We start from the raw sequence: 56,952 nt of genomic DNA on the forward strand, positions 1-56,952 counted from the left end.
GAACATCACCGATGTGCTTGTAAAGGATCGCTGGTGACACAGGTTTGGCAATAAACCCATGAATACCAATATTCAGTGCTTCCAGAATAACCGGCCGGCGGGCATGCGCAGTGATGACAAGGACGGGTGTTGTATTGACGATTGGATCCGGATCGCGGCGCAGGATCTTAAGGAAATCGGCTCCGCCAAATAGGTTCATGACCCAGTCGCATAAGACAATGTCGGGCTTGCGGTCGACCACAAGTTCAAGGGCCTCCGCACCTTCCGTTGCCTCAAAAACCGTGCGTACACCAAAACCGGTCACCACTGATCGGATAATAGTGCGCATGTGCGGATTATCCTCCACAATCAGGCACGAAATATTCGAAAGGTCCCACGGTCCCCGCACGCTCGTCATATCCCCCACACTGCGTGTTCCACCTACGCAGTTGATATGACGGTAGAGCGTTAACCCCCTCTTACCGCAACGTCAAAATTGACAATTTTATGCATAAAAAAAACAGGGGTGGCTAATACCACCCCTGATTTCTGTCAAACGCGCTAAACGGCTGGTTTATGCACTGGCAACCAGTGGTTCACTCTGCTTGCCGTCTTTTTCCTTTTTGAGGTTTTCGGCAATCAGGAATGCCAGCTCGAGCGCCTGATCCGCATTGAGGCGCGGATCACAATGGGTGTGGTACCGGTCACCGAGTTGCTCTTCAGTCAATGCACGGGCACCACCGGTGCATTCGGTCACATTCCGACCAGTCATTTCCACATGAACACCGCCGGCATGTGTGCCTTCGGCCCGGTGAACCGCGAAGAAGGCTTCCACTTCTTTCAGGATCCGATCGAATGGGCGGGTCTTGTAGCCGCCTGCGGAAATCGTGTTGCCATGCATCGGGTCACAGGACCAGACCACCGACTTGCCTTCCCGCTCCACAGCACGGACCAGCTGCGGCAGATGATCAAACACCTTGTCCGCACCGAAACGGGCGATCAGGGTCAAACGTCCCGGTTCGTTGTCCGGGTTCAGGATGTCGATCAATTCCAAAAGACCATCCGGGCTCAAAGACGGACCGCACTTCAGGCCGATCGGGTTCTGAATGCCGCGGAAGAACTCCACATGAGCGTGGTCCGGCTGACGGGTCCGGTCACCGATCCAAAGCATATGGCCAGAGGTGGCATACCACTCACCAGATGTGGAATCGACGCGGGTCAAGGCTTCTTCATAACCGAGCAGCAGCGCTTCGTGGCTGGTGAAGAAATCGGTCGAGCGGATCTGCGGAACACTGTCGCTGTTGATGCCACAGGCGCGCATGAAAGCAAGTGACTCGCTGATGCGGTCGGCCAATTCTTTGTAACGATGGCCTTGCGGGCTGTCGGAGATAAATCCGAGCATCCACTGGTGCACCTGGTCCAAATTGGCAAACCCGCCCTGTGCAAACGCGCGCAGGAGGTTCAAGGTTGCTGCAGATTGGCGGTAGGCCATCGACATACGCTTCGGATCCGGGATCCGGCTTTCCGGAGTGAAGTTGATGTCATTGATGATGTCGCCACGGTAGCTCGGCAGCTCGACATCATCCTTCTTCTCAATATTCGACGAGCGCGGCTTGGCAAACTGGCCTGCAATTCGGCCGACCTTCACCACCGGCTGGCTGGCAGCATAGGTCAGGACAACCGACATCTGCAGGAAGACACGGAAGAAATCACGGATGTGATCCGGATGGTGCTCTGCAAAGCTCTCGGCGCAATCGCCGCCCTGAAGCAGGAAACCTTTGCCATTGGCGACGTCGGCCAGCTGATTTTTCAGCGCGCGCGCCTCACCTGCAAATACCAGCGGCGGATATGTCGACAGGCGATGCTCTACATCCGCCAATGCCTCCTGATCCGGATATTCCGGCACCTGCAGGATCGGCATTGATCTCCAGCTATCCGGGCTCCACTTGTCCGCCATACTTCCAACTCCTCAGTGGACCACTTGTTCGAATTGAACTTTTTCAATGTGGTCCGAGACATTTTCATTCGTTTTAGCTTGCTCAAACACAGCAAACGTGCGGCCTTATACACTCCGATGCGGGTGAATGCCACAGGGGAAACACCCAAAATCCCGGCCGCATTGAGAAAGGTTTTCCGTGTCACACAAAACCCACGGCCAATTGAGACGGATCATGGTTGCTCTGACCCAGTCCGGCTAGGCTTTTCACAGCCAGCCAAGGACGCCAGCCATGCCAAACCTACCGCTTGAACACAGTCACCGGCCGGACGACATCGCCGCACGTCTCGAACGCGGACCGGATGCCAGCTACCTGCGGGACTGGGTCTATGGCGGCATCGATGGCGCGGTCACCACCTTTGCCATCGTAGCCGGATCCGTCGGCGCAGGGCTTTCGGCCAAAATCATCCTCATCCTGGGCGTAGCCAACCTGCTTGCCGACGGCTTTTCCATGGCCGCGGCCAATTATAGCGGCTCAAAATCCGAAAACGAAGAATTTCAACGGCTGCGCGCGATTGAAGAAAAACACATTTCCGTCGCGCCTGAAGGGGAACGCGAAGAAATCCGGCAGATTTTAAAAGCCAAGGGTTTCGACGGAGACGACCTTGAAGAGATGGTTCGTTTGGTGACCTCCAACCGGAGCACTTGGATCGAAACCATGTTGCTCGCTGAATATGGGATATCCGACGGTGGGCGCGCACCGCTGAAAGCGGCGCTTTATACCTTTGCAGCCTTTGTTCTATTTGGCGCCCTGCCCTTGCTGCCGTTCCTGGCGTCCCTTCCGGCGAGCGCGGCCACAGCCTCAATTCTGACAGCCTCAGCCTTTTTTGCCATCGGCTCCTTGCGGGCCCGCTGGTCCCAGCGGAACTGGATCTCCTGCGGCCTGGAAACCACAGCCATCGGCATGGTGGCAGCTGCCATCGCCTATCTCGCCGGCCACGGTTTACAGCAGTTGTTCGGGGGGTGAGCTATCAGACACGAATGTAGGTCAGATCCAAACTTTTTAGTTTTTCGTCAATCATCTCAAGGACATCTGAGGCAATCTCGACAGCCCTAGGATAAAGCGGCTTTTCGCGATCCTGCAGCACAGGCACATGCCAACCATCCGTGGTGTCCAGAAAATGTAAGATCCCCTCTTCGCCCCAAATCTGGTGATAGCCAGCCAGCACGCAGTCCAGATAACTTTGCAAGATCGGGTGCTGGGCGCAGCCCCAGCGTTCGTTTTCCGGAGTTGCTTTGAAGAGGAACAAATCCTCCGGCCCTGGTTTTTGCTCCGCCTCACAGCGGAACGAACCCGCGATCTCGCTGATTTTTTCGTAGCGGCTTTCCCGCTTCTCAAGCGCATCCAGCCGTGTCTTTTGCTCCCGGGTCATGACACCCCAGATTTCCGCATCCGGATCCTGGCGCACACTGAGCGCACAGCGTCCCTGCCCGTTTTCCCAAACACCGCAGACCCGCCATTCCCGGACCCAGCCTTTGAGGCGTCCCGGCACCAGCTCGGCAGCCTCGGGGACTGTTGACGCATTGACGAGAGACCCATAACCAAAATATGTGATCATCATCTCTTTCTTATTCCATCCATTTCACCGCGCTCTTTAACCGGAAAGGTATCTCATGATCGTCCCGTCCTTATCACAAAACGATATTGACCTGATGCGTGCGGATACGCCCGGAGTAAACAAACTTATCCACTTTAACAATGCCGGCACGGGGCTTGCCCTGGCGCCTGTATTGGATGCCGTCAAAAAACACCTCGATCTAGAAGCAACGCTTGGCGGCTATGAAGCCGCTCATGCGGCCTCAGCCGACTACAATTCATTTTACACATCCATAGCGGCCCTCATCGGATCGACTCCGGCGGAAATCGCCTATGTCGAGAATGCCACCCGGGCCTGGGACATGGCCTTTTACGGCATCGATTTCCGCGAAGGCGACCGGGTGATCACCGGCCGGGCCGAATATGTCTCCAATTATGTCGCACTCTTGCAAATGAAGCGGCGCAAGGGCATCGAAATCGACCTGATTGACGACGACGAGACCGGCCAGATCGACACAAAAGCCCTTGAAGCAGCAATCACGCCCAAAACCCGGCTGATCGCTCTCACCCACATCCCAACTTTTTCCGGCCTGATCAACCCCGCCGAAGAGGTTGGGGCAATTGCCGCGAAACACAAGTTGCTCTACCTGCTGGACGCCTGCCAGTCCGCCGGTCAAATTCCGTTTAATGTCAACGATATAGGCTGTCACATGTTGTCAGGAACAGGCAGAAAATATCTGCGTGGTCCGCGCGGCACCGGGTTTTTATATGTCAGTGATGCTGTTCTCGATCAAATCGAACCGCCGTTCGTTGATCTGCAAGCGTCTGAATGGCTCGATGAAAACACTTACCGGCTGGCTCCGCATGCTAAACGGTTCGAAACCTGGGAAAGGTTCGTTGCCGGTCAAATCGGCCTCGGTGTTGCCACCAGCTATGCTATCGGATTTGGCATGGAGCGGATCGGAGCGCGGATTTGCGCCCTCGGCGCACAAATGCGGACCGAACTCGCTACCCTGCCTGGGGTCTCCATACACGATAAGGGACAACGAAAAGGCGGTATCGTCACTTTCACTGTCGATGGAGAAACGCCTGACACGACCAAAGCCAGGCTTGCAAAACATCAAATCAATGTCTCAACCAGCCAGGCCAGCTCCGCCCGGATCGATCTCCCGTTGCGCGACTTGGATGCGGTCGTCCGCGCCTCGCTCCACGCTTTTAATACAGAGGACGAAATCGAGTTGTTTGTGAGAACCCTTGCCAGCAAAGCTATTTAGTTAGAGGCTTCTGAGCACTTGGGAAACACTCACGCCCTCTGGGCAAGCCTTAGATATGCGTCACGTTCCGAATAAATTGGACATGGCGGACTAGCAGATGGTTTACCGTCAAGGAAACTCTCCGCCCAATCGACTAACAGATGCAACTTTCCGTTACCGAGACAAATATTTTCTTAACCTCACTTAACTGCCATTAATACCTTCGGTGTTTTTGTCAATAAAGAAATGTTTTTTACACAGCTCGCAAACTCAGCAGTTATCACCACTTCAAATTAACACTTTCCAGACTACGATATGCCCCATATTAGATCTTGCGGCATACCCGCCAAGCCTTGCATCAAAGAGAGCAAAGGTTTCAACCTTGGGTATAACGGCAGATTGTTTAGACTAGGTGTTTTAGTTGCCCCTGCGTTCTTGGGCCTCCGGTGACTGCTGACCGATTTGGAAAGACGAAACTGTGACGGAATTTCGGCGGAGATACACCGACAAATCAGACAGTGCGTCACGCACCCAAATCTCCAGGCTCGCCTTCCTTTTGGCAGCTCTCTTGATCGCGGTGACGTCAATTTCCCTGGCATTTGTCGGTTACGTTGCTTCGCTCGCCTCTACCAAGCAAGCGATTGCCAACGAAGAAAGACTGTTTCGAAATGCACTGGATGAGCGGTTACGCGATATTGTCCGCGAACAAAGCTCCATCGGCATTTCCGATGAAACAGTGACGAAACTGGTCCGCGGTTTTGATCCAGTTTATGCCCGCCAGAGCTTTAACATGCTCTGGACCAATTACCGCCATAACAAGGTTTTGCTGATCTCCGGCACCAAACAAGTCCTTGCCGAATCTTTTCAGGACTACACCCACATCACCAAGCGGCCGGCAAGCGAAACACCTGCACTCACACCGGTCATTCAACGAGCGAACGAACTATATGCCGCCAATCGTGTTCGTGTCCCCGGCGGCTTTGGCCACCGGTCGGTTCAAGGACTGGAACTGGACCAATATGCGCTCATGGGGGTCATCAGGCTCGACGGCAAACCCGCCCTCTACTCCGTCATACCCGTCATGCCCGACAACTACGACATCACACTTCCGGGTGGCGACCCGACCTTGCTGATGTCCGTAAAATACATAGACAGCTTCCTCTTGGAGCGGTTGAATTCGCAGCTTAATTTTACCGAGTTGCGGTTCGAACCCAAGGTCATTCCGCCGGATGCTGGCCCATCCCATTTGGTAAAGAGCGCGGAAGGCGTAAACATCGGTTCGTTCCGGTGGGATAGCCAAACGGTAGTCGACTCCATTTGGCCGACTGTCATTCCGGTTATTGCCATGCTCAGCGTGACACTTGCCGCACTCGCATTTGGTATCGCCTGGAAGATTGGTCAGCTGACCCGCTCCTTGCAAAAGAGTGAAAAACAAAACCGATACCTTGCTCTTCATGACAATCTTTCCGGCCTTGCCAACCGCCTTCAGTTCACCCGTGTACTGGAAAGTTCGACGGCCGCCTTACCAAGCAAAACTTTCGCCATACTTCATTGTGATTTGGATAAGTTCAAAGAGGTTAACGACACTTTTGGTCATGCGGCCGGTGATACGGTGATCAAGATGATGGCGAAGCGGCTCAAGGAAGTCGTCGGCAAACCGGGGCTGGTCAGCCGTATCGGCGGCGACGAGTTCATGATTATCTACCGGGCGGGTACGAGCCGGAAAGAGCTGGACACTTTATGCCGGGCTCTGATCAGCAAAACGCTTGTCCCGATCCCGCTTGAAGGGGGCAACACAGCTAACATCGGGCTGAGTATCGGAGTTGCCATCGCTCCCGCAGACGGCACGCTCCCAGAAGAGCTCGTCGCGCGATCCGATGCCGCCCTATACCGGGCCAAAGATCTTGGTCGCGGCCAACACTTCTATTACAGCGATCTTATGAAAGACAGCTTCCTTCCGGAACACGACGCGACCACCGCTAAAAACTACTCGCCCCTGAGAGCCTAAAGCATTGAAACAAAAACCGCCGCGATTGCGTCGCGCCGGTTTTCAGCTTGTCTTCAAGTCCTACTTCAAAGCTGGTCCGATCAGCCGCGCAACCGTTCGGTCGGCTCGCGCATTGTAACCAGCTCTTCTGCTGCTGTCGGATGCACGGCAATCGTCCGGTCGAAGTCCGCTTTTGTGGCGCCCATCTCCAAAGTAATCCCGAGGATTTGTGCAAGTTCTCCGGCATCCGGACCGACAACATGGACACCCAGCACCTTTTGACTGTCCGCATCGACGATCATTTTCATGAGCATCTTTTCATCCCGGCCGGAGAGTGTGTGTTTCATCGGCCGGAAGCTTGACTTGTAGATATCGAGATTTGGGGTTCTCTCCAAGGCTTCTTCTTGGGTCAGCCCCACGGTTCCCATCTCTGGCTGCGAGAAAACCGCTGTCGCAATCAAGCTGTGATCGACGGTCCACGGTTTGTTGCCGAATACCGTGTCGGCAAACGCATGACCTTCACGGATGGCCACAGGTGTCAGGTTGGCCCGGTTGGTCACATCGCCAACAGCGTAGATGGACTGAATGTTTGTTTGAGACTCTGCGCTAACCTTGATGGCACCGATCCCGTCCATTTCCACACCGGCTTTTTCCAATCCCAGGTCTTTGGTGTGCGGCCTGCGGCCAATGGCAAACATGATCTGATCAGCGGCCAGCGCCGCACCGCCTTTTGTTCGGCCAATCAGAGAACCGTCCGCCTGTTTTTCAATGGCGCTGAATGTATCATTCAAGGCGACCTTGATGCCCTTTTTCTCCATTTCCGCGCGCACGGTTTTACGCAGGTCCATATCAAAACCACGCAGGATCTCTTCGCCGCGGTAAATCAGGGTTGTATCAACACCCAGACCATTGAAGATGCCGGCAAACTCCACCGCAATGTAACCACCACCAGCGACAACAATGCTGTTTGGCAATTCCTCGAGATGAAATGCTTCGTTGGACGTGATGACATGCTCACCGCCCGGCAAACTGGCATCGACATTCGGGGATGCCCCGACAGCGACCAGAATGTATTTCGCCCGGATTGTCTGGCCGGTCGCCAGCAGCCGCACGGTATGTTCATCTTCGATCACCGCACGGCTGTCGTGAATTTCCACGCCGGTATTGTCCAGATTGCGCCGGTAAATCCCCTCCAGACGGGTGATTTCCTGATCCTTTGCCGCAATCAGCTTGTCCCAAGAGAACGTCCGCTCGCCAACACTCCAGCCGAAACCTTCGGCATCTTCGAATTCTTCAGAGAACTTGGAGGCATAGACAAAGAGCTTCTTCGGCACGCAGCCGCGGATCACACAAGTTCCACCGTACCGGTATTCTTCCGCAATCCCGACCCGGGCACCATGTGTTGCTGCGATACGGGCCGCGCGTACACCGCCTGATCCGCCGCCGATCACAAACAGATCATAGTCAAAGTCACTCATCTAACGCCCCTTGGAATTTCTTCAGGTCTCTTGGCCAGCGGGTTAGTGGCCTCGCAGCCCACATAAGCGATCCCTGGCTGGAAACAAGTCCTGGCCAGACGACCGGCCAGGAACAAGGAACGCTTGAGTTCTTATGCATCGGGCCGCTTTCGCGGCCCGGTTTAGCGAACGGGCTCCCGTATCATCGGCCCGTTGAGGTGACGGGAGCCTCCTCGTAGCAGAGGCTCACTCATCGATCACTTATTCTTTAGGTGCTTCAGTTTCGCCCTTGGTCAGCTCTTCTTGAACCATAGCAACCATATCGACACTCAGACGGTCCTGCCATTCTCGGCTTGCATTGACGGATTTGCCGGTGATTTCAGCAATGCTGTCCCGCAGCTTAGAGCCGAGCGGTGTCCGGTAAAACTCTGCGAGCTGTACCAGTTCTTCTTCTGTAAATGCGCCTGCCCAAACTCTGTAGATTTCCTGGTTCAATTCGGCGCGCCGCGGAGCTAGCTGCAAAGCGACGTTTTGAACCACTTCAGCAATCTCTTCTGCCCGGGTCGGATCATTCTGAGTAAAGGCAGACAATGTCTGCTCTGACATCACAAACAAGATGGCGTCGAACGGTTCCAGCACCTTTGTTTCGATCGCAACAGCTTTTGCAGCTTCTATGTGACTGTCAGAAAAGCTGTCTTGAGCGACCGCATTACCCGAGATCGCGCCCAGCGTCATCATCGCCAGACCAATACGGGCAAACTTCATAGATTTCATTTCTTTGACTCCTTGGCGGTCCTCCGGAGTATTCTCCGGCAACCAAAATTCGCTAAAATCGACGCAGGCGTAATCGTCTTTACCCCATCTTCTCCGGCCACGTAAGCCTTCGATGCAAGTTTCAGGAAAAGACCGTGTTCGACGACGCCCGGTATCTCGACCAAAGCTTCAGCAAGCAGGGCTGGGTTTTCGATCCGCTCAAGATGCGCATCGAAGATTACATGCCCGCCATCTGTGACGAAAGCTTGTCCGCCAGCAACGCGAAGTTCCAGTTTTTGCGGCAGGCCCAAATCGGCCAGCGCAGACAAGATTGCGCGGCGTGTGGCTTCCTGTCCAAACGGCACAACTTCGATCGGTAATGGAAACTGACCAAGCGTTGGAACATTCTTGCTGCCATCGGCAATCACAATCATCTGCTTGGACGCGGCTGCGACGATTTTCTCTCGCAAAAGCGCACCACCTCCCCCCTTGATCAGGGCAAGGTTTGCGTCAAGTTCATCCGCTCCATCGACCGTAAGATCCAGCTCCGGCATTTCTTCCAGAGTGGTCAGCTTTACGCCCAAGCTGGAGGCCAGCTCCGCTGTGCGTTCAGATGTTGGTACACCGATAATGTCCAAGCCATCATCAATCCGTTTGGCCAGTGCCCGGACGAAAAACTCAGCAGTCGAACCAGTCCCAATCCCAAGGCGCATTCCAGAAGTAACGTCTTCCGCTGCCCGCTCAGCCGCCAGCTGCTTAAAGTGATCGCTCATAGTCCGTTTCTCCGGTTCTCACGCACGCCGATTGCAGCGTACCGGCCAGTTTGTTGGATTGACCGCGCGGTCCTTAGCATGGCTGACAAGCATGGGTCCAGATCGTTTGCAATTTTCAACCGGGATCGGCAAGCGGACCCGTTGACGCATAGTTAACCCTAGTTTCAGAAAATTCGAAAATAATACAGTTTGATTCGAGATCCTGGCTAAGAGGCTGATCAGAATGTTCAAAATAAAAAGGAAGTTGAACACTTCTCCCACCTCAGCAACAAACGCACTGGATAATTCTGGCACTGTTGAAGATACTAAGGATGATACGCTCGAGGACGGCAAAACCTCCTCCGACATCATGGTCCACGCTCTCGATAGTCTGGAAGGTGATCTAAAGGTCGCCGCAAAAAGTATCGATGTTGCGGCGAGCAAGGTTCAAGACAAACTCGGCACGCAAGCTGACATTCTTGAGGAAATCAAATCCGGCAGCCAGGTGCTCACTGACCAAGCGACCATGGCCGGGCAAAATGTTACCGAACTTACCGCCTCGATCCAGAATCTGTCCTCAGCAAGCGCTGAAATCGGCACCCAAGTCGGTGTTTCGAACGATCTTGCGGTAGAAGCCAGGGATGTTGCCGATCAGGCAAACCAAGGCGTTCTTCAACTCAAAAGCGCCATCGAAGATATTGCCAATGTAGTCGGGTTGATTTCTGATATCGCCAAACAAACCAACCTTTTGGCCCTCAATGCCACTATCGAGGCAGCGCGCGCAGGTGAAGCCGGTCGCGGATTTGCCGTTGTCGCCGGTGAAGTCAAAGCCCTATCCGTTGAAACTCAATCGGCAACAGAACAAATTGTCGCCAACATAGATAAGCTGAACCATTCAGCTGAGCTCAGCCTCGGTTCGGTAAGCCGCATCATAGATGTGATCGGCCAGATCCGGCCGAGCTTTGCTGCCGTCGAAGACGCTGTTCAAACACAGGTAGAGACCACCGCTCTCGTTGGCCAAAAGGCCGAAGAGACCGATACTTTTGTTCAGGAAGTTGTCCGCCGGGTCGATAAAATCAGAACGTCTGCGGATCAAGCGGAAGCAAATGGGGCCCGTGTCCGCGAAGCTGGTGACGAGATGAACGTCACCACTAAGGCACTGCAGTCACGCTTTGCCATGATGATCCGGCAAATGGAGGCTGGTGACCGACGAAAGAACGACCGCCTGCCAGCAAAAATTGCCGGAACGTTTACATCTGGAAAAGTGACTGGCCGCCTGGAAACCCGGGACCTTTCGAGAGGTGGGGTACTGTTTAAAACGGAGAACCACGACTTGCTTCGAAACGGTTCTCAAATCCGCCTTGAGTTGAAGGGTCTCGGATCCACTGACGCAAAGATCGTCGGTGTTTCCGAAGCTGGTTGCCACTGCTCGTTCACCGATCCCGATGCGCGTTTCCTGGCCGAGCTAGAGCAAAAGATTGCCCAAATCCATCAAAGCTATGCAAAAGACGTGGACACAGCACAGTCCGGGGCAGCGCGTATTACATCAGCAATGGAAGACTTGGTTGCCCGGCGGGTTCTGACGTTGAATGATCTTTTCGACACAGACTACCAGCCGATTAGCGGGACCGATCCTTTGCAGGTTTCGACCCGGGCTCTCAAAGCGCTGGAAAACACCCTCCCGAATATCCAGGAGGACATTCTTGGCCGCAATAAAGGCATGGCTTTTTGTGCGGCCGTCGATCGCAACGGCTATCTCCCGGTCCATAACCTCATCTTTTCCAAACCGCAAAAACCTGATGATCCAACCTGGAATGTCGCCAACTGCAGGAACAAGCGGATCTTTGATGATCGCGCAGGTCTAACCGCGGCGCGCAACACACGCCCGTTCCTAATTCAGTCCTACCCGCGCGACATGGGCGGTGGAAACATCGTCTGGATGAAGGAAGTCGATGCGCCGATTTTCGTGCAAGGGCGGCATTGGGGCGGTTTCAGAACAGCTTATAAACTGTGAGGCAAGGCCCGCCCCCGGCTGCAAATAACCGGATTGCCCTGTCACCTTGCAGCACGACACAAATACGGCTAGGCAATTGCATCATCTGTCCAGCCTGAGGTTCTTATGTCTGTTCTCGTTTTTGATCTCGACGGTACGCTTGTCTCGTCCATGGAGGATCTCGTGGCAACGCTCAACGCAGTCTTGAGCAAAGCCGGGCATGGCACGGTCCCCCAGGAAAAAGTGAGCAACATGGTAGGCATGGGCGCAAAGGTGCTTTTGCAACGAGGCTTGGATTATTTGGATGTTGCCTGGACCGACGAGACGATCGCTCCGCTTTTCGAAGATTTTCTAGAGCATTATGCCGCTAACATAGCCGTCCACACACGCCCTTTCGGGGGCGTACTCCCGGCTTTGGAGCGCTTCCGGGCGGAGGGTTGGAAACTTGCGATTTGCACCAATAAATCAGAACGCCTGACCCTGCCGCTTCTGGAGGAACTCGGCATGACACAGTATTTTGATGCCGTGGTCGGCGGCGACACGTTTTCTGTGTCCAAACCTGATGCTGCCCCAGTTCTTGGTGCAATTGAGCGCGCAGGCGGCCAGACAGCCGGTTCCATCATGATTGGGGACAGCATCACGGATATCAACGCCGCCCGCGCGGCGGGCATCCCGGTGATTGCTGTTGATTTTGGCTACACTCCCGTTCCGGTCACCGAGCTTGGGCCGGACCGGGTGATTTCTCATTTTGATGAGCTGGCGGATGTAGTCGCCGCTCTCTCGTTGGCTCAATCAGCGTAGGCTCATACTAACGTAATTCTCTCTTTTCTAGTCCAACATTTTGCTGGAACTTACACGACGGCGACCTCAAATCTTTCGCAATCCCCAAAGGAATTTAAACGTTTGAGTGGCTAATCTGTCACAAACGCCGTGTCCTGCTATTCTGTTGCAACTGATTCCCGATGAGGCAGAAAACAAATGGCAACGCAGGCCGCGAATAATCCCATCAGAGAAAAACTGCTCAAGGGTATTTCCCTGCAGAAATCCGGCGAATATGAAAAAGCGCAGCGGGTTTATAAGCAGGTTGTCAAAAAGGCCCCCAAAAACCCAGATGGCTTGCATCTGCTCGGGGTAACCTATCGGCAACTCGGTTTTCCGAAACGCGCGCTGGAGTACATCCGGAAAGCCATTGCACTCAGCCCAAACCAATCGGTTTTCTATGCCAATTTAGCCCGAACCATGATGGACCTTGGAACGGACCCAGACAGTCTTTTAGTGATTTGCAACAAAGCCTTAGATCTAAATCCTAGAGAACGGGAAGCCCGCAATATCAAGGGCATCGCGCTTACAAAAAAGAAGGAATATCATGAAGCTGAGCTGATCTTCCAAGGCCTGATAGGGGAAGACCCTGATTACAAGGATGCCTACCGGAATTTTGCGACACTCCTGATGGAGGCGGACAAGACAGAACACGCAGTCAACTTCTTCATCAAAGCGGTGATGATGGAGCCTGACAATCCAGAAAACTACATTTTGCGAGCACGGTGCCGTTTGAAATTGGAGCAATACGAGCCATCTCAATATGAATTGTCAGAAGCGCTGAGGCGGTTTCCGGACAACGCGGATGTCAATCATGAGGCAGCCCGTCTTCTTTTCCGCATGAACGAGACCAGTCAAGCCATTTCCTATGCTCGCATCGCCTACGAGAAAGATCCGGACGATTACCACAAATGCGTAACCCTCGGTGTCAATCTCCTCATGCACGGCGATAACCAAGAGTCGCTGGAGGTTATGAAAGCCGCCAGTAGGCTAGCGCCTGAAAGTAACAAAACCGTAGAATGGAACCTGGCCCTGGCGTATCTCGCCAACGGCGATCTCAAGAACGGTTGGAAACACCATCCAGCGCGTTTCCAAGATCCGACAGCGAAAGTCCACCGCAGAACTTTCGATGTGCCAGCCTGGAAAGGTGAGGATATCTCCGACAAGACGGTATTGGTTTGGACCGACCAAGGCCTCGGTGATGCGCTTAAAGCTGGCACCATGCTGCCAGAACTGATTTCTCGGGCAGGCCACATTATTGTCGAAATGTCCGAAAAAGGAGCGGCTCTCTTCCGGCATTCCTTCCCGAATACGACGTGCCGTAAGTCGCGCATGAACGAGAACTTTGAAGCCACTTCCTCAGACTACGATGTACACGCAAACATTGCGGATTTGGTGTCGTTCTTCAGACCGACCATCCAATCCTTCAAAGATGCTCCTTGTCCTGTCTTTTCATTCGAGAAAGACCGGGCCATTGAATATCTGCAACGCCTAAATGGGCATCAAGACAAACCAGTGATAGGGTTCTCCTGGCGTTCGCAAAACTTGGCGGTTGCACGCGCAAGATTCTATTTATCTGCACCTGGAATTGCACCGGTTCTGGAATCGCGGGACGCGATTTTCGTCAATTTGCAATACAAAACGATCGACAAGGAAATCGCATTTCTGAAACAGAAGTTCCCTGAGAAGTTCCATTACTTCGAAGACGTTGATCTCTTCGATGATCTCATGGGCGCAGCCGCGCTGACCGCTTGCTGTGATTTCGTCGTTTCTGCAAATACAAGTGTTGCCGATATGGCCGGTATTCTCAATATCCCGTCCATCCGTTTCGGCCAGGAAGAGGCAGCTCTTCTCCTAGGCCAGGACAATCCGCCCTGGTATCCGTCCATGACCTATATGCACCCATATAAAGACAAGCCGTGCTCAGAGTTCGTGCCTGAAATCATCAAGGAAATGGACCGTCAACTAGAGAATTGGACCCCAGAGCGGCGGAACAAACGTCTGGGACTCTAACAGATCTTTACTGGTGGATTTGGACGATCAGGCCGGTTTGCGGGCGATCGCGACCAATGTGTCCGTGACGTCAATCCGGTTGAGCGCGGCTTCGTAGGATCTCTGCAAATCAGGTGTATCAATCGCCGCCAGCGTCGATTTATGCCCACCTGGTTTTCCGGCGGAAAGCCAGGTCAGATGGTTCGACAAAGGATAACGCTGCACGCCTTCTATGACGATGTCGCCATATCCAGAAGAAGCAAGCAGACGGGAAAGACTGTCGCGGGTATGCAGCACGAGATGCTGGCTCCACAGCGTGAATGCTTTGAACGCTTCGCTTTTCAATTCATTCAGCAAGACATCTTTTGCATGTGGCACTTCAGCGACCAGCAGACCGCCCGGTTTTAAAACCCGGTAGAGTTCTTGAAGGATCGGTTTCGGCTCCGGCAGGTGTTCCAAGACATGGAAGCTGAGCGCACTGTCCATGGAGTTATCCGGCAGGGCCGACAAGGACGTATGGCAGGAAATGCCGTTGGCGTTGAGCGCGGTCACATAATCGTCTTGAAGTTCAACACCGCAGCAGCTCTGCGCTTCGTTTTGAACCGCATGCAGGAAGGACCCGTCGCCGCAGCCGAATTCGACGATGTGTTTGCCCGTAACATAGGGCCGGTATGCCGCCATGCGCCGTGCCGCGTCGGTCATAACTTCATAGTCGCGTTTGCCAATCAGGGCTTCATTTGCCTGACGATAGGCTCCATCTTCATAGACTTCGTCGCCACCATAGAAGCCGTCGATGTAGATCACGCCAGATGAGCTGTCGCGGTAGACCGTAACATTGTCGCGGTCCCGGGTTCGGGAGGCGAAAACTTCTTGGGTCGCTTTGCTGGCAACACCCAGTTCTTCCAAAGTCTCAAAAATACTCGCCATGGGCTTGTCCTCAGCTTCCAGCTGGTTGGATCGTCTCCGGCTGATAACCGGCTGCTTTTGCATAGGCTTCAAGCGCGAGCCAATCGCGCGGTGTGTCGAGATCGATCTCAACCGCATCCGGCAGAACAACAGGCACGCTGCGGCCGAAGAACCGCTCACCGGCTTTGACAAAGCCGCCCTTCCGCAATGCATAGATGGCCCCGGTTTCCCGGAATTCCTGCGGCCGCTCCTGGCGCCGCTGACGCGGCTTAGAGGCGTCATGGTTGATGCCGATACCCGAGCCGTCTTCTGCGATTTGCCAAAGAAAAGCATGTACTTCGACGACCGAAAAAGCGGTGTCTGCATCTTTTTCGCCCCGTGTGCGGACAACCTGGTCGATTTCGGCCGCGCTTGTCAGCGGTGCCGTACATTGCAGAAAGACGATGGTATCCGCGGCCTGACAGGCTTCCGTTTCCGATATGGCATGAAGCACTGCAGATTCGGAGGAAGCTTCGTCACCAGATATGTCATCCGGCCGTTTGAGGCCTTCGGCGCCATATTCCCGAGCAACGGCAAGTATCTCGTCATCGTCGCTGGAGACAATCACATCGGAAACCGTTTCGGCTGCTTGTGCCGCACGGATGGAATGGGCGACCAAAGGCAGCCCCAAAAAAGGCTTGATGTTCTTTCCCGGAATGCCTTTTGACCCGCCGCGCGCGGGGATGATCACTGCGACCCGTTCCATCTCACGTGCCTCCTAGCTTATGTTCAAAGTCCAGGATTGTTGACCGCAGCTTTTTTCAGATCATAAATCGCCATGCGCCGGGCAATTTCTGGCGCAAGGACTTCCGGCTTCCAGCCCAGCATCTCCTGGGCCTTGGTGTTGTCACCACGCAAGTAAACCACATCGGACGCCCGGAAATACCGCGGATCGACATAGGCGATCAGTTTGCCGGTCTTACGGTCATAACACTTCTCGTCCATGCCCTCGCCTTCCGAATGTAGATCGAACCCGACCTCCTGGGCCGCCATGAATAAGAATTCGCGCACGGTGTATTCGGTGTTAGTCGAGATAACAAAATCATCCGGCTGGTCGTGATCCAGCATCTTGATCATCATGTCGGTGTATTCAGGTGCGTAGCCCCAATCGCGCACGCTGCTCAGGTTTCCAAGCGGCATGGCGTCCCTGCCCTGCAGCTTGATCTCTGCAAGCCAGCTCGTGATTTTGCGGGTGACAAACTCCAGGCCGCGCAGCTCAGACTCGTGATTGAACAAAATGCCGGAGGTCGCGAACATGTCGTAGGCTTGCCGGTAGTTCACGACCAGAGAATGCGCCCCGAGCTTGGAGACCGCATAAGGGCTCAGCGGATTAAACGGCGTTTTTTCCGTTTGCGGCTTTTCCAGCACATCGCCGTACATCTCCGAAGTCGACGCCTGATAAAGCTTGGCATCCAGTTTCAGGATACGCATCGCTTCCAGAATGTTCAGAACTCCCATGTAGTTCACATCGGAGGTGTAATGCGGGAACTGGAAGCTGTCGGCGACAAAACTCTGAGCGGCCAGATTATAGATGTGGTCCGGCCGGATTTCGTTCAAAACGTTTTGCACATTGGCAAATTCCGTGACTTCCAGCGTGCAGTATTTGATCTTTTCCCGGATCCCAAGCTCGTTGAGGCGTTCGGTCTTGGATGTGCTGCCACGGCGCATGGCGCCATGAACTTCATGACCGCGCTCAAGCAGGCCGCGCGCCAGAAATGCACCGTCCTGGCCGGAAATTCCGGTAATCAGCATTTTAGCCATTTTGTTCTCCTAACTGCCGGATCGCCTTGTCGAAGCCGTCGCCCTCGGAAAGGTGGCCTTGCCACACTTCCAGAACCTTGCGCCCAGGCCCATCAACGTATTGCGAAGGATCACCCAGATCGCCTTCGCCGAATTCAATGCCTTCACCGTCAATCCCTACAGCATCGGCAATATGGATGTGCCGGGCAAGCGGCATCAGCCGATCACACCACTGACGCCAGTCCGCTTTCGAATAATTTGCCGACAAAATCAGATGCGACAGATCCAGGCACACTTCCATCGAGATTTCGGTGATGATGTCGATGTCGTCTTCACCGCAGAACAGGTCGAGCACGTCCGCACCGCCGAAATACCAGGCAATGCGCGGCAGCCACTGCGGATAGATCGGAGCGCCGCGGTCCCGGCCGGCTTCATAAAGGACCTGTTGCAAACGTTCGTATGTTGCCCGTTTCCCCTCCGGCAAGAGCCTTGAGAAACTGCCGACGATCGGGACGCCAGCGCCGGTGCGCTGCTCCAGCTCCAACGCCAGATCGACACAGGTTTCGATCACCTTCAGACTACGGATACGCGTGTCGTCTTCTGCAGACATCGGATCGATCAGCGTCTTACTGTCGATGTAGTCGGGAATGTGGATCGAATAATGCCGGGTTAGATCAAGTTTCTCTAATCCGTCCGCCATCGACGCACCGAATGTGGCCACTTCTTCATAGGACAGATGAAGCTCGTTGTTCTGGATCGGAAAACGGCTCTGCAGGACTTGTGCATCGTGTAGACGGAGCGGAATGGAAAGCTGTTTTTCGTCGCAAAAAGCCACCAGTTCCGGTTCAAGCGGCGGTTTGGGTTCGGTGAAATGCAGGTCGGAAATAGCTGTTCCTTCCCCCACCGGTCGCCGGACAGCCGTGAGGCCTCGTTTTTGAACATCGGCCCAGGTCAACCCCTTCCGCGGTGCCTTCACCACCACATTGGCTTCAGACAAAGCTTCACCCGCCGCAATATCCTGGCTTGCATAAAGGGAAGACCCAAGGTTCTGCATGTTGATGCGCTCACCCTGGTTGATGTCCCGGCGGCCGGAACCTTGCACCGTGTCAAAGGCGTTCAACATCCGGCACATCCGGACAAACTCATCCGGATCGGATGACGAACTGTCGTCAATGCCCTTGCCGTGCTTGTCGAGGGTCAAATGCCGTTCAAAAACGGTTGCTCCATTGGCCGCTGCGATCAAACAGACTTCCCAATCCTGGTCATGACTGGAATAGCCGATGTCCGCATCGGTCTTTTGCTTCAAGGTGTCGATGAATTTCATCTGCTGATTGCCGAGCAGAACCGGGTAGTTTGAGATGCAATGGAGATAAGCAATCTCCGGCACATCCTTGGTGGCTTCAAGCGCCTTGAAGATATCGTCCTCTGAATGACCTCCGGTGCTCAGTATCAGCGGTTTTCCGAGCCCCGCCATCGCGGTGACCAGCTCTTCATTCATCAGCTCGGCAGACGGCACTTTGAAGAAATCAAATTCGGAGATCTTGTCACCGAAGTCAGCGGCGTCTGAGAATTTAAAAAAGCTGACCCCGGCCTTCATGCCCTTTTTTTGAATGAGACGGGCAAGGCGTAAGATTTCGTCTGGTGAGATATAGCTTTCATCGATTTCTCGGCTGAGGATCTCATCACCGATCTCACTGATTGCCTGGTAAAACCCGGCCTTGGCTCTGTACTGAAACTTGGCACCCCAAGCCCCAGCTTCACTGGCAATATCAATGAGCTGCTCCGCGATCTCGGAAGAACCGCGGTGGTTGATGCCAAGTTCGGCAATGATCTTCATGCGTTCGCATCCCACCCAGGAAATGTCGAGTTTTCAAGCCGACTGAAAAACCATCTAACTTGCGCCAAGGTTATTCCATGCCATCAACCGTTGACATTCACCGGGCTCGCCCAGCGGCAGTGGTCCACAGATAAGCTCAATATTCACAGGGATTTGGCTGGATGGGAAGCCTCTAGCAGTCATACCAGTCGCTTCGGAAGGCAAGCAAAGAAAAAGGCCGGGTCGCCCCGGCCTCTTTGATTCTCTTCAATTTCCGTCAAAAACGTCAGCCGACGAACGCACGTTCCACGACAAACTCGGCTGGCTTGTTGTTGGCACCTTCGTTCAAGCCCGCTTCTTCCAACAAGACCTTCGTGTCGCGGATCATATCCATGGATCCGCAGATCATACCGCGGTCGACCGCCGGATCGAGCGGCGGCACACCCAAATCCTCAAACAGCTTGCCGGAGGAGATCAGATCTGTGATCCGGCCCTGCCGCGGAAAGTCTTCGCGGGTGACGGAGGTATAGTGCACCAGTTTGTCTTTGGCGAACTCGCCAATCAACGGATCATTCAGCGTTTCCTGAACCAGCTCTTCGCCGTATTTCAGTTCAGCCACTTCACGGCACGTATGGGTCAGGATCACCTGATCGAACTTCTCGTATGTATCCGGATCGCGGATCAGGCTGGCAAATGGCGCAATGCCGGTACCGGTGGAGAACATATAGACCCGCTTGCCCGGAACAAGCGCGTCATTGACCAATGTGCCCGTTGGTTTCTTTTTCATCAAAACCGCGTCACCGGGCTGAATCTTCTGAAGATGGGATGTCAGCGGCCCATCCGGAACTTTAATCGAAAAGAATTCCAGCTCTTCGTCCCAGGCCGGGCTGGCAATGGAATAGGCCCGGTAGAGCGGTTTGCCGTCGATCATCAAACCGATCATAACAAACTCACCTGAGCGGAACCGGAAACTTGCCGGACGGGTCATCCGGAACCGGAACAGGCGGTCAGTATAATGCTGGACTGTCTTCACCTCTTCCACAAATACATTGGCCGGCACGGCATCTGCGAGATCAGCGGGTTTGGCAAGTACGTTCATATTTTTCCCGTCCATGGGTCTTGGCACACTTACGATTTATGCCCCGTGTACCATCAATTGCACCTTGACTTGAAGCAACAGCGGCCCACCAAATGTGGGTTTGGCAAAAAAAACATCCAATATTTTCGATAAACGCGCTCAAATGACGCACTGCAAAATGAATATTGTAGTCACCTTGTTCCGATGCACTGCCAGATATAGCACAGCCCAGAGCCTAGGCCGTCTGGACGAATTGGAGATCTCTTTCGCTGGGATTTGCAGCGTTCAAGGTTAAGAAAATCTGCGCAGTGATACTGGTGCATCCTCAAGGCGGATTTGCGTGGAGGATGGGGCGCTGTAGACCTAGCTCCTCGGGTAGGGGCAAGAGCAGAAATCTGACGCAGATGGCCCCCTGACCGTTTCACCGATGCGCTCTGCAGATCTGTCCACGTCCTTTTTCGACCTTTGTCTCACGAAAGACATCTCCAATTCCTCCCGTCCATACGGTCTCGCTATTAACCTCGCAGAGATTTGAAACGCGATTGGACCACGTCAAAAATGCGGACTTAGAATGCGGCAGATGGTGATTAGAAATTGCACAGTTAGGCCAGAGCACAAGCAGAGGTGCTGACCAGTTTACGACAATCTCAAGAAGATCCGGATATCTGACGTTTTTTATTTGACAGCCAAGTTAAAAATGCAGAAATTACTGCAATCACAAGACAAGCTTCAATAATACCTTCCAATGAGGCAAAGTAAATGTCCGGACGCGCGCACGACGATACGCATCAAAAAATAGCATTCGTGCTCATGGATCGCTTTTCCATGAATGCATTTGCGAGTGTCATTGAACCACTTCGCATAGCAAACCGTATGCTCGGCAAGGATTTTTACGTATGGGAGACTTATTCCCTTGACGGAAATTCAGTGGTCGCGAGCAACGGCTGCGAAGTTTCGGTCAAAAAATCTATTCGGGAACTTGGCGACGCAGATATTACACTTTTGTGTACTGGAATGGACGTTGAGCGCCTGCCGCTGGATCCGGAACTGGGCAACAAACTTCGCCGCCTGAATGCGCTTGGCCGCACCTTTGGCGCCATCTGCACGGGCGCCTATCTGCTGGCCCGCTATAATCTGCTCGATGGCCGCCGCTGCACCATCCATTGGGAGAACCTCCGGTCCTTGCGCGAGGAATTTCCGGATGTTGAAGTGACCTCCGACATTTTCTCTATTGATCGCAACTGCATCACGTGCGCCGGCGGCATGGCGTCGCTTGACATGATGCTGCGTCTTATCGCGATCCAGCATGGCGCTTATCTTGCGCATGAAGTCGCTGAAGTGGCGCTTTATCAGAACATGCGCTCCGGCGAATCTGCCCAGCGCCACGACATCGAAGCACGTACCGGCATTTCCAATGCCAAGATCCTCGACGCCATCCGGATCATGGATCTGCATATCGAGGACCCGCTCAGCTGCCAGCAACTGGCGATGACAGTCAACTTGTCTCCCCGCCAGCTGGAGCGTTTGTTCCGCCGCCATTTCAACTGCACGCCAGGCCAATATTATCTGCGTCTGCGCCTGGAAACCGCGCGCGATCTTTTGCGCCGCACCAGCCGGCCGGTTCTGGATGTGGCTTTGGCTTGCGGGTTTGCGTCGACATCGCACTTCACCAAATGTTACCGGGAACGTTTCCTGTGCACACCGACCGAAGAGCGCCAGTCCTATCAATGGGCCAATACCAAACCGACCTCCAATGTCGGCACGGCCACACCGATGCGCCTGGTCGCCAAGTAAATTTGGCGTATATAGATTTGAAACGCCGCCCTTTGGGCGGCGTTTTTGGTTAGGTCTCTAGTTTCGGCCAGGGCATTTTTCCTAATTCAAAAAGCCAACTCACTATCCCAACAACCGGACAGCGCCCAACGGCACAAGATAGATTCCAAGGCACAAGATCGCGCCGAGAAACACCCGTCTGAAGCCCTCATCTGAGAGGCGTCCGCGCAGATGCTGCCCCACATAAACACCGCAAAGTGCCGGCACGCACAGCACTAAGGACTGCAAGGCATCGGCAGTATCCAAAATGCCAAATCCGCCCAAGGCCAACGCAAGTACGATGGTTGCCGACAAAAACAACAAGCCCATCGCCTGAATTAGCTGGTCGCGATTAAAGCCCAGTGCCTGCAGATACATGACCCCAGGAACAGTGTAGGAGCCGGTCAGACCAGAAAAAACTCCATTGACCGCGCCAAGGAATACCCCGGCCGGCATTTGCCATGCTGGTGAGATGTGCAGCCTCAAACCGAAAAGCATCGGAACGGCATAGGCGATCATCAACACCCCAAGAATAAGATCCGCCGCCCCGCCGGGTGCCCGGGTGAGAATAAAAGTGCCCAAGGCCAATGTGAGCGCGGCCGCCCCCAGAAACGGCCAGAGCCGATTGAGCAAGATTTTTAGGTGTCCGCCCGAAAATGCCTGCCAGAGATTGGTCAGAAATGTTGGCCACAAGATCAGAACAATCGCTTTGTCGACGCCAACAAACACGGTCATCAAACCTAAACTGATGGTCGGCATTCCCATACCAACAACACCTTTCACCACTCCGGCGAGGAAAAACACGGCAAAAGCGATCAGGATCAAGTCAAAACTGTCCAATGAGGTTTCTCTCTAATCCTGTGTTTTGGGAGGCTTGTCGGACAGCCGTAAAACGAAATGGGCGTTATTCTGGATGCAGCTTTATTGAGACACTTTTGGCTGCGGCCGCTTTTCAATGACAGGATCCCCGCCGTTTTCATACTCCTTCAGCAATCGAGCCAATGGTTCACTCCACTGCCCCTTCTCAATGGCAGTATCGAACTGGACAAGTAAGTCGAGGCATGGCGATTTTTTTGAAAACATGAAATGAACTGGCTTGCTGGCCGCCGACCATGGTAAATCCACAATCACGCCATCGAGTTGGGCAGCTTTCACAGCTTTTCTTCCGAAACTCCGCGACATAAAAATATAGTCAATCCGTTCATCCGCCAGCATTTTTAGATCTTCTGCGAGGTTGTCACGGGGTTCATTGTCAATGAACAGGTTTTCAGCGGCAAACTCATTTCCCGCAGGACCGAGGTCAGTCCCAAAAGGTGCGCGCCCCGACAAGCCGACAAGATCTTCAAGACGTTCGGGTTTGGCCACCAGGTTTGCGCGGACAAAAACACCAACGTGATCTTGGACCACAGGCAGACTGAGTTTGAATTTCTCGGTTCTTTCATCTGTCGCAAAGGCGCCTGCCAACACATCAATTGCGCCATTTTCCAAAAGCGCAAACAACCGGTTCCATGGCAAATCGGGGCCATATTCCGTCTCGACAGAAAGATCTTGAAGAACGGAACTGGTGATCTCGGGAAAGATCCCTTTCAATTCCGTCTGATCCTCGGAGCGCCAGGAAATCGGCTGCCACTCATTGGCACCATTGACGCGCAGTACTTGGCACGCTGGTGCCGCATAGCTGCTCATAGTGAACGCGAAAAAAAAGATAACCAAAAAAGGCAAAAACGCCCTGCAACCGCGTGACGGACTAAAAGAAAACATTTTGACTGCGCGCTCCTCACCCGCACTTATAGGGTGAATAGTGCCTTCGCAGCGCTTTGCCGGTCAACTCATAATAAAGGACAAGTCCGGCTGAAACTTACTTCTACCCGTGTGATTAAATCGGGTTTCAATCCTCCGCTACGGAGTGCTAGTTTTTCTAAATGCCAGCCTCTTCGCCTCCCCAAATCAGCAACGCCGCCGCCCGCCATCTCTTTCTTGACCGGCATGGACTTGCCACACCGCTACGCGGCACAACCTCGGTTGAGGACGTGAATTCTACGATAAAGTCCCTTGGCTTCGTTCAAGTCGACAGCATCAATACGGTGGCGCGTGCACACCATATGATCCTTGCGTCTCGTCTTCCCGGTTACAAGGAAAGCCATCTCAAACGGCTTTTGGAGAAAAACCGCCAACTTTTTGAACATTGGACCCACGATGCATCGGTGATCCCGGCTGATTTTTTCCCGCATTGGCGGCTGCGTTTCGATCGGGACAGGGAAAAACTGATCGGCCGCTGGCGCAACTGGCGTCAAAATGGGTTTGAAGCGAAATTCAACGAGGTTTTGCAGCAGGTTTCCGATCATGGCCCTGTGTCATCATCAACAGTTGGCGAAGGTGAGAAGCGCAGCAATGGCGGCTGGTGGAACTGGCATCCATCCAAAACCGCTCTTGAGTTTTTGTGGCGCACTGGAGCACTCTCCGTCTGCCATCGTCAGGGCTTTCAAAAAATATACGACCTGACCGAACGGGTTGTTCTGGACGAACACAGAAACACGCGTTTTGAGACCTCAGAAACGATCGAGTGGGCCAACCGGGCCGCGCTCGACCGGCTTGGCTTTGCCACCTCCGGCGAGCTTGCCGCCTTTTGGGACCTCATCACACCCGCCGAAGCCAAAACCTGGTGCGAGCGAAAACTGGCCACCGGCGAGATCCTGGAGGTCCTTATTGAGTGTGCCGACGGCGCGGTTCGCAAATGTTTTGCAGCACCGGAAACGCTCGACACTCTGGACAATCTGCCCGAACCGCCCTCGCGGGTGCGAATCCTGTCTCCGTTCGATCCGGCCCTGCGCGACCGCAAACGGGCGGAGCGGCTGTTCGGATTTCATTACCGGATCGAGGTGTTCGTCCCCGAACCTAAACGGCAATATGGATACTATGTCTTCCCGGTCCTGGAGAGCGACAAACTGATTGGCCGGATCGATATGAAAGCGCACCGGTCCGAAGACCGGCTGCATGTCAAAGCCTTCTGGCCGGAAAAAGGAACGCGCATGGGCAAGGGCCGGATCGCCAAGCTGGAAAGCGAAATTGGCCGCATGGCCCGGTTCTCAGGCTGTAGTTCTGTCACGTTTGAACGCGACTGGCTGAGGACTTCTTAAGCCACGTCTGCTTCCGCAGCCTCAAATTCCTCCATTAAGGCCTGCATAAGTTCCGCTGCGGGCAGGAACCTCGCCCGGGCGGCCTCTGATCCGGCCCACTGAGCCCCATATCCCGGTTCACCTTTGGCTTTCGCTGCTGCATTCAGCGCTTTGCCCAGATCATAGGTGTAGGGATAGGCAGGAACCTCGGCATCGGACACATCGGCAGTCCATCTGGTAAATTCATTATCGAGGCAGCGGGCGGGCCGGCCGGAAATCGCCCGGGTCATCACCGTCTTGCCACCTTCCGCGAGGCGCGCCCGGAACCCGTCATCAGCGGCGGTTTCCGGGCAACCGATGAAGGCCGTACCAAGCTGGGCGGCTTCTGCGCCCCAGCTGAGCGACGCGCGCACATCCGCACCGTCCATCAAGCCACCCGCCGCAATCACCGGAATGGAAAGGTTTTTGGCAAGCAGCCGGGTCAACGCTTCGGTGTCCAACCGTTCGTCCGGTCCGTTTTCGTCGATCAAACCCCGGTGCCCACCGGCGGACCAGCCTTGGGCAACCACTGCATCAATCCCGGCCGCTTCCACCCGACGGGCGTCTTCTAAAGATAGAGCGCTGGCAATCAGCATGATCCCTCGGTCTCGCAGCGCGGCCAATTTGTCTGCAGCCGGTAATCCGAAATGAAAACTCGCCACCGCCGGCGCACTTTCCAAAAGCAGTTCAAACATCGCCTGATTTACAACAAAACTCTGATAAATCTCGTGAAGCTCGTTTGGCGGTGCAGCCTCAAAACGCTCAAACCGCGATTGTGATCGCGCGATCCAATCGCGCGCGACTTCCTCGCGCAATTCCATAGGCTTGTGGCAAAAGAAATTCAGATTAATAGGCCCGCCAGTCATCGCGCTTGTTTCGGCAATCATCTTTGCTGCCGTCTCCACGCTGGCGGCGCCGAGCCCCAGCGCGCCCAAACCACCCGCGTTGGCAACAGCCGCCGCGAGCGCTGGTGTCGACGTTCCGGCCATCGGTGCCTGAAACACCGGGATGTCCAACGAAAGTTCTTCAATTGTTTTGCGCATCACGCCCCTCCCCTATGCACATGGCCTGTCCGCCTGCCCGATTTGCACACACGCTATCAGCCAGATGGCGCGTCCACTAAATCAGAAGTGTGGTGCTGACCGCAGCCTGTCACAAGGCCCTGTTCTCGGCGAAACGCTTTCCGGTCATCCGGCCGCGGCGGCACCAAATTACACAAGACGCTTTGCCGCAGGCAACCCACTAGCGGAAGTCAGTATTTAAATGCATAGTTTCGCATTAATGAATTTTATTTCCGGAGACTAAGATGACTGTTGAACGGGGTATTTTATTTGTCGTTGGTGCGCTCGTGCTCGCCAGCGTCTTGCTTGCCGTTTATTCGAACCTCGCCTGGCTGTGGCTGACCGGCATTCTCGGCGCGCATTTGATGCAGGCCGCTTTTACCGGTTTTTGCCCGGTGGTCATGACGCTGAAAAAACTCGGCCTGCCGCAGCGCGCCGGATTTTCTTAAACCGACGAAATCTGAGGGGTTGCCGGTCTCTTCCCAACGCCCACCGGGACGGCTGGCAATAATGCGGATTGCCAAGGCCCATACCTTCGGCAATCCGCAGCTTTTTGTTCTGATTTCGCCAAACGGATTGAACAGGTCTCGGAGACACTCAACCTCCAGCTGCGCATCTCCGGCCAGCTTGATGCAGAATGACAAACGGGTAGCTTCTGTCGGCGTTTAACAAAACTCGAAAATTCAGCTCAAGACCTGGCCGCGGAAATAGTTGGAGCGGCTGGGTTCACCAAGAGCCTTGAAAAACCGTTCGACCACCGGTTCAGACACCTTGATTGGCGACGGACCATAGGTCTCGTATTTGTCCGACAAGGCCTTATTGATCGTGTTTGAGAAATTGACGAAGTCCAGATGTTCGGACGGAAATTTTGCGACCGCCTTGCGCACGATTTCCTGGATCGCCGGGTCATGAGCAATGGTCATGACGGTGATCTCACTGCCGTTTTCTTTTGCCAAACGCCGGTATGCAGCCGAAAGGCTGTCTTCAAAATCTTCGTCGGCCGTCCGGCAAATGTAGTTGCTGAACGCCTGCAGGAACTCGATTTCCCAGGCAGCGTCGGTGCGGTTGATCTGGGACTCGAAGGTCTTTCTCAGGACATCGAAACATAAAAAACGAAGCACCGACATGGCAAAGAAGCCCGTGTTGGCGCCGACGAAGGATTGTTTGCGATGGATCTTGCCGCAGGCTTCGTAGTTTGTCCGGAAGATATCGAACATATCCTGTGACACTGCTAGAAACTCAAAAACGGCCGTGATTTCTGCCGCATCCAACTTGCCGCCGCGCATTTTGGCGGCCCCGAGCAAAGCTTTTTGTGCAAGGTTCAGGGACTGCTGACCAACGGACGCGCAGATATGCGGACCGCTCAGCTTCGGCCATGTCAGTTTGGTTTTACCGGACTTCGAGGTCATCGAAGCGCCTCCAACAAACACTCCAAGCGCCCAAAACTCACGCTTCGCACAAAACATTACTAAGAAATTGTTTTATTTAAAGTAAAGGAACCCTCTAACCTGGCACGCAACTCAGCACTGCGAAATAAACAAAGCTTGTCTGTCTGGTTTTGTTAGCCAGGTATTCCTGTGACTTTCTATCAACATTCAAATATTCGATATTTTTAAAATAAATTCCTAAACTTACGCACATCGCCAGGCAACTCAGTCCCAACTCAAGACAACCTTCCCGGCAGTGCCCGACTTCATCGCGGCAAAACCTTGTTCAAAGTCGTCCACGCCAAATCGGTGTGTGATGACGTTGCGCACATCCAGACCGTTTTGCAGCATGGCGATCATCTTGTACCAGGTCTCGAAAATCTCGCGGCCATAGACGCCTTTTATTGTGATCGCCTTGAAAACAATACGCGACCAATCAACCGGTGACTTGCCCGGCGGAATGCCGAGCAGCGCAATGCGCCCGCCCATAACGAGGTTTTCGACCATCTGATCGAGCGCGACCTGATTGCCGGACATTTCCAGGCCGACATCAAATCCCTCCTTCATGCCGAGCTTTTTCTCAACGCCCTTCAGATCTTCCTTGGCGACATTGACTGGCAGAACATCGGTGACCCGTGTTGCCAGATCGAGCCGGGCCTGATTAACGTCGGTGATCACCACATTGCGCGCACCAACATGGCGGGCTACCGCCGCTGCCATGATGCCGATCGGACCAGCGCCGGTGATCAGGACATCTTCACCGATGAGATCAAAACTCAGCGCCGTATGCACCGCATTGCCGAGCGGGTCGAGGATCGCGCCAATTTCATCATCAATTTCATCAGGCAGTGGCACCACATTGAAGGCCGGCAAGCGCAAGTATTCGGCAAAAGCGCCCTGTTCATTGACGCCGATGCCACGAGTTTCCGGGTCGAGGTGGAATTTCCCGGCCCGCGATTGGCGGGAATGATGACCGATCAGATGGCCCTCCCCTGAACAGCGCTGGCCGATTTCCAGATCGTCGACGTTCTTGCCGATCTCAACAATCTCACCGGCAAATTCGTGGCCGGTGATCATGGGAACCGGCACGGTTCTGGAGGCCCAATCGTCCCAGTTCCAAATGTGAATATCCGTGCCGCAGATCCCGGTTTTGTGGATCTTGATCAAGACATCGTCCGGGCCGATTTCCGGCACCGGGGCACGAGTCATCCAGAGGCCCTCGCGCGGCTCAGATTTTTCCAGTGCTTTCATCTGATTGCTCATGACAGCACTCCCGTTGCCTTGCCCGCCTTCTCAAAAGCTTCCAACGCGCGATTGAGGTCATCATGGGTCAGAGCTGCGTTCATCTGGGTGCGGATGCGCGCCTGGCCGCGTGGCACAACCGGGAAGAAAAAGCCGGAGACATAAACTCCCTCGTCAAACAGCTTGGCCGCCATTGCCTGCGCCAATTTGGCTTCGCCCTGCATCACGGGAATGATCGGGTGCTCACCCGGCAATACTGTAAAGCCAAGATCTTCCAAACCGGCGCGCCAATAGCGAGCGTTGTCAAAGAGGTTTTTTCTCAAATCATCGCCCTCTTCCACCAGACGGATCGCCTCCAATCCGCTCATGACAATCGCAGGCGGCAGGCTGTTGGAAAAGAGATAGGGCCGCGCCCGCTGGCGGAGAAGGTCGATCACCGGCTGCGGACCCGCAATATAGCCGCCAATTCCGCCCCCGAGCGCTTTACCAAGCGTTCCGGTCAAGATGTCGACATCAACACCAAAATGCGCTGGCGTGCCCTCACCTTTTGGCCCCATGAAACCGGTGGCGTGGCAGTCATCCACCATCACCACGGCGTCATACTGTTTGGCCAGGGCTGTAATCTCCGGCAATTTGGCCAGATACCCATCCATGGAAAACACACCGTCAGTGGCGATCATGATGTGGCGGGCACCGGCCTCGCGGGCTTCACGCAGTTTTGTTTCAAGATCCGTCATATCGGAATTTTGGTAGCGGTAGCGCTTGGCCTTGCACAGGCGGATACCATCAATGATCGATGCGTGATTAAGCGCGTCCGATATGATCGCATCTTCAGGCCCCAAAAGCGGCTCAAACAACCCGCCATTGGCGTCAAAACAGGCCGCAAACAGGATCGCATCCTCCTTGCCGAGAAATCTGGCCAGGCGGTGTTCCAGGTGCCGGTGAATGTCCTGAGTTCCGCAGATAAACCGGACGGAAGCCATACCAAAGCCCTTCGGCTCCATCGCTTTCTTGGCAGCTTCAATCAACGCCGGATGATCCGCTAAGCCCAGATAATTGTTGGCACAAAGGTTGATGACGTCCCGCCCACCGACCGCAATGTGGCCGCCTTGCGGCGAGGTAATCAGCCGTTCGCGTTTATAAAGACCCTCCGCCTCAATGTCCTTCAATGTAGCGGTGATGTCAGACAGAAATTCCTGGGCCACGGCACCCTCCGGTAATTTGGATTTTCATCCATAATAACGGATTATCATTCAAAATAGAAGATGCAATTCCGTTATGGCGGATCTTATAGCATCTCAGATGCAACGCATATTGCCAGCTGCGGCTACTCCAGCACAGGCACTTGTCCGGTTAATGACGGCAGTTCGTTTTCGGCAAGTCCTGGCGCTCAAGCGAGTGTCTGGGGCGATGGGCTGACCATCGGCTTGAATATATTTGCCGAAAACACCTGCCAGGTCATCATTCAAGACGCCAAACGCAAACCACCCGATTCTGGTTCTTCGTTTTTTGTTCCTGGCAACGCATAAACATACCGAGCAATTCGCAATCCCTGGCCGCACATCGGCCAGAGACTATTCTTTGAGCTTAGAATTTTACCACCATCAGTATGGCTCTGGCCGGTCCGTTAACCGCTTCAATCGTATGCGGGACATCTGCGGCGTAACGGGCTGTATCGCCTTTGCTGATCTCCCCTTTGGCGACACCAGAGGTGACATGCAGCGTGCCTTCTTCGGCGACCAGTTGTTCCCGGGTACCGCGCTCATGGGGCTTGCTGACGAGCTTGCCACCTTCTGAAAAGATCAACTCATAGACCTCAAACCGGCCTGTGTCCTGCGGCGGTGACAGGATCCGGATCTTGCAGCCATCACCGGCCCGGTCGAGCGCCGGGGTTTGATGCTCCTTTTGGATTTCCACCCGGTCTTCGGCCACTTCTTCTCCGAGCAGGCCGGCAAAATCCACGTTGAGCGCCCGGGTCAAATTGAGAAGGGTCGCCACCGTCGGATTGGATTCGCCGCGCTCAATCTGGCTGACCATGGATCGGGAAACGCCGGAGAGTTTCTCAACCGCCTCAAGCGACAAGCCCTGCGCCCGGCGCGCCTTCTTCAACCGGTCAGGCAGACGGGCCAAAATATCTGAATCTGTCATTACGGAATTAAAATCTGCTTCGACAGATAATGCAATTCCCCTATGCGGCAGTTTCACAAACCGATCTCTGAAACCGCCGCATTTCCAGGATATTTACGTTATGTTCCAGGGCACATTTGCTTTTTTTATGTCATCTGGACCAACGATATTTGGCTCTTGCTCATATCCAAGATCCTTCAATTGGGCACTGGTTGTTTTCACCAGTTTATCAAACGAAATTCCCTTTTCCCTGCGCAAGTTGTTGGCAAGGCTGTAAGTGAACGCCCCATAGCTTGTGGCGCCATGACGGTATTCATATGCAAACTCATGCGCCTGGCAGGCCTCAATGATCAATGGGAGGTATGCCCCCTGTGCTTTCTCAGGATTCTTCTTTTTTAGGGCCTTGTACTTCTTTTCATCCATCATGCGGAGCATTGAGGCCCGGCCGATCAATTCACTGGCTCCCTCAGGTCCGAATATGTCTATGCCCTCCTGCTTTGCTTTTGTGTAATTGGCATTGAGCCTGTCGAACTTGCGGTCGGCCCACATGCTCTTTTTCCGATCCCAATACAGCATGCGATGACGGATATCGTCCGGCGGTGTCAGACCACGGACTTTTGCAGTTCCGTTGCGGTGAAGCCCTCCTGAATGACAACAGTCGAAAATCATCAGCAACCGGCAGTCATAGGGAAGCTGGCTGTAAAGATCGACGATGTCCCGATCCTTGATGCAGCGTCCGCGGGACCAATCAAAATCCGCCGTCACAAGCGCTTCTATAAAACGGTCCGGCATATCTTGGGCATTATATTCCGGGTATCTGGCACCATGTCCGCTGAAATAAAAAATGAGTTCATCCCCGGAAGCGGCATCCGCCAGCAGCCATTCCAGCCGGCTTAGTATCGCCTCAGCGGTTGCTCTGCGATCCAGTACGGTTCTGATGTTTTCATAAGGAATATCACATTCTTGCAGAACCGAACTCATCAGGAAAACATCGTTGACACAGCCTTCAAGGGGCGTGACAGGTGCCTGATAGTCATTGATCCCAACCAGTAGAGCCTTTTGCTGCTTCGCTCTTTTTCTGACTTTCTTGCCTTTCTTGGGGGTGGCAAACATCGCACGGGCTGCACCGCGAGCTGCCGCCGCACCTGCAAGAACCGGGAGCCAAAGATCCGCGACCGCCGCATCATGAGTGATATAGCCGGGAGCAGAATGTTCGGAAATTTCCTCCCCTTTGAACTTGATGTCCTTGAAGGTCGTTTCGCTTTGCAGGAAGCGTGGACCAATTCGCTCACCGTATCTAATTTCGGCGGTGAACACAGGGTCATGCTTGTTGTAAAGATGATGCCAACGGGCAACTTTAGGCATAGTCAGATAGCCGTTTGCCAGATGTCCCCGAACAAAGTTGTTGTTTACCTGGGAGCCCAAGGTCACATAACTTGCTTTTGACAATACAGCTTTCAGATCGGCAGCGTCCGCCTCATCATGAGTAAATGCGTCATATGAGATTAGCGAACCAAGACTGTGTGCAAGAATAACATCAGGTTTGAAGGTTCTAATTTTCTCAAAAATCATTTTGCGGGTTTCATTTTGAAACCCGTCATCGGCGCACCAAGCCACCACATATCCGGCAGTTTTGCGGATCTTGTATTCAAATTTGCTGAACAAATCCGAAAATAGCCCGCGCCGTTTTCTGTGGAAGGGCTCTGCGAGAAAACCCACCCCCAATGAGAATGCAGCTTCCGCAACTTCGAATGGGGATATCTCTACGTTCTCGAAGAAAAAATCATCATAGTTCACATAGTCGAGCTCAATGCTCCCGCCGCCGGCTTTTTCCACGGCTTCATCAATCGCAGCTTTCCAGGTTCCTTCCCAATCGCTTCCGCGATGATCGCCAAGACCGTGAACGCAAAGTACTTTAACAATTTTTGCCATTAAACTTCTCCCACTTTAACATTGCCATTATTGAGGGTAAACAGATTCACTTGCAACCAACCTGGCAAATCGTCAAACGGGTAGGTGAGCCGGTGTTTCGTGCCTAGCGGCTAACCGCAGAAAACCGAACAATCCGAAACGATCGTCGGTTCCAAAGCCCATCCTGTCGGTTTCGGAACATCTGCTGCACCGCGCTGTCTTTTAGCGTTCGGGCACCATCACACCCGGCCTATTGCGCCGGGCTTTTACCCACTTGAGGAAGTCAAATGGCCAGCGATATCGAAATTGCCCGTGCAGCCAAAATGAAGCCGATCCAGGAGATTGGTAACCGCCTGAATATTCCCGAAGAGTCCCTGCAGCCATATGGGCGGACGAAGGCGAAGATTTCTGCCGACTTCATTAACAATCTGAACGGCCACGACAATGGCAAGCTGATCCTGGTTACCGCCATCAACCCAACCCCAGCCGGCGAAGGCAAGACAACCACCACTGTTGGTCTGGGTGACGGCCTCAACAAGATCGGCAAGAACGCAATGATCTGCCTGCGCGAACCGTCTCTCGGCCCGTGCTTCGGCATGAAAGGCGGCGCGGCTGGCGGCGGCCATGCCCAGGTCGTTCCGATGGAAGACATCAACCTGCATTTCACCGGCGACTTCCACGCCATCACGTCCGCACATAACCTCTTAGCTGCGCTCATTGAAAATCACATCTACTGGGGCAATGCACTGGGTATTGACCAGCGCCGTGTGACCTGGCGCCGTGTGCTCGACATGAACGATCGGGCGCTGCGCGAGATCGTTTGCTCGCTTGGCGGTGTGGCCAACGGCTTCCCGCGTGAAGGCGGCTTCGACATCACCGTTGCATCCGAAATCATGGCGATCCTCTGCCTGGCAACAGACCTGGAAGATCTGCAAAAACGCCTTGGCGACATCATCGTTGCCTATCGCCGCGACCGCACTGCGATCACAGCACGGGAGCTGGAAGCCGACGGTGCGATGACAGTTCTCCTAAAGGAAGCGATCCAGCCGAACCTGGTTCAAACCCTGGAAAACAACCCTGCCTTCATCCACGGCGGCCCGTTCGCAAACATCGCCCACGGCTGTAACTCCGTGATGGCAACCCAGACAGCCCTCAAACTTGCCGACTATGTGGTCACTGAAGCTGGTTTCGGCGCGGACCTTGGCGCGGAAAAATTCTTCGACATCAAATGCCGCAAGGCGGGCCTTTCACCGGACGCTGTGGTCATCGTTGCCACGGTCCGTGCATTGAAAATGAACGGTGGTGTTGCCAAAGAAGACCTGGGTGCGGAAAACGTCGAGGCAGTTCAAAAGGGCTGCGCCAACCTTGGCCGGCACATCGAGAACATCAAGCAGTTCGGTGTCCCTGCGGTGGTTGCCATCAACCACTTCACCGCCGACACCGACGCGGAAGTCCAGGAAATCAAAGACTTCTGCTCCGACCTTGGTGTGGACGCGGTTCTGGCCTCACACTGGGCGAACGGCTCTGAAGGCACAGTCGAGCTGGCGGAGAAGGTTGCTGGTTTGGCCGAAAGTGGCGCGGCACAATTCGCTCCGCTTTATGAAGACGACATGCCGCTGTTTGAAAAAATCGAAACCATCGCCAAGCGCATCTACCGCGCGGACGAGGTTCTGGCGGACAAGTCCATCCGCGATCAGCTGCGCCGCTGGGAAGCCGACGGCTTTGGCCACCTGCCGGTCTGCATGGCCAAGACCCAGTACTCCTTCACGACCGACCCGAACCTGCGCGGCGCCCCGACCGGTCACGGCGTGCCGATCCGCGAAGTACGTTTGTCGGCAGGCGCCGGGTTCATCGTTGCCATCTGCGGCGAGATCATGACCATGCCTGGCCTGCCGCGTGTTCCTTCAGCCAACCACATCAAACTTGATGAGCAAGGTCAGATCGAAGGCCTGTTCTAAGAACAACCCAGAACAACTGACTACAAAGGCGGGCCCACGTGGCCCGCTTTTTTTGGCTCAATAAGAATTACTCAATAACTCTTCATACCACTACTGAATAAAATCTCGACCACCCCAACATCGTTAAAAATAACGATGGTATGAACTACTTATTTTTTACATGATTTACTAATACGAAACGAAAAACCCAGTAAAACAACATCCTATAACGATAAAATAGATCGTCAGTTATGCATGATATCCTTTTCATTTCTGATTCCATTCCGCGCTCTATTGACAGAGCGTCCCTGATATCGCGTGCCTTCAATACCCAGATTTTGCCGCCCAAAAACGTCAATGCGTGCCAACTGAAGGCAGCAAGTATTGTCGTCTATGATCTCGTCTTGGATGTTGAAACCAATGTCGTTCACATCCGTGACGCTCTTGAACAATGCCAGACAGTTGTTGTGTTTTTTTCCTCCGGCAACAAGCTGGAAAAAAAGCAGGCCGAGGCACTCAAGGGCGCCCGCCTTGTCGACCGGACCCATCCTTTGAACATTCTCCTGTCGGAGATGAACACAATTTTGCGGCGGACAAAAAGGAAGACCACGCTGCAAGATGCCATGCAGCTGGTCGACGAGGCTGCTGCTTCTTTTGAAGACATTTGCCTATCGACCGTGCTCGGCGCGCCTTTACCTCTCGACAAACTGGAAAACGCGACAGATACAGTCAGTGGCACGCTCGCCAAATACAGTCTCACCAACTTCCTGGGAAGTTTGCAGGGTTACCATTCCCACACGACGCGGCACACATTGCTTGTCGCAACCGTCGCAGCTGAGTTCTGCACCCGCCTGAACCTTTCAGACGATATTCGTGAATTGCTGATCTCCGGTGCGATTGTTCACGATATCGGCAAAACTCAGATCCCTTTGGCAATCTTGGACAAACCGGCAAAACTGTCCGATTCAGAAATGGAATTGGTCCGCACCCATCCACGTCACGGGTACCGGATTCTACAAAAAAATCCGAAACTTGACGATCGCATCAAGATCCTAGCTTTGGAGCATCACGAATATTTGGATGGATCTGGGTATCCAGATGGGAAAGTTGAAAAGGATCTTTGTCTGGAAGTGCGCATCCTGACAATTTGCGACATATACTCCGCCCTAATCGAAAAGCGCAGCTACAAACCACCGCTCTCCCACAACGAAGCCATCCGCATTTTGGATTCCATGGGCGGAAAACTCGACCAAAGGCTCCTTGCGGAATTTAAGAAAATCATGCGGCCAGCACCCGGTTTTGCAACAGTGCGTGCCAAGGCAGCCGGTTAACGCGCCACCAACCGGTCACCGTGGGATCCACCGGCTTTCCAGCCTGGGCTCATTCACAACACAAGAAACCTGAGAAGCTGGTGCTTGCCGCCGTTTCGACCCATAGGCCCTTGCTTTTTTCTCATCCGCACAGGTGGGACGCCGGGCAAGTTGATATCCTTTGCCGCGCAGGCACCCCTCAAACCTTCGTGCTCTCAGGCGCTCGTTTGGATCAACACTAACAACATTGGCTGAATAGAAATCACCGTAGTACCGGCAAGAAAAACCATAACAGTATCGCGGTCCGAATCCGCCAAACCCGCCAAATGACGTGGTTTTATAAGACGGCGGCACTTCCTGAAGCGAGCGCACCTGGCAGGCATCGATCGCCGCGCGCCGCTGTTCAACAGTTGATCCGGTTTTCAAGATCACGAATTGGGCACCGCCGAGCGTCTGGCAGGCCGCCAGAAAAACTCCGCTAATTGCCAGGAAGAAGGGCCATTTCCTCTTATTCATGATTGAATTCCAACCGCTTAGAAAACATGAGTGTATTGTGCTAGTATTCCAGACACAAGTCCTCATCACCGCATAGAAATGCGCCGCCCTTGCCACCTGTCGCGAAAGCGACTTGGCGTGTCGTTTTAAAGATACCGGGCAAATCGGCTTGAGGCATAAGGTTTTTCAACGTTTACCGGCCACAATTGCCTTTTTGGAGCTGCCTAATGTCTGACGAAGAAGACATCGACCTGTCGACCCTGTCTGACGATGAACTCGTCGAGCAGATGCATGATGATCTGTATGATGGCCTGCAGGAAGAAATCCAGGATGCAGTGAATATTCTCCTGGAACGCGGCTGGATGCCATATGACATCCTGACCAAAGCACTTGTCGAAGGCATGCGCATCGTCGGCGTCGACTTCCGCGATGGCATCTTGTTCGTGCCGGAAGTGCTGCTCTCAGCCAACGCCATGAAGTCCGGCATGAACATCTTGCGCCCGCTTCTCGCTGAAACCGGTGCTCCGAAGGTCGGCAAAATGGTCATCGGCACGGTCAAGGGCGACATCCACGACATCGGCAAGAACCTTGTTTCCATGATGATGGAAGGGGCCGGCTTTGAAGTTATCGATATCGGTATCAACAATCCGGTTGAGAACTACATTGCCGCTTTGGAAGAGCACCAGCCGGACATCCTCGGCATGTCTGCGCTTCTGACCACCACCATGCCTTATATGAAGGTCGTCATCGACGAGATGAAAGAAAAAGGCCTGCGCGATGACTACATCGTTCTTGTAGGCGGCGCGCCGCTGAACGAAGAATTCGGGCAAGCGGTTGGCGCTGACGGCTATTGCCGCGATGCCGCCGTTGCCGTGGAAATGGCCAAGGACCTCATCGCACGCCGGCACAATCAGCTGGCCAACAGAGGCTAACGGGCGATGTTCAAGGAGGCTGCCGACATGCAGGCGGGCGAGCCTCTTTTCCCGATCGAACCGGACGAGGACACGAACGACAAGCTCGGCCGTGTCCTAGTTATCGCCTGCGGCGCGTTGGCCCGTGAGATCATTGCTATCCGCGACTTGAATGGGCTCGACCATATTGACCTGACTTGCCTTCCGGCCAAGCTGCACAACACTCCGGACAAGATTCCGGACGAAGTCAGACGGGTCATTACCCTTAACCAGGGTCGCTACTCTGACATTCTTGTTGCTTATGGCGACTGCGGCACCGGCGGCCTTCTCGACAAAGTTCTGGAAGAAACCGGCGCCCGCCGGATTGAAGGGGCACATTGTTATGCCTTCTTCGCAGGCATCGAAACTTTCGACGAATTTGAAGAAGATCAGCTCGGCAGCTTTTATCTGACCGATTTCCTGGTCCGCCACTTTCAAACAATGGTGATCGAACCGCTCGGCCTCGATTGGCATCCGCATCTGCGCGACATGTATTTCGAGCACTACACCCGCGTTTTGTACTTGGCGCAAACGGACGATCCCAAGCTGGAAGAAGACGCATTGAAGGCTGCAGAACGCCTTGGTCTTCCGCTTGAAATCAAAAAAACCGGCTTCGGTTTACTGACGCCGTTTTTGAAAAAAACGCCGACGGTGACCGTGCTCTGAAATTCGGCACTGCACAAGTCGGTTTTTCACCTCGCAATGCCGCTATCGCGCGGCTTGGATTTATGACTTTCCGGCAATCATGCTTGAAAGAGGAACACGTGACATGGCGCAAAAGACCATCGTTTACTGGCGGGACATCCCGGCACAAATCCTGGTGAAAAAAGGCCGCAAATCGGCCCGCCGGGAACTGCCATCTGTTTTCATGGAAACGATTGATGCCTGTGCAATGCGTGTCGGAGCAAAAGACAGCGATGCCTATATGGCCGAATGGCGCCGGGCAGACCCTGTGGAAGTTTCCGACGAGCTTGAACAGGAGGCCGACAGCGCACTGGAAACACTTGTTGCCGCCTATCCGAAACACCGCCTGATGGAGCTGATGGCGAATGGAGGCACCGAACATGACTGAGACCTGCCTGTTGGCCAATGGGCGGCTGCCCGCGTCGACTGAAATGTCACCGAAGCAGGTGGTGGAAAAGAGCGAACTTCTGGCAGGTATCCCTTCCGGCACACAAGTTTATGTCACCGACCTTGGCAATGCTTCGGAAGACATGATTGTCTCCGCAGCGAAGATCCTGACCGACAAGGGGCTGGCGGCTGTGCCGCATATGGCCGCGCGCCGCTATGCCAGTGCTCAAGATTTTGAGCGCCGCATCACTCGCCTCACCCAGGAAGCTGGTGTCAACGACGTTCTGGTGATCGCGGGAGAAGCCGACAAAGCCGGTCCCCTCACCTCCTCGGTTGCTCTTTTGGAAACCGGTCTGTTCGACAAGCTTGGCATCAAGAAAATCGGCGTTGCCGGACACCCTGAGGGGGCGCCCGATATCAAACCGGACGTGATCAAGTCCTTCTTGATGCATAAACATGAATTGGCCAAAAACAGCGATGCGGAATTCCGGATTGTCACCCAATTCGGATTCGACCCGCATCAAGTCAGCGTTTGGCTGGATGAAATCCGCGCCTGGGGCAACACCTTCCCGGTCCACATCGGTGTCGCAGGCCCTGCGAAGATGACGACACTTTTGAAATATGCGGCCTTTGCTGGCGTCGAAAACTCCCTCAACTTCCTGAAGAAGCGCGGCGGAGCTGTCGTCTCCATGCTGTCCGGCTACGACCCGAACACGATGGTCGAACCGCTGGAAGCCCGCATCACCAGCCAGCCGGACAGTCAGCTGGCCCAGATCCATGTTTACCCGTTTGGCGGCGTCGCCAAGACCTCCGAGTGGCTGCTTGCCCGCGGTAGCTGGTCTTTTCAGACCCCCTCTTCTCCTCTGACTGCAAACGAGATTGCCTAAATGACCCGCACTGTTGTCGCCTCCGCCACCAAAGAAATCGTCATCGGTTTCGACCAGCCGTTCTGTGTCATCGGTGAGCGCATCAACCCGACCGGCCGCAAGAAATTGGCCGCAGAAATGGTTGAAGGCAATTTTGAAACCGTAAAGGCTGACGTCATCGCACAGGCGGCCGCCGGCGCGACCATGCTCGACGTCAATGCTGGCGTCACGGCTGTGAACCCGAACGAAACCGAGCCGCCTCTTTTGGTGAAAACGCTTGAGATCGTTCAGGAGCTGACAGACCTGCCGATCTCCATCGACTCCTCCGTCACCGAAGCCATCAAGGCGGGCCTGGAAGTCACCAAGGGCCGTCCGCTGGTTAACTCGGTCACTGGTGAAGAAGACAAGCTGGAAGCGATCCTGCCGCTCATCAAGAAATACGATGTGCCTGTGGTGGCGATCTCCAACGACGAAACCGGCATTTCCGAAGATCCGGACGTCCGTTTTGAAGTTGCCAAGAAAATCGTTGAGCGCGCAGCTGACTACGGCATTCCGGCACACGACATCGTGGTCGATCCACTTGTCATGCCGATCGGTGCTATGGGCACGGCCGGTCAGCAGGTGTTTGCATTGCTGCGCCGCTTGCGTGAAGAGCTGAAGGTCAACACCACCTGCGGCCTCTCCAACATCTCCTTCGGCCTGCCACACCGTCACGGCATCAATGCTGCGTTCATTCCGATGGTGATCGGCGCCGGCATGACGTCCGCGATCATGAACCCGTGCCGCCCACAGGAAATGGAAGCTGTCCGCGGCGCGAACACCCTCAACGGCACCGATCCGAACTGCCAGGAGTGGATCATGACCTACCGCGACCACAAACCGGCCGCAGCCGGCGCGCCAACCGCAGCTCCGGCAGAAGCGGCCAGTGCCGGCGGACGCCGCCGCGGCGGCCGCGCTGCCCGGCGTGCTGGCTAAAGCCAGCCCGCACACCACTTGAATTGTCATCCCTGCGAACGCAGGGATCCAGTATTCAGGGACATTAGAGTTCAATCTCAAACGCTGCGGCGTACTGGATCCCGGTCTTGGCTTTGCCAAACCGGGATGACACGTTTCTAAAAGCCAGCCCAAACGGCCTAGCAGGATCGACCCGCACCAATGACAGACAGCACTGAGAAACTTGCCAAAGTCGTTTTCCAGCCCAGCGGCCGGCGCGGCACGTTTGCTGTCGGCACACCGCTTCTGGATGCGGCAAGATCTCTCGGTGTTTATGTGGAATCGGTCTGTGGAGGCCGGGGCATCTGCGGGCGCTGCCAGATCTCCGTTTCCGAAGGAACCTTCGCCAAGGAAAACCTGACCAGCGCCGCCAGCCATCTGGAAGGTGCAACCGAAGCGGAAACCCGTTACTCGACGCTGCGCAAACTGCCGGAAGACCGGCGTCTGTCCTGTCAGGCCAAGATCCTGGGCGATTTGGTGGTCGACATTCCAACCGATGCCCAGACCAACCGCCAGGTTGTCCGCAAACGCGCCGAAGCCAAACACATCGAACCGGACAGCGCGATCCAGCTGGTCACCCTCACCCTTGATGAGCCGGATATGGAAACCCCGCGCGGCGACAGCGACCGACTGCGCGAGGCGGTTGCCGCCAAAGCCGGTCTGCCGGCTCTTGGCATCGATCCTGTCCTGCTGCCAAAGGTTCAAACCATCCTGCGCAAGGGCAAGTGGACCGTAACCGCCGCCATCCACCAGGATGAAAGCACTGCTCCGGCTATTGTTTCCCTTTGGCCGGGCGAAAAGCAGGCTGTTTATGGCCTTGCCGTCGACATCGGATCGACCACCATCGCCGCGCATCTGTGTAATCTGCAAAACGGCCGCACCGTGTCGTCCGCAGGCACGTCTAATCCGCAGATCCGCTTCGGCGAAGACCTGATGTCGCGGGTCTCTTATGTCCAGATGAACCCCACAAAACTGCCGGATCTGGTGAAGGCCGTCCGCGCGGCGATCAACGCGCTCGTCGGCAAGCTGGTCGGCGATGTCGGGGCCGAGCGCGCCGATGTGCTGGACGCCACCTTCGTTGGCAACCCGGTGATGCATCATCTGTTTTTGGGGATCGATCCGGTGGAACTCGGTGGTGCGCCCTTCGCGCTCGCCGCGTCTGACGCCATGGTTCTCACCGCCCGTGACCTCGATCTGGATCTCAATCCCGGCGCAAGGGTCTACATGCTGCCGTGCATTGCCGGTCACGTCGGCGCGGACGCGGCGGCTGCCACGCTCTCTGAAAGCCCTTACACACACGACGAAACCACCCTGCTCGTCGATGTCGGCACCAACGCGGAAATTGTATTGGGCAACAAGGACCGCCTGCTCGCCGCCTCCTCCCCCACCGGTCCGGCTTTTGAGGGCGCGGAGATTTCCTCCGGCCAGCGGGCTGCTCCCGGTGCCATCGAGCGCCTCCGGATCGACAAGGACACACTGGAACCACGTTTCAAGGTGATCGGCGTTGACGAATGGTCGGACGAGGAAGGCTTTGAAGAAAAGATCGACAGTGTTGGTGTCACTGGCATTTGCGGGTCCGGCATCATCGAGGCGGTTGCGGAAATGTACCTTTCCGGGCTCATCACCGAGGACGGGGTGATTGACGGGGCGATGGCGGAAAAAACTCATCGTATCCGGTCTGAGGGTCGCACGTTTTCCTACGTGATTGCCGACCGGGATATCGAGATTTCAATCCTGCAAACGGATATCCGCGCAATTCAGCTCGCCAAAGGCGCGCTTTATGCCGGTATCAAACTGCTGCAGGACAAGCTCGGCAGCGACCACATCGACCGCATCCGTTTCGCGGGCGCTTTTGGCAGCTACATTGAGCCGAAATACGCAATGATCTTAGGCCTCATCCCGGATTGTGCTCTCGACGGTGTTTCCGGCGTCGGCAATGCCGCCGGCACCGGCGCCCGCATGGCGCTGCTCAATCGTGGCTACCGGCGCGAGATCGAAGAAACGGTCCATAACATCGAGAAAATCGAAACCGCCCTGGAACCGAAATTCCAGGAGCATTTTGTCAATGCCATGGCTTTGCCCAACAAAGTCGATCCCTTCCCGAACCTGCGCGCATCCGTCGAGCTGCCCGAACGCAAGGAACCGGTCGCAGCAGAAGGCGCTGGAGACGGCCGGAGGCGGCGGAGACGGCGGGGGTGAGGCATTCGATATCTGGTGTGCGGCCGAGGAAATCTATGAAAGTTGGATTTGCCGGTACACAGACCTTTTCATGATGCGTTGAACGCGAAGCAATATTCCGCTGTTCTCCGAACTGGCAGACCTTCTCAAATTACTCATTTGTCTACGCAAGAGGAAATTGAGTTTTGGTTCCAGGCACTTATTGGTGTCCCGGTGTCCTGAATTGATCTGCGGCTGATAAACAATGAACTAAAATCCAAAAAACAGACTTGGCCATCGCCTTAACCGGGCTACCATCCGTTTCTTGGCTCGCAAGCTTCACTTCCAAGAATGGGGCAACGTGGTGGATCCAAACGAACGCTCAAGTCGTGACACGATCATTCATTGGCTGATGGCTGAAGGACCGCGGCAAGAGACACCCTCAGCCTTGCTTCACAATTATTGTCTCAAGCTGCGCGAGTTTGGGGTCCAGGTCGACAGATCCACAATGGGTGCTCCGATCCTCCACCCGGTCGCGAAATCTTCGTTTGTGTTTTGGGACCTGGCCGAGGGCACCAGCCAACGCTGGTTTGCCTATACACCAGACCAGCTGGAGCTGCTCAAAGCCAGCCCGATTTACAGGATTTACACACGAGGTGAACCGTCGTCGCTGCAGCTCGACCGGCCTGAAGAACGGGGCCGATATCCTATTGGTGATGACCTTTGGGCTGAGGGATATTTCCAGTACGAAGCGATGCCGCTGCGGTTTTCTGACGGAACCTACAAGGTTTTAACACTGGCAACGAAATCACCAGACGGTTTTGGAAGCAAAGACAAGGCCTTGATCGAGGCAACACTACCCGCGCTGACACTGGTGTTTGAAGGATTTGTATCCCGAAACACCGCGAAAACGCTGATGGAGACCTATGTCGGCAAACGGGCTGGTTTACGGGTGCTAGACGGGGAGATCGCACGCGGTGACGGAAGCCCTATTGACGCCGTGATCTGGTTCTCCGACCTTCGCGGTTTCACGTCCCTGGCGCAGTCCCGGGACGAAGGTGCGCTTCTCAAGCTCCTGAATGACTATTTCGAGATCCAGACAGATGCGATCGAAACCCATTCCGGAGAAGTCCTCAAATTCATAGGTGATGCCGTGCTGGCGATATTCCCCTATAAAAACTCAGTAGGTGATGCAGTCGCGCAGGCTGAAGCTGCGGCTTTTCAAGCATTAAAAGACAGTGGTGCGCAAGATGACTTTTCCTTCGGCATCGGCCTCCACCCCGGGTCGGTGTTTTATGGAAATGTCGGAGGAGGCACCCGCTTGGATTTCACGGTGATTGGGACATCGGTCAATCTCACCAGCCGCATTGAGGGTTTGTGCGGCGAACTGGATCGCCCTCTTTTGGCCTCAGCCGACTTTGTCGAACAATCAGCACTGAAGTGGAATTCGCTAGGGCATCATCGGTTGAAAGGCGTCACCAACGCCGTCGAGGTGTTTTCGCCGGAAGCGAACGCCAAATAGGCTGTCGTGAATGGGAAGACACAGTCACTTTTTCAGTCGGCCATCTCCCAACAAAGGCGCAACTGCTTGCACTGCTAAAGCTTTGCATTTCAGGCCAAAACCAGAACGAACGGATCGACCGTTCCGGCGACGCCGCCGGTACCGGCCCCGCATGGCGCTGCTCAATCGCGGTTACCGGCGCAAGATCGAAACGACAGTTCACAACATCGAGAAGATCGAGACCGCTCTGGAACCGAAGTTCCAGGAGCATTTTGTCAACGCCATGTCCCTGCCCAACAAGGTCGATCCCATTCCGAACCTGCGCGCCGGCGGAGACGGCGGGGTTGAGATCCTTCTCGTCGTTTACTTGTTGAGCACTTACCTAGCTGTTAGCCCGTTCAACTTTAGCCGTCGGCATCATCAGAGTTTTTCTTTTTGGTAATCAAATGCCATGCGTCTCTGCTTATATGACCGCCGTTTTGCATCATTTCATCGGCTTGGTCCTCTATCCCGCCAGGATAACGCACTGAGTAGCGTATTTCGCCTACACTAGCGGCCAAATCATAAAGACTATCAGAATCGAATGTCTTCCTCTTGACAGTTCCTTTATGAACTCGCACAGCAGTTATCTCATCCGGAGCTATTCTACTCCATTCCCAACGAGAATGTACCAAAGACTGACGAACCTCATTCATCTCAGATATTCTGTTGTACTGCTCTCTGAGAGTTGATTTTTTTGGCTCTTCTTGCTTTTCAACTACCCGCTTCAACCACAATTTAAGAATATTACCAAATTGAGCATTCTTTACTACCGATGACGGTAGGGTTTCGACATCATCAAATGAGAGTATAGTTTGTTCATAGATATCATTTTCGAGAAAGCCCCATTGAGCAACAAAATATCCTATCGAATACACTTCACCTTCGCTCAAATCAGTATTTAATTTAACTTTCATTCCCTTTCCTCCAAGAGACGGATTTATACTTATAATTGAAAACTACAAATGAATACTACCTAAAAGAGCGTATCGACAATATTGTCGAAATTTGCCCTCCCTAAACAACCAAACTCCGTTTCGCTAAAACCAGCACAAACGGATCAACCGTCCCGGCAAGGCCGGCTTCTGCGCCCTCATAGGTTTTCAGGATTTCGAAACCGGCGTTCTCCAAAAGCCCGGCGAGGTCTTCCGTTTCGACATAGGTGTACTGGCGGCCGAACTTGTCGCGTTTTTCGCCTCGGCCGCGTTTCATGCCGATGTGAAAGATGCCGCCCGGCTTAAGCGCGGCGTGGGCGGCAGCAATGTGGCCGGGCAGATCGGCGCGAGGAGCGTGAAGCAGGCTGAAGTTGGCCCAGATGCCATGATAGCTTTCAAGGTCTAGCGGGTCGGCAAACGTGCCCTGGCGCGCGTCGAGCCCGTATTTTTCGCGGGCGAGGACCACCATTTCCGCCGACGCATCGACCGGATCGGGATCAAAACCGGCAGCTTTCAAATGGTAGGAAAACATTCCCGGCCCGCAACCCCAATCCAGCACCCGGCCACTGGGCGGAAGGTGGCTCATGAAGGTTTTCAGCGATCCGCTCGGTTCTTTTAGGTCGAAATTACCGGCATATTCCGCGGCCTTTGTGTCGTAAACCTTGATGGTGGTCTCATCAGTCATTTTGGAAACAGCATCCTGCAAGCCTCTGAAATCAGACAGTTCCCTTGTTCGCAATAAATTGCAACGCCCGAGGCGCTCCCTATACCTAAGGTAATCGGATATAGAAGTTGTAGGAGCCAGTCCAAGTGTCCTAATTGGCGAGTCGTCGAACAGACCTTTTAAACACGGTCATCCCCGCCCCTGAGCGGGGATCCACTCGCATTTCGACTTGCTGCTAGTTCTGAACGTATGCGCAAAGGCTCTGCAAACGAGTGGATCCCCGATCTCCGCTATGCTGCGTTGGGGATGACCGTCGTGACCATGGTCACAGCTTTCTCTGTTTTCGTTCGCGTTTGCTAACAGCTACCACATTGCCCCCTGCCGCCGAACTAGTGACCAGCTCACATCCCCCTTCCCAAATCACCCGCCGCCCGCCATGGTGCGGCATGAGCAAAATGTTTGAAGAACTGGATTACGCCCCGACCCCCATCGGCGCGGTTTCCTTGAGACGGCGGCATCTTCTCGCGCTGAACACCGATGTCTTTGAGATCCTGCTCGGCGAAGAACATCTGATGTCGAGCCTGTTTACCGCCTCGGAAGTGGCCTTGGCGGATTTGGGCGTTGCGGCGCTCACCGGAGAAAATCTGGACGTGCTGGTCGGCGGGCTGGGGCTCGGCTACACGGCGCAGGCGGTTCTGGCGCATGAGACGGCTGCAAGCCTGACAGTGGTTGACCTTCTGGAGCCGGTCATCCGCTGGCATGAAGAAGGCCTTGTGCCGATGGGAACCGAACTTGTCGTCTCGCCCCGCTGCAGGTTGGTGCAGGGCGACTTTTTTGGCCTGGTCATGTCCGAAACCGGCTTCGACGCAGACCGTCCAGGTCGGCAGTATGACGCCATCCTGATTGATATCGACCACACGCCGGAGCGGCTGTTGCATGGCGGTTCCAAAAGCTTCTACACGCCGGACGGATTTCAGGCGCTGCAGCGATTTCTAAAACCCGGCGGTGTTATGGGGATCTGGTCCGATGAAGCCCCGGATCCGGCCATCACGGAGCTGCTTGGAAAGGCCTTTGATGAGGCCTGGGCCGCGCCGGTCGTATTTGAAAACCCGCTGCAAGAGGGCCGGGAAGTCACGCAGGCAGTGTATCTTGGCCGGAAAGCCTGAGTGGATCGCCCCTCAAATGTGCGTCCGGGCGCCCACTCCCTCTCATCCGCTCACCGGGAGCTGACATTTCGTGATTGGCTATTTTGGGAGATGGACCCGCAGAGTAGACGCTGAGACGATACAGACACGCGAAGGACCAGTCCATGACGCTGGAGTTTGGTTTTCAGACACGTTTTGTCCGCTTGGCATTGATCACAGCACTTTTCTGTTGGTGGGCCGGCCAGTTCACCAGCCAGGCTCAAACGCCCCTGCCCGATTATGTCATCGAACATTTTGGTGAGCCGCCAGCCATCCCGAAGGGACCACTTTCTACGGAATTGCGGGCGGCCATTCAGACCGCCATTGTTGAAACGGTCAAACAAGGATCTTGGGGCAACAAACAGGCGGAGGCACTCAAGATAATCGCAGCTTCAAAGGATCCGCGGGTTGCTTGGTGGATTGCGGACCTGATGCGGTTTGCAACAGCGCCGCAGTTGAGCGCGGTGCTTACAGATGCCGCCTCCGAAGTGCTGGCGAAGAAACTGCCGTTTGAAAACAGCTGGGGCATGCTGACAGACCATCTGATCGCCTGGGATATTCCTGCCCCGCCGGATTACCTGGCGGTGAAGCGGGAGGTGTTCACCAGCATCGTTCCGGGTTGGGAGAAGATCTTTGTCGACGGGGACATCGACTGGCGTCATGTCTCCTGGGGTGGCGTCCTCATCGATGACCGGCCCTTTGATACAACAGACGAGGCCTGCAATTGCATTCCCGCCGCAGACAATCCGGAGGTCAGCAGCGCTAAAGAGGCAACATGGCTCAAGGACGATGACATCGTATTCGGCATTGTGGTGAACGGGGAAAGCCGGGCCTATCCGCGGCGAATCATGGAAGTCCGCGAGATGGTCAACGACACGCTCGGCGGCCGACATCTCGGCATTCCCTATTGCACTTTGTGCGGCGCGGCGCAGGCTTACTTCACCGACCAGCTTCCGGAAGGCGTTGAACGGCCCGTCTTGCGCACGTCAGGCCTTCTGATCCGGTCCAACAAAGTAATGTATGACGTCAACACCTATTCAGTCTTCGACACGTTTCTTGGCAAGGCGGTCACTGGACCCTTGGCAGAGAAAAACCTGCAACTCGACCAGGTCAGTGTGGTGACCACCGATTGGGGCAGATGGAAAAAGGCGCATCCGGACACAACCGTGCTGGTCGAAGCGCTCGCCCTCGGCCGGGACTTCGACTTCCGCAATGGACGGGATGCCGATGGACCGATTTTCCCGGTCGGCGATGTCGATCCACGCCTGCCGGTGCATGAGGAAATCATTGGCATTGTCACGGCCTCTGGAACCCCTGTGGCTTTCCGGAGAAGCAACGCCTTTGTGGCTTTGCAAAAGGGCGAGGACATCGGATTTGAGAACGTCCGCCTGAAACTTGATGCCGGTGGGATCAGAGCCGTTGATGCCGACGGAACCGACCTCGGCAGCCATCAGGCCTTCTGGTTTGCCTGGTCACAGTTTTACCCCGGAACCAAACTTTGGCCGGAATAGAACAGTCCACCCTCAAGTGCGGGACCGGCACCTATTTGGCGGTGTCTTTTTGGTCTTTGAGGGAGGCCTGGCCCTTGGACGTCAGACCATAAATTCCGCGCTCGACACGTTCGAACCAGCCGTAATGATCGTCGGCCATCATGCGGGTGGCACGCTCCACTCCCGCCGCCTTGGCAACCTCCGCACCGCGGCTTGGGCCGTTCGCGGCCAGATGCTCTGCGCAGCGGATCGCGTCCTGGCGGTAGGCGGTCACCAGTGTGGTCCGGGTCGAACCACCGGTATTAGGATCACCGACGCGGCGGGCAAATTCCCGCAAGAGCCGGTCCTTGCGCGGTTTCGATTTTTTCGGCGCATAAGGACCGGGGTCCAAATGCACTTCGACAAACCCGTCGGACAGCCGGACCGTGATCATGCCGAGCCCCAGCCGCCGGGCGAGCTTGATGTTGGATTTCAAGGCAGACTGAAACCGCTTGCCCTTGCCCCTTGCAATCGCAACATAAACCGCATCCGTGATTGCTAAACGCTCAATTGCCTGATGGAACAGGCTCAAGGTGAAACCGGTTTTCAGTTCCACGATCACCGGGTCCTCGTTACCCCGGCAGGCGACAACATCGGCCGCACCAACCTCGGCCTTCACCTCATACCCTTGGTTTTCAAGAAATGCTTTGACCGGTTGATAAAGCTCGGTTTCCAGAATGCGCCCCATGGCTGTCACTCTATGTTGGGCACTCAGGTGGAGCAATCCGCCGGTTGCCGCGAAGCTGACCTTTTCCACGTTCCGGACAGACTAGTGGGGTCAGCGCCATCGATTGCGCCGGATCCGCTCGTCGATGGGCATGCGGGAAAAATACTCCGGCACATTTAGAACCATCGGCACCGAAAGGCCGTTCTCATAGTGCACAAATTCCTCCGCCGAAGGCCGGAACTTCATGGTGGCGTAAAACCGTGCAAGGTGCGGAACACAATCGATGAAGATCTCAGTCATGCCTTCGGTTTCGACAAAGGTGGCGATCCCGGCGAAGATCCGCATATAGGTGGCTCCGCCCCGCCACTTTTCTGGAATGGCGTATTTTGTGATTACGCATGTGCCATCAGGGTGATGAGGCGAAGCCGCCATCCCGTAGAGATCGGGCAAGATCGACAGGCCGCCGTGTTTGGAGAAGTTCACCCGGGCCGTACCAGCATCCTCGCCCTCATAAACGGCAAGAAAACTGGTTCCATGCGCGTCAAGCGGGTCGATCAAAATGCGTTGGTCATGGTCTGCGTATGGCGAGTCCCGGCCAAATTCCCCGCAATAAACCTCGTATCGTACCCGCTGTGCGCGGAATAAAAGCTCGGCAGTCGTACACTGAAACACCTCGATCGGGGACGATGGCGTGTCTTCAAACTCATCCAGCAGCACTTCATTCTGTTGCAGCCGCGCCCGCATGATTTTCGCAAGATACCTCGAAAAATCAGCAGCAACTTCCGGATTGATGTCTTCCAGGCGCTTCAGCTCCTTGTGGCCGATGCCAAGCCCGCGCACTGGAGTCAGCGTTTCGACCCGGGCCGACGCACCGGTCCCGGTCAGAAAGCCGAACTCACCGAGTATGGTGTTGCGACCCGATGTCAGACTGGTGGTTTCGCCGCCCTGGTCAAAACGAATTTCCACTTCGCCTTCCAGAACCAGCAACATCTCGCTGCCATAACCGCCCTGATACCGGAGCACGTGGCCAGCCTCAAACTGGCGCTCCGGACATATCATTATCAAAGCGTCCACGATGACCGGCTTCATTTGGCAGCGCCCTCTGTCTCACCGACCGTTTCCCGAAGAGAAGACAGTGGTTTTTTCTGGACAACCACCTGATCGAACACCGCTTCGGAATCCGGCCATTCCGTTTTGAACAACCGATCGAGAAACCGTGTTCCCAAGCCATAGTTGCCAGTGTACCTGGAGTGATGCAGCGCGTGATAAACCGTCGACGTGATGTATTTGCCTTTGACCTTCATGAAGGTTTCGGACCGGATTTCGTAATTCGCGTGCCCATAGGAGTTGATCACCAGATAGGCCGCGAACCAGGCGGCAATCCCGAAGAAGTTCAAATTAAAGACAAAGACATCGATGAGGGCGAGTGCTCCCAGGATCCCGAGATCGAAGATGAACTTCTCCCAAAACGAAAAAGACAACGCGGTAAACGGACTGGATAGACGGCTCTTGTGATGCTCCGCATGGATCCAGTGAAGCGATTTCAGATGAAACGCCCGGTGCGAACTGTAGTGCCAGATCTCGGCCCAGACTGCGGTTAACAACAGACTGGCGAAAAAGCTCCCAACCGACCGGCTCGAAAACAATCCTGCCAGCAGGAAGATCATCAATACGACGGCATGCAGCGGTGTATGCAGGGAGTTTTTCAATTCGCGCCGAACCTGCGGGTCCTTGATCGGAAGGTCGTAAATGCGGTCGCGTGAGAGATCGACTTCGTAGTCTTCTACGCAGAGCCAAAAGAGCGCCATCAAATGACCAATAACAGCTATGAGGCACAGCATCGCTGTTTCGGTAGCGCTCATATTTCGGTCCTGCAAGAGATGGGTCAACAAGATCAAGCGTGGGTTTGAGGCTAGAAAGTCCGGCTAAACCGGTCAAGTCCAATATGTTTTGGCCCTTATTACGTCTGGAAATCAGTGCCCGCCCGATACACCTGAGAAAATCTGGAACCCGGCAATCGACAGACACATAGCAGCGCCCAGAATGCCCCACCAGCGGAATTGGTGTATTGCACCCTCCCCAATCTGCCCGCCAACAGCAAACAGCGCGAGATTGACCAAGGCAAAGACGCTCAAGGTGAAAAGGCTGGTGGCTTCGGCAAGCCGCACCAGCGGGAAAAACAAGGCGAGGCCCAAAACAATCAAGGCAACTGTCAACGTGGCCCGAGCCGGGGTTTGACGGCGGTCGTCGACTTTAGCGAACCATTGCGGTGCCAGCCCTTCGTTGGCCATGCCGTAAAGCACCCGGCTTGCCATAACGATCTGCACGAGAATTCCGTTCACCATGGCGATGGTGGCCATGGCAGCAACAGATTTGCCCGACAGACCGGATACAGATTCAAAGAGAGCCGCAAGAGGCGCGGATGATGATGTGATCGCCTCGCGGTTGGCGGCAAGAGCGGCGATGACCGCAAGCACCACATAAATCACCAGCGTGATGCCAAGCGTCCAGACCACAGCAAGCGGCACTGTCCTTTCCGCTTTCTGAGTTTCCTCACTCATATTGACGATGTCTTCAAAGCCGATGAAGGCAAAAAACGCCAACACGCCACCGGATACAATCCCGGCCAATGCTGCTGAATTCAGTGACGGAACAAAGGTGTTTCCGACCGCAGAATAATCACTGAGCAAAGGCAATCCGAACACGATCACCACAATCAGCGTTCCGACCTCGACGAGGGTCACCAGAGCGGCAAAGGCGACACTTTCGCGCACACCAAACCAGGCAATTCCGAACAAGATCAGGATGATTGCGAAAACCAGTAAAGTTTCTGGAAGCGCAAGAAAAACCTGAACATAACCTGCAAAGGCAAGCGCAATTGCTGCGCTGGATATGATCCCTGTCGCAACGACCCCGAAACCCGCAAGCCGCGCGAATACACTTCCAAGGCCCCGATTGACGAAAACAGCTTCTCCGCCAGCAACCGGATACCGCCGTATCAACAGTGCATAGGAAATGCCGGTAACACCGGCGATCATACCGGCGAGCAGAAACGACAATGGGGCCTGATCGCCAGCAAGCGCCAATACTTCTCCGATTAGAGCAAAGATGCCAGCGCCAACAGTGACGCCGACGCCATAAAAAACCAGCAAGGGAAGAGTCAGTGTCCTTTTGAGTTTGGCCGGTGGTTTTGTTTCCTTGCTTGTCATGAGTGTTAATGTTGCGCAGCTTGTCCGGCCGTCCAATCGGCGCGACTACGTATTCCGCGAAGAAACATATTTCTTAAACTGATGCGCGAGTGGTGTTCGCCGGGCGGAGATGGTCTTACAAACACCATAATTAATGCCCGTGACCTGTGTGTTTTGTCTCAAGTAGCGCAGCTAAAACACAGTGTCTGAAACACAATTTGATCTGAAGCAAAGATCCCGTCCAATTTTTTCCTTAGCTTCCGGCAAAAGACAGACTAGGCTGTCTTTACAAGGACGTGTGAGGAAAGGTGGCATGACCGCCCCAAACCCAAGTCGGCGGAATTTTTTGAGGGGAAAATTCGCTGAGACGGACGCAGCCATTCTGCGCCCGCCTGGAGCCACGGCCTCTTTCGACCAGAAGTGCACCGAATGCGGCAAGTGTTCTGACGCCTGCCCTGAAAACATCATCGTCATCGGAAACGACCGGCGCCCGGTCGTAAACTTCGAAATCGGCGCCTGTACGTTCTGTTCAGCCTGCGCGGACACTTGCCCAACTGAAGCGCTAGACCCTGCCCAAGTCCCCGACTGGGACTGGAAAGCTGAGGTTGGAGATTCTTGTCTTTCTTATCAAGGCATTACCTGCCGCGCATGCGAAGACGTCTGCGAACCACGTGCAATTCGATTCCGATTATCAACAGGCGGGAAATCGCATCCCGTTTTTGACATTTCTCAATGTACTGGCTGTGGCGAGTGCGCATATTCCTGTCCTGCGCGCGCCATATCATTTGCCAAGATGGAATAAGCACGCGCGAGGGAGAGAAAATGAATATTTGCGGCTGTCTTGTTCACGCCTCGGTTGAGTCTGTGAATAATGTTCGCGATGGAATTCAGGCGCTCGATGGCGCTGAAGTTCATGCTAGTTCCGACGATGGGCGCCTCGTCGTCGTCGTTGAAGATTCAGGGTCCACACTTGCCTCGGACCAGATCATGGCCATGCACCAAATACCCGGTGTGATATCGGTCACCCTTACTTACCACCATTTCGAAGACCTATCGCAGCCGGTCGCTTGCGCCACTGCCTAATGCCGGAGATCTGCCATGACTACCTCAGAATCCCGTCGTAACTTCCTCAAAGCGACAGCCGCCGCCAGCACGGCAGCAGCTGCCGGTATCCCGCTTGCTACAGCGCCAGCGGGCGCCCAACCACAATCTGCGGACATTCGTTGGGATAAAGCCCCTTGCCGTTTCTGCGGCACAGGCTGTTCCGTTCTTGTCGGCACCAAAGAAGGCCGTGTGGTTGCAACCCAGGGCGACCCGGACGCACCGGTGAACCGTGGCCTCAACTGCATCAAGGGCTACTTCCTGTCCAAGATCATGTACGGCAAGGACCGCCTGACCACGCCGCTGCTGCGCAAATCCAACGGTGTTTACGACAAGAATGGTGACTTCGAGCCGGTGAGCTGGGATGAAGCCTTTGATGTCATGGCGCAGAAATGGAAAGAAGCGCTGGCCAAAAAAGGCCCGACTTCTGTCGGTATGTTCGGCTCCGGGCAATGGACTGTCTGGGAAGGCTATGCGGCTGCAAAATTCATGAAGGCCGGCCTTCGGACCAACAACATCGACCCGAATGCACGCCACTGTATGGCGTCTGCGGTTGTCGGCTTCATCCGCGCCTTCGGCATTGACGAGCCGATGGGCTGTTATGACGACCTTGAGCACGCCGATACATTCGTGCTCTGGGGGTCCAACATGGCGGAAATGCACCCAATCCTGTGGTCCCGCCTGACCGACACCCGCTTGACGAAAAAAGATTGTGAAGTCCACGTTCTGTCGACCTTCGAACACCGCTCGTTTGAGCTGGCCGACAACGGCATGGTGTTTGCCCCGCAAACCGATCTGGCGATCCTCAACTACATCGCCAACTACATCATCCAGAATGATGCGGTGAACTGGGACTTCATGAACAAGCACGTCAACATCAAGAAGACGGCGACCGACATCGGCTATGGCCTGCGCGACAACAATCCGCTGCAGATGGAAGCTGCCAATCCGAATTCCGGTAAACTGACAGAAATGAGTTTCGATGATTACGCCGCAGCCGTTGCGGAATACACCGTCGAAAAGACATCCGAGATTTCGGGCGTCCCTGTCGATCAGCTGGAACGTCTGGCCAAGCAATATGCCGACCCGAACCGGAAGATCATGTCGCTGTGGACCATGGGCTTTAATCAGCACACCCGCGGATCCTGGGTGAACGGCCTGATGTACAACGTTCACTTGCTCACCGGCAAAATCTCCGAGCCGGGCAATTCGCCCTTCTCATTGACCGGCCAGCCGTCCGCTTGCGGCACCGCCCGTGAGGTCGGCACCTTTGCCCACCGCCTGCCGGCGGACATGGTGGTCATGAATGAAAAGCACCGCGATATCTGTGAAAAGGCATGGAATGTTCCGACAGGGACAATCCCACCGAAGCCCGGTTTCCACGCTGTTCTGCAGCACCGCAAGCTGAAAGACGGTGATCTCAACGCTTACTGGGTTCAGTGCAACAACAACATGCAAGCTGCGCCCAACATGAACGAGGAAGGTTTCCCGGGTTACCGCAATCCAGAAAACTTCATTGCGGTGTCAGACCCTTACCCGACCGTGACTGCATTGGCAGCCGACTTGATCCTGCCGACCGCCATGTGGGTGGAAAAAGAAGGGGCTTACGGCAACGCTGAACGCCGCACCCAGTTCTGGCGCCAGCAAGTCAAAGCACCGGGCGAAGCAAGATCCGACGTTTGGCAAGTCATGGAATTCTCCAAGCGCTTCACTGTCGAAGAAGCTTGGGGCGAAGAACATGTCGCCAAGATGCCGGAGCACGCCGGCAAGACGCTCTTTGACGTTCTGTTTGCCAACGGGGTTGTCGACAAATACCCGGTTTCTGAAGTCGCAGACGGTTTTGAAAACGACGAATCCGAACATTTCGGCTTCTACGTTCAGAAAGGCCTCTTCGAAGAGTATGCCGAATTTGGCCGCGGCCATGCCCACGATCTGGCGTCCTTTGAAACCTATCACCAGGCCCGCGGCCTGCGCTGGCCGGTCGTCGACGGCAAGGAAACGCTCTACCGCTTCCGCGAAGGCTATGACCCTTATGTCGCAGAAGGTAAAGGCGTCGAGTTCTACGGCAAGCCGGATGGCAAAGCGAACATCATCTTTGCACCTTACGAAGATGCCGCCGAAAGCCCAGATGAAGAATTCGATCTGTGGCTGTGCACCGGCCGTGTTCTGGAACACTGGCATTCCGGATCGATGACCCGCCGTGTCCCGGAACTGCACCGGTCCTATCCGTCGGCTGTAGTCTACATGCATCCGGACGATGCCAGAGACCGTGGTCTGCGCCGTGGCCAGGAGATCCTGATCTCCACCCGCCGCGGTGAAATGCTCAGCCGGGTTGACACCCGCGGCCGGAACAAGCCGCCGCGCGGCCTGGTCTTCGTGCCCTGGTTCGATGAAAGCCAGCTCATCAACAAGCTGACTTTAGACGCGACTTGCCCGCTCTCCAAAGAGACGGATTTCAAGAAATGCGCCTGTAAGATCGAACGCGCGTGATCTGAGCTGAAGGTCAACCGCCATGCCAGCCTCACCAAACCCCAAGTCCCCTGGCCGCCGCCGTTTCCTCACGGATACGGCGCGCGCCGCTGGCGGATGTTTGGTCGCAGGATCGCTTCTTGCCTATGTCGCACGTGATGCCCGTGCGCTGCCGGCCGAAGCTCTGCGGCCACCCGGGGCTCTGGGTGAGGATGACTTTTTGTCAGCCTGCATCCGGTGCGGTTTGTGCGTGCGCGACTGCCCCTATGACACGTTGAAGCTGGCAGAACTCGGTGAAGATGGACCGGCAACCGGAGCGCCCTATTTCACCGCGCGTGATGTGCCTTGCGAGATGTGCGACGACATTCCTTGTGTCGCCGCCTGTCCGACCGGGGCACTCGATCCCAAACTGGACAATATCGACGACGCCCAGATGGGAACGGCCGTTCTGGTTGATCAGGAAAACTGCCTGAACTTTCTCGGACTGCGCTGTGATGTCTGTTACCGGGTGTGCCCGGTCATTGATGAAGCGATCACACTGGAGCCCTCGCACAACACGAGGTCGGGCAAACACGCCATCTTTGCACCGACCGTGCACGCGGACCGCTGTACTGGCTGCGGATTGTGCGAAAAGAGCTGCGTGCTTCCCGAAGCTGCAATCAAGGTTCTGCCAACCCGGCTAGCCCGCGGTTCATCTGCCGAGCATTACCGCAAAGGCTGGGAAGAAAAGGCCCGCAAGGGCGCACCGCTTGTAGAAGGTATCATCGACCTGCCTGACCGGATGCCGGAACCGCTTTCCGGACCCGCAGGTGAATTCAAGCCGGCCTTCAAACTTCCGGGGGTCAGCCAATGAGTGCAAAAACCAGACTCCCGGTTGGACAGGAAGCCATCGAACACAAAGGCTGGTTGGGGGCCCACCGGTTCCTCATCCTGCGGCGTCTGTCCCAGGCGTTTTTCCTCGCCCTCTTCATGCTGGGACCGTGGTTCGGACTTTGGTGGGTGGTTGGAACACTGGCAGGGTCCAGAACGTTTGATGTGCTGCCTCTAACCGATCCGCTGGTTCT

General features: G+C 54.9%; 52 protein-coding genes and 1 pseudogene (2 of these 53 cut by a window edge). 27 read left to right on the forward strand and 26 right to left on the reverse strand.

Going from position 1 to position 56,952, the window contains the following annotated elements:
- Positions 1–397, reverse strand: the 5' portion of a protein-coding gene (locus FJ695_RS20765) for a response regulator (protein WP_141187215.1). It extends 146 nt beyond the left edge of the window; the window shows 397 of its 543 coding nt (coding positions 1–397); its start codon is at positions 395–397; its stop codon lies off the left edge, out of view.
- Positions 398–553: 156 nt separating this feature from the next.
- Positions 554–1,936: a class II 3-deoxy-7-phosphoheptulonate synthase gene (locus tag FJ695_RS20770; RefSeq protein WP_141187216.1), complete on the reverse strand. Its 1,383-nt coding sequence runs from the start codon at positions 1,934–1,936 to the stop codon at positions 554–556.
- Between the two features lie 271 nt (positions 1,937–2,207).
- Between FJ695_RS20770 and FJ695_RS20775 the strand changes: the two genes are divergently transcribed.
- Positions 2,208–2,942, forward strand: a complete 735-nt coding sequence (locus FJ695_RS20775) for a VIT1/CCC1 transporter family protein (protein ID WP_141187217.1) — start codon at positions 2,208–2,210, stop codon at positions 2,940–2,942.
- A gap of 4 nt (positions 2,943–2,946) precedes the next feature.
- Here FJ695_RS20775 and FJ695_RS20780 read toward each other — a convergent pair whose 3' ends face one another.
- Positions 2,947–3,537, reverse strand: a complete 591-nt coding sequence (locus FJ695_RS20780; RefSeq protein WP_141187218.1) for a gamma-glutamylcyclotransferase family protein — start codon at positions 3,535–3,537, stop codon at positions 2,947–2,949.
- Positions 3,538–3,589: 52 nt separating this feature from the next.
- On the opposite strand from FJ695_RS20780, the gene FJ695_RS20785 reads away from it, so the two are divergent.
- Positions 3,590–4,786, forward strand: coding sequence for an aminotransferase class V-fold PLP-dependent enzyme (locus FJ695_RS20785; RefSeq protein WP_141187219.1), 1,197 nt, complete (start codon positions 3,590–3,592; stop codon positions 4,784–4,786).
- A gap of 457 nt (positions 4,787–5,243) precedes the next feature.
- Positions 5,244–6,773, forward strand: coding sequence for a diguanylate cyclase domain-containing protein (locus tag FJ695_RS20790; RefSeq protein WP_209010752.1), 1,530 nt, complete (start codon positions 5,244–5,246; stop codon positions 6,771–6,773).
- A gap of 80 nt (positions 6,774–6,853) precedes the next feature.
- On the opposite strand, the gene gor is transcribed toward FJ695_RS20790, so the two are convergent.
- The 3 genes from gor to rpiA form a co-directional block, all read right to left on the reverse strand.
- Positions 6,854–8,230, reverse strand: a complete 1,377-nt coding sequence (gene gor / locus FJ695_RS20795; protein WP_141187220.1) for a glutathione-disulfide reductase — start codon at positions 8,228–8,230, stop codon at positions 6,854–6,856.
- Between the two features lie 240 nt (positions 8,231–8,470).
- The gene (locus tag FJ695_RS20800; RefSeq protein WP_141187221.1) at positions 8,471–8,983 is read right to left on the reverse strand and encodes a DUF2059 domain-containing protein; all 513 of its coding nucleotides are present in this window, start codon (positions 8,981–8,983) and stop codon (positions 8,471–8,473) included.
- A complete protein-coding gene (gene rpiA, locus FJ695_RS20805; RefSeq protein WP_141187222.1) occupies positions 8,980–9,735 on the reverse strand; it encodes a ribose-5-phosphate isomerase RpiA in 756 nt (251 codons plus the stop codon). Before rpiA ends, FJ695_RS20800 begins: the two co-directional genes overlap by 4 nt.
- A gap of 223 nt (positions 9,736–9,958) precedes the next feature.
- Here rpiA and FJ695_RS28460 point away from each other — a divergent pair, with 223 nt between their 5' ends.
- From FJ695_RS28460 to FJ695_RS20820, 3 genes are all read left to right on the forward strand, one after another.
- Positions 9,959–11,728, forward strand: coding sequence for a methyl-accepting chemotaxis protein (locus tag FJ695_RS28460; RefSeq protein WP_141187223.1), 1,770 nt, complete (start codon positions 9,959–9,961; stop codon positions 11,726–11,728).
- A 105-nt stretch (positions 11,729–11,833) separates the two neighbouring features.
- Positions 11,834–12,508, forward strand: coding sequence for a phosphoglycolate phosphatase (gene gph, locus FJ695_RS20815; RefSeq protein ID WP_141187224.1), 675 nt, complete (start codon positions 11,834–11,836; stop codon positions 12,506–12,508).
- Between the two features lie 177 nt (positions 12,509–12,685).
- Entirely contained in the window at positions 12,686–14,539 is a 1,854-nt protein-coding gene (locus FJ695_RS20820; RefSeq protein WP_141187225.1) for a tetratricopeptide repeat protein, read from the forward strand.
- A gap of 27 nt (positions 14,540–14,566) precedes the next feature.
- On the opposite strand, the gene FJ695_RS20825 is transcribed toward FJ695_RS20820, so the two are convergent.
- From FJ695_RS20825 to FJ695_RS20845, 5 genes are all read right to left on the reverse strand, one after another.
- The gene (locus FJ695_RS20825; protein WP_209010753.1) at positions 14,567–15,445 is read right to left on the reverse strand and encodes a class I SAM-dependent methyltransferase; all 879 of its coding nucleotides are present in this window, start codon (positions 15,443–15,445) and stop codon (positions 14,567–14,569) included.
- A 10-nt stretch (positions 15,446–15,455) separates the two neighbouring features.
- The gene (locus tag FJ695_RS20830; protein WP_141187227.1) at positions 15,456–16,169 is read right to left on the reverse strand and encodes a cytidylyltransferase domain-containing protein; all 714 of its coding nucleotides are present in this window, start codon (positions 16,167–16,169) and stop codon (positions 15,456–15,458) included.
- A 23-nt stretch (positions 16,170–16,192) separates the two neighbouring features.
- On the reverse strand, positions 16,193–17,224 hold the full coding sequence (locus FJ695_RS20835) for a GDP-mannose 4,6-dehydratase (RefSeq protein WP_141187228.1): 1,032 nt from the start codon (positions 17,222–17,224) through the stop codon (positions 16,193–16,195).
- On the reverse strand, positions 17,217–19,040 hold the full coding sequence (locus FJ695_RS20840) for an N-acetylneuraminate synthase family protein (RefSeq protein ID WP_141187229.1): 1,824 nt from the start codon (positions 19,038–19,040) through the stop codon (positions 17,217–17,219). The genes FJ695_RS20835 and FJ695_RS20840 overlap by 8 nt, the downstream gene beginning before the upstream one ends.
- A 265-nt stretch (positions 19,041–19,305) precedes the next feature.
- The gene (locus tag FJ695_RS20845; protein WP_141187230.1) at positions 19,306–20,118 is read right to left on the reverse strand and encodes a ferredoxin--NADP reductase; all 813 of its coding nucleotides are present in this window, start codon (positions 20,116–20,118) and stop codon (positions 19,306–19,308) included.
- 738 nt (positions 20,119–20,856) lie between these two features.
- Here FJ695_RS20845 and FJ695_RS20850 point away from each other — a divergent pair.
- Positions 20,857–21,891: a GlxA family transcriptional regulator gene (locus FJ695_RS20850; RefSeq protein ID WP_141187231.1), complete on the forward strand. Its 1,035-nt coding sequence runs from the start codon at positions 20,857–20,859 to the stop codon at positions 21,889–21,891.
- 102 nt (positions 21,892–21,993) lie between these two features.
- Here FJ695_RS20850 and FJ695_RS20855 read toward each other — a convergent pair whose 3' ends face one another.
- Positions 21,994–22,749, reverse strand: a complete 756-nt coding sequence (locus FJ695_RS20855) for a sulfite exporter TauE/SafE family protein (RefSeq protein ID WP_141187232.1) — start codon at positions 22,747–22,749, stop codon at positions 21,994–21,996.
- 81 nt (positions 22,750–22,830) lie between these two features.
- Complete coding sequence (locus tag FJ695_RS20860) at positions 22,831–23,595, reverse strand: ABC transporter substrate-binding protein (RefSeq protein ID WP_168206444.1); 765 nt, start codon at positions 23,593–23,595, stop codon at positions 22,831–22,833.
- A 236-nt stretch (positions 23,596–23,831) separates the two neighbouring features.
- On the opposite strand from FJ695_RS20860, the gene FJ695_RS20865 reads away from it, so the two are divergent.
- Positions 23,832–25,046, forward strand: coding sequence for a winged helix-turn-helix domain-containing protein (locus FJ695_RS20865; protein WP_141187234.1), 1,215 nt, complete (start codon positions 23,832–23,834; stop codon positions 25,044–25,046).
- On the opposite strand, the gene FJ695_RS20870 is transcribed toward FJ695_RS20865, so the two are convergent.
- A complete protein-coding gene (locus tag FJ695_RS20870) occupies positions 25,043–26,107 on the reverse strand; it encodes a nitronate monooxygenase family protein (protein ID WP_141187235.1) in 1,065 nt (354 codons plus the stop codon). The two genes, FJ695_RS20865 and FJ695_RS20870, sit on opposite strands and share 4 nt — an antisense overlap.
- A 263-nt stretch (positions 26,108–26,370) precedes the next feature.
- Here FJ695_RS20870 and FJ695_RS20875 point away from each other — a divergent pair, with 263 nt between their 5' ends.
- The gene (locus FJ695_RS20875; protein ID WP_141187236.1) at positions 26,371–26,574 is read left to right on the forward strand and encodes a DUF2892 domain-containing protein; all 204 of its coding nucleotides are present in this window, start codon (positions 26,371–26,373) and stop codon (positions 26,572–26,574) included.
- 234 nt (positions 26,575–26,808) lie between these two features.
- On the opposite strand, the gene FJ695_RS20880 is transcribed toward FJ695_RS20875, so the two are convergent.
- The 3 genes from FJ695_RS20880 to FJ695_RS20890 all read right to left on the reverse strand — a co-directional run bounded on the left by FJ695_RS20880 (position 26,809) and on the right by FJ695_RS20890 (position 29,999).
- Entirely contained in the window at positions 26,809–27,534 is a 726-nt protein-coding gene (locus tag FJ695_RS20880; protein WP_141187237.1) for a hypothetical protein, read from the reverse strand.
- A gap of 243 nt (positions 27,535–27,777) precedes the next feature.
- Entirely contained in the window at positions 27,778–28,815 is a 1,038-nt protein-coding gene (tdh, locus tag FJ695_RS20885) for an L-threonine 3-dehydrogenase (protein ID WP_141187238.1), read from the reverse strand.
- A complete protein-coding gene (locus FJ695_RS20890) occupies positions 28,812–29,999 on the reverse strand; it encodes a glycine C-acetyltransferase (protein ID WP_141187239.1) in 1,188 nt (395 codons plus the stop codon). The genes tdh and FJ695_RS20890 overlap by 4 nt, the downstream gene beginning before the upstream one ends.
- Positions 30,000–30,059: 60 nt before the next feature.
- Here FJ695_RS20890 and FJ695_RS20895 point away from each other — a divergent pair, with 60 nt between their 5' ends.
- Complete coding sequence (locus tag FJ695_RS20895) at positions 30,060–30,323, forward strand: hypothetical protein (RefSeq protein ID WP_209010754.1); 264 nt, start codon at positions 30,060–30,062, stop codon at positions 30,321–30,323.
- A 58-nt stretch (positions 30,324–30,381) separates the two neighbouring features.
- Here FJ695_RS20895 and FJ695_RS20900 read toward each other — a convergent pair whose 3' ends face one another.
- Together FJ695_RS20900 and FJ695_RS20905 are read right to left on the reverse strand one after the other, a co-directional pair.
- Entirely contained in the window at positions 30,382–30,942 is a 561-nt protein-coding gene (locus tag FJ695_RS20900; RefSeq protein ID WP_141187240.1) for a helix-turn-helix domain-containing protein, read from the reverse strand.
- 93 nt (positions 30,943–31,035) lie between these two features.
- Positions 31,036–32,757, reverse strand: coding sequence for a caspase family protein (locus tag FJ695_RS20905; RefSeq protein WP_247653694.1), 1,722 nt, complete (start codon positions 32,755–32,757; stop codon positions 31,036–31,038).
- Positions 32,758–33,119: 362 nt separating this feature from the next.
- Here FJ695_RS20905 and FJ695_RS20910 point away from each other — a divergent pair, with 362 nt between their 5' ends.
- Entirely contained in the window at positions 33,120–34,790 is a 1,671-nt protein-coding gene (locus FJ695_RS20910; protein WP_141187242.1) for a formate--tetrahydrofolate ligase, read from the forward strand.
- 230 nt (positions 34,791–35,020) lie between these two features.
- Entirely contained in the window at positions 35,021–36,100 is a 1,080-nt protein-coding gene (locus FJ695_RS20915; protein ID WP_141187243.1) for an HD-GYP domain-containing protein, read from the forward strand.
- Positions 36,101–36,115: 15 nt separating this feature from the next.
- Here FJ695_RS20915 and FJ695_RS20920 read toward each other — a convergent pair whose 3' ends face one another.
- Entirely contained in the window at positions 36,116–36,595 is a 480-nt protein-coding gene (locus FJ695_RS20920) for a hypothetical protein (protein ID WP_141187244.1), read from the reverse strand.
- 206 nt (positions 36,596–36,801) lie between these two features.
- On the opposite strand from FJ695_RS20920, the gene FJ695_RS20925 reads away from it, so the two are divergent.
- The 8 genes and pseudogenes from FJ695_RS20925 to FJ695_RS28075 all read left to right on the forward strand — a co-directional run.
- Complete coding sequence (locus FJ695_RS20925; RefSeq protein ID WP_141187245.1) at positions 36,802–37,506, forward strand: B12-binding domain-containing protein; 705 nt, start codon at positions 36,802–36,804, stop codon at positions 37,504–37,506.
- A 6-nt stretch (positions 37,507–37,512) separates the two neighbouring features.
- Positions 37,513–38,190, forward strand: a complete 678-nt coding sequence (locus FJ695_RS20930) for a DUF1638 domain-containing protein (protein ID WP_141187246.1) — start codon at positions 37,513–37,515, stop codon at positions 38,188–38,190.
- A gap of 103 nt (positions 38,191–38,293) precedes the next feature.
- Positions 38,294–38,596 carry a virulence factor gene (locus FJ695_RS20935; protein WP_141187247.1) on the forward strand — a complete coding sequence of 101 codons (303 nt, stop codon included), beginning with the start codon at positions 38,294–38,296 and terminating at the stop codon, positions 38,594–38,596.
- A complete protein-coding gene (locus FJ695_RS20940) occupies positions 38,589–39,482 on the forward strand; it encodes a methylenetetrahydrofolate reductase (protein WP_141187248.1) in 894 nt (297 codons plus the stop codon). Before FJ695_RS20935 ends, FJ695_RS20940 begins: the two co-directional genes overlap by 8 nt.
- The gene (locus tag FJ695_RS20945) at positions 39,483–40,436 is read left to right on the forward strand and encodes a methyltetrahydrofolate cobalamin methyltransferase (RefSeq protein ID WP_141187249.1); all 954 of its coding nucleotides are present in this window, start codon (positions 39,483–39,485) and stop codon (positions 40,434–40,436) included.
- A 180-nt stretch (positions 40,437–40,616) separates the two neighbouring features.
- Entirely contained in the window at positions 40,617–42,653 is a 2,037-nt protein-coding gene (locus FJ695_RS20950) for an ASKHA domain-containing protein (protein ID WP_141187250.1), read from the forward strand.
- Positions 42,654–42,972: 319 nt separating this feature from the next.
- Positions 42,973–44,133, forward strand: a complete 1,161-nt coding sequence (locus tag FJ695_RS20955) for an adenylate/guanylate cyclase domain-containing protein (protein WP_141187251.1) — start codon at positions 42,973–42,975, stop codon at positions 44,131–44,133.
- A 125-nt stretch (positions 44,134–44,258) separates the two neighbouring features.
- Positions 44,259–44,554, forward strand: a pseudogene (locus FJ695_RS28075) (ASKHA domain-containing protein); the annotation flags it as partial.
- Here FJ695_RS28075 and FJ695_RS20965 read toward each other — a convergent pair.
- Entirely contained in the window at positions 44,517–45,068 is a 552-nt protein-coding gene (locus tag FJ695_RS20965; protein ID WP_141187252.1) for a hypothetical protein, read from the reverse strand. The pseudogene FJ695_RS28075 and the gene FJ695_RS20965 sit on opposite strands and share 38 nt — an antisense overlap.
- Before the next feature lie 100 nt (positions 45,069–45,168).
- Positions 45,169–45,771 (reverse strand): bifunctional 2-polyprenyl-6-hydroxyphenol methylase/3-demethylubiquinol 3-O-methyltransferase UbiG, encoded by a 603-nt coding sequence (locus tag FJ695_RS20970; RefSeq protein ID WP_141187253.1) that lies wholly within the window; start codon positions 45,769–45,771, stop codon positions 45,169–45,171.
- A gap of 425 nt (positions 45,772–46,196) precedes the next feature.
- On the opposite strand from FJ695_RS20970, the gene FJ695_RS20975 reads away from it, so the two are divergent.
- On the forward strand, positions 46,197–46,916 hold the full coding sequence (locus FJ695_RS20975) for a spermidine synthase (protein ID WP_247653696.1): 720 nt from the start codon (positions 46,197–46,199) through the stop codon (positions 46,914–46,916).
- Between the two features lie 143 nt (positions 46,917–47,059).
- Positions 47,060–48,445: a DUF3179 domain-containing (seleno)protein gene (locus tag FJ695_RS20980; protein WP_141187254.1), complete on the forward strand. Its 1,386-nt coding sequence runs from the start codon at positions 47,060–47,062 to the stop codon at positions 48,443–48,445.
- A gap of 31 nt (positions 48,446–48,476) precedes the next feature.
- Here FJ695_RS20980 and FJ695_RS20985 read toward each other — a convergent pair whose 3' ends face one another.
- The 4 genes from FJ695_RS20985 to FJ695_RS21000 all read right to left on the reverse strand — a co-directional run bounded on the left by FJ695_RS20985 (position 48,477) and on the right by FJ695_RS21000 (position 52,339).
- The gene (locus FJ695_RS20985) at positions 48,477–49,151 is read right to left on the reverse strand and encodes a DUF2161 domain-containing phosphodiesterase (protein ID WP_209010755.1); all 675 of its coding nucleotides are present in this window, start codon (positions 49,149–49,151) and stop codon (positions 48,477–48,479) included.
- A gap of 90 nt (positions 49,152–49,241) precedes the next feature.
- A complete protein-coding gene (locus tag FJ695_RS20990) occupies positions 49,242–50,219 on the reverse strand; it encodes a cyclic nucleotide-binding domain-containing protein (protein ID WP_141187255.1) in 978 nt (325 codons plus the stop codon).
- A complete protein-coding gene (locus FJ695_RS20995) occupies positions 50,216–50,992 on the reverse strand; it encodes a sterol desaturase family protein (protein WP_141187256.1) in 777 nt (258 codons plus the stop codon). Before FJ695_RS20995 ends, FJ695_RS20990 begins: the two co-directional genes overlap by 4 nt.
- A 111-nt stretch (positions 50,993–51,103) precedes the next feature.
- Positions 51,104–52,339: an APC family permease gene (locus tag FJ695_RS21000; protein WP_141187257.1), complete on the reverse strand. Its 1,236-nt coding sequence runs from the start codon at positions 52,337–52,339 to the stop codon at positions 51,104–51,106.
- A gap of 292 nt (positions 52,340–52,631) precedes the next feature.
- Between FJ695_RS21000 and napF the strand changes: the two genes are divergently transcribed.
- The 5 genes in view from napF to napH are tightly spaced (at most 22 nt apart) and all read left to right on the forward strand, a layout consistent with a single transcriptional unit that may run on beyond the window.
- A complete protein-coding gene (napF, locus tag FJ695_RS28515; protein ID WP_141187258.1) occupies positions 52,632–53,120 on the forward strand; it encodes a ferredoxin-type protein NapF in 489 nt (162 codons plus the stop codon).
- 20 nt (positions 53,121–53,140) lie between these two features.
- The gene (locus tag FJ695_RS21010; RefSeq protein ID WP_141187259.1) at positions 53,141–53,401 is read left to right on the forward strand and encodes a chaperone NapD; all 261 of its coding nucleotides are present in this window, start codon (positions 53,141–53,143) and stop codon (positions 53,399–53,401) included.
- 15 nt (positions 53,402–53,416) lie between these two features.
- Entirely contained in the window at positions 53,417–55,909 is a 2,493-nt protein-coding gene (gene napA / locus FJ695_RS21015) for a nitrate reductase catalytic subunit NapA (RefSeq protein WP_141187260.1), read from the forward strand.
- A gap of 22 nt (positions 55,910–55,931) precedes the next feature.
- Positions 55,932–56,741, forward strand: a complete 810-nt coding sequence (napG, locus tag FJ695_RS21020; protein ID WP_141187261.1) for a ferredoxin-type protein NapG — start codon at positions 55,932–55,934, stop codon at positions 56,739–56,741.
- Positions 56,738–56,952, forward strand: the 5' end (the start) of a protein-coding gene (napH, locus tag FJ695_RS21025) for a quinol dehydrogenase ferredoxin subunit NapH (protein WP_141187262.1). Its footprint extends 697 nt past the window's final position; 215 of the gene's 912 nt are visible here — the first part of the coding sequence; the start codon lies at positions 56,738–56,740; the stop codon falls past the right edge of the window. Before napG ends, napH begins: the two co-directional genes overlap by 4 nt.

It is taken from the genome of Labrenzia sp. PHM005 (genome assembly GCF_006517275.1).
Taxonomy (GTDB): Bacteria; Pseudomonadota; Alphaproteobacteria; order Rhizobiales; family Stappiaceae; genus Roseibium.

What these genes read in the sequence shown, in the direction of transcription:
- FJ695_RS20770 (WP_141187216.1), bottom strand. Translation starts at nt 1,936, where the DNA reads ATGGCGGACAAGTGGAGCCCGGATAGCTGGAGATCAATGCCGATCCTG.
- FJ695_RS20775 (WP_141187217.1), top strand. Translation starts at nt 2,208, where the DNA reads ATGCCAAACCTACCGCTTGAACACAGTCACCGGCCGGACGACATCGCC.
- FJ695_RS20780 (WP_141187218.1), bottom strand. Translation starts at nt 3,537, where the DNA reads ATGATGATCACATATTTTGGTTATGGGTCTCTCGTCAATGCGTCAACA.
- FJ695_RS20785 (WP_141187219.1), top strand. Translation starts at nt 3,590, where the DNA reads ATGATCGTCCCGTCCTTATCACAAAACGATATTGACCTGATGCGTGCG.
- gor (WP_141187220.1), bottom strand. Translation starts at nt 8,230, where the DNA reads ATGAGTGACTTTGACTATGATCTGTTTGTGATCGGCGGCGGATCAGGC.
- FJ695_RS20800 (WP_141187221.1), bottom strand. Translation starts at nt 8,983, where the DNA reads ATGAAATCTATGAAGTTTGCCCGTATTGGTCTGGCGATGATGACGCTG.
- rpiA (WP_141187222.1), bottom strand. Translation starts at nt 9,735, where the DNA reads ATGAGCGATCACTTTAAGCAGCTGGCGGCTGAGCGGGCAGCGGAAGAC.
- FJ695_RS28460 (WP_141187223.1), top strand. Translation starts at nt 9,959, where the DNA reads ATGTTCAAAATAAAAAGGAAGTTGAACACTTCTCCCACCTCAGCAACA.
- gph (WP_141187224.1), top strand. Translation starts at nt 11,834, where the DNA reads ATGTCTGTTCTCGTTTTTGATCTCGACGGTACGCTTGTCTCGTCCATG.
- FJ695_RS20820 (WP_141187225.1), top strand. Translation starts at nt 12,686, where the DNA reads ATGGCAACGCAGGCCGCGAATAATCCCATCAGAGAAAAACTGCTCAAG.
- FJ695_RS20825 (WP_209010753.1), bottom strand. Translation starts at nt 15,445, where the DNA reads ATGGCGAGTATTTTTGAGACTTTGGAAGAACTGGGTGTTGCCAGCAAA.
- FJ695_RS20830 (WP_141187227.1), bottom strand. Translation starts at nt 16,169, where the DNA reads ATGGAACGGGTCGCAGTGATCATCCCCGCGCGCGGCGGGTCAAAAGGC.
- FJ695_RS20835 (WP_141187228.1), bottom strand. Translation starts at nt 17,224, where the DNA reads ATGGCTAAAATGCTGATTACCGGAATTTCCGGCCAGGACGGTGCATTT.
- FJ695_RS20840 (WP_141187229.1), bottom strand. Translation starts at nt 19,040, where the DNA reads ATGAAGATCATTGCCGAACTTGGCATCAACCACCGCGGTTCTTCCGAG.
- FJ695_RS20845 (WP_141187230.1), bottom strand. Translation starts at nt 20,118, where the DNA reads ATGAACGTACTTGCCAAACCCGCTGATCTCGCAGATGCCGTGCCGGCC.
- FJ695_RS20850 (WP_141187231.1), top strand. Translation starts at nt 20,857, where the DNA reads ATGTCCGGACGCGCGCACGACGATACGCATCAAAAAATAGCATTCGTG.
- FJ695_RS20860 (WP_168206444.1), bottom strand. Translation starts at nt 23,595, where the DNA reads ATGAGCAGCTATGCGGCACCAGCGTGCCAAGTACTGCGCGTCAATGGT.
- FJ695_RS20865 (WP_141187234.1), top strand. Translation starts at nt 23,832, where the DNA reads ATGCCAGCCTCTTCGCCTCCCCAAATCAGCAACGCCGCCGCCCGCCAT.
- FJ695_RS20870 (WP_141187235.1), bottom strand. Translation starts at nt 26,107, where the DNA reads ATGCGCAAAACAATTGAAGAACTTTCGTTGGACATCCCGGTGTTTCAG.
- FJ695_RS20875 (WP_141187236.1), top strand. Translation starts at nt 26,371, where the DNA reads ATGACTGTTGAACGGGGTATTTTATTTGTCGTTGGTGCGCTCGTGCTC.
- FJ695_RS20880 (WP_141187237.1), bottom strand. Translation starts at nt 27,534, where the DNA reads ATGACCTCGAAGTCCGGTAAAACCAAACTGACATGGCCGAAGCTGAGC.
- tdh (WP_141187238.1), bottom strand. Translation starts at nt 28,815, where the DNA reads ATGAGCAATCAGATGAAAGCACTGGAAAAATCTGAGCCGCGCGAGGGC.
- FJ695_RS20895 (WP_209010754.1), top strand. Translation starts at nt 30,060, where the DNA reads ATGCAATTCCGTTATGGCGGATCTTATAGCATCTCAGATGCAACGCAT.
- FJ695_RS20900 (WP_141187240.1), bottom strand. Translation starts at nt 30,942, where the DNA reads ATGACAGATTCAGATATTTTGGCCCGTCTGCCTGACCGGTTGAAGAAG.
- FJ695_RS20910 (WP_141187242.1), top strand. Translation starts at nt 33,120, where the DNA reads ATGGCCAGCGATATCGAAATTGCCCGTGCAGCCAAAATGAAGCCGATC.
- FJ695_RS20915 (WP_141187243.1), top strand. Translation starts at nt 35,021, where the DNA reads ATGCATGATATCCTTTTCATTTCTGATTCCATTCCGCGCTCTATTGAC.
- FJ695_RS20920 (WP_141187244.1), bottom strand. Translation starts at nt 36,595, where the DNA reads ATGAATAAGAGGAAATGGCCCTTCTTCCTGGCAATTAGCGGAGTTTTT.
- FJ695_RS20925 (WP_141187245.1), top strand. Translation starts at nt 36,802, where the DNA reads ATGTCTGACGAAGAAGACATCGACCTGTCGACCCTGTCTGACGATGAA.
- FJ695_RS20930 (WP_141187246.1), top strand. Translation starts at nt 37,513, where the DNA reads ATGTTCAAGGAGGCTGCCGACATGCAGGCGGGCGAGCCTCTTTTCCCG.
- FJ695_RS20935 (WP_141187247.1), top strand. Translation starts at nt 38,294, where the DNA reads ATGGCGCAAAAGACCATCGTTTACTGGCGGGACATCCCGGCACAAATC.
- FJ695_RS20940 (WP_141187248.1), top strand. Translation starts at nt 38,589, where the DNA reads ATGACTGAGACCTGCCTGTTGGCCAATGGGCGGCTGCCCGCGTCGACT.
- FJ695_RS20945 (WP_141187249.1), top strand. Translation starts at nt 39,483, where the DNA reads ATGACCCGCACTGTTGTCGCCTCCGCCACCAAAGAAATCGTCATCGGT.
- FJ695_RS20950 (WP_141187250.1), top strand. Translation starts at nt 40,617, where the DNA reads ATGACAGACAGCACTGAGAAACTTGCCAAAGTCGTTTTCCAGCCCAGC.
- FJ695_RS20965 (WP_141187252.1), bottom strand. Translation starts at nt 45,068, where the DNA reads ATGAAAGTTAAATTAAATACTGATTTGAGCGAAGGTGAAGTGTATTCG.
- FJ695_RS20970 (WP_141187253.1), bottom strand. Translation starts at nt 45,771, where the DNA reads ATGACTGATGAGACCACCATCAAGGTTTACGACACAAAGGCCGCGGAA.
- FJ695_RS20975 (WP_247653696.1), top strand. Translation starts at nt 46,197, where the DNA reads ATGAGCAAAATGTTTGAAGAACTGGATTACGCCCCGACCCCCATCGGC.
- FJ695_RS20980 (WP_141187254.1), top strand. Translation starts at nt 47,060, where the DNA reads ATGACGCTGGAGTTTGGTTTTCAGACACGTTTTGTCCGCTTGGCATTG.
- FJ695_RS20985 (WP_209010755.1), bottom strand. Translation starts at nt 49,151, where the DNA reads ATGGGGCGCATTCTGGAAACCGAGCTTTATCAACCGGTCAAAGCATTT.
- FJ695_RS20990 (WP_141187255.1), bottom strand. Translation starts at nt 50,219, where the DNA reads ATGAAGCCGGTCATCGTGGACGCTTTGATAATGATATGTCCGGAGCGC.
- FJ695_RS20995 (WP_141187256.1), bottom strand. Translation starts at nt 50,992, where the DNA reads ATGAGCGCTACCGAAACAGCGATGCTGTGCCTCATAGCTGTTATTGGT.
- FJ695_RS21000 (WP_141187257.1), bottom strand. Translation starts at nt 52,339, where the DNA reads ATGACAAGCAAGGAAACAAAACCACCGGCCAAACTCAAAAGGACACTG.
- napF (WP_141187258.1), top strand. Translation starts at nt 52,632, where the DNA reads ATGACCGCCCCAAACCCAAGTCGGCGGAATTTTTTGAGGGGAAAATTC.
- FJ695_RS21010 (WP_141187259.1), top strand. Translation starts at nt 53,141, where the DNA reads ATGAATATTTGCGGCTGTCTTGTTCACGCCTCGGTTGAGTCTGTGAAT.
- napA (WP_141187260.1), top strand. Translation starts at nt 53,417, where the DNA reads ATGACTACCTCAGAATCCCGTCGTAACTTCCTCAAAGCGACAGCCGCC.
- napG (WP_141187261.1), top strand. Translation starts at nt 55,932, where the DNA reads ATGCCAGCCTCACCAAACCCCAAGTCCCCTGGCCGCCGCCGTTTCCTC.